This window comes from Streptomyces hokutonensis (assembly GCF_042751305.1).
Classification (GTDB): Bacteria; Actinomycetota; Actinomycetes; order Streptomycetales; family Streptomycetaceae; genus Streptomyces; species Streptomyces hokutonensis_A.
On record NZ_JBHYWD010000028.1, the window covers coordinates 1 to 56352 of the forward strand.

Annotated in this window: 50 protein-coding genes and 9 pseudogenes (1 of these 59 only partly in view); 22 read left to right on the forward strand and 37 right to left on the reverse strand. The window is 68.9% G+C overall.

Translation table 11 applies throughout. The annotated features are described in order from the left end of the window. On the forward strand, nt 1–303 hold a 303-nt coding region (locus ACFXC1_RS43755), incomplete at its 5' end, for a MerR family transcriptional regulator (protein ID WP_381254015.1). A gap of 123 nt (nt 304–426) precedes the next feature. On the opposite strand, the gene ACFXC1_RS43760 is transcribed toward ACFXC1_RS43755, so the two are convergent. From ACFXC1_RS43760 to ACFXC1_RS43770, 3 genes are all read right to left on the reverse strand, one after another. Then, nucleotides 427–861, reverse strand: a complete 435-nt coding sequence (locus tag ACFXC1_RS43760) for a DUF2267 domain-containing protein (protein WP_381254017.1) — start codon at nt 859–861, stop codon at nt 427–429. 112 nt (nt 862–973) lie between these two features. Beyond that, nucleotides 974–1363 (reverse strand): DUF2267 domain-containing protein, encoded by a 390-nt coding sequence (locus ACFXC1_RS43765; protein ID WP_381254019.1) that lies wholly within the window; start codon nt 1361–1363, stop codon nt 974–976. Nucleotides 1364–1487: 124 nt separating this feature from the next. Beyond that, on the reverse strand, nt 1488–1922 hold the full coding sequence (locus tag ACFXC1_RS43770; protein ID WP_381254022.1) for an Hsp20/alpha crystallin family protein: 435 nt from the start codon (nt 1920–1922) through the stop codon (nt 1488–1490). A 748-nt stretch (nt 1923–2670) separates the two neighbouring features. Between ACFXC1_RS43770 and ACFXC1_RS43775 the strand changes: the two genes are divergently transcribed. Then, the gene (locus tag ACFXC1_RS43775; RefSeq protein WP_381254024.1) at nt 2671–2976 is read left to right on the forward strand and encodes a hypothetical protein; all 306 of its coding nucleotides are present in this window, start codon (nt 2671–2673) and stop codon (nt 2974–2976) included. A 74-nt stretch (nt 2977–3050) separates the two neighbouring features. Here ACFXC1_RS43775 and ACFXC1_RS43780 read toward each other — a convergent pair whose 3' ends face one another. After that, on the reverse strand, nt 3051–3839 hold the full coding sequence (locus ACFXC1_RS43780) for a class I SAM-dependent methyltransferase (RefSeq protein ID WP_381254026.1): 789 nt from the start codon (nt 3837–3839) through the stop codon (nt 3051–3053). A gap of 286 nt (nt 3840–4125) precedes the next feature. Here ACFXC1_RS43780 and ACFXC1_RS43785 point away from each other — a divergent pair, with 286 nt between their 5' ends. The 5 genes from ACFXC1_RS43785 to ACFXC1_RS43805 all read left to right on the forward strand — a co-directional run bounded on the left by ACFXC1_RS43785 (nt 4126) and on the right by ACFXC1_RS43805 (nt 6589). Further along, the gene (locus ACFXC1_RS43785) at nt 4126–4356 is read left to right on the forward strand and encodes a hypothetical protein (protein ID WP_381254029.1); all 231 of its coding nucleotides are present in this window, start codon (nt 4126–4128) and stop codon (nt 4354–4356) included. Then, entirely contained in the window at nt 4353–4763 is a 411-nt protein-coding gene (locus ACFXC1_RS43790) for a recombinase family protein (RefSeq protein ID WP_381254032.1), read from the forward strand. Before ACFXC1_RS43785 ends, ACFXC1_RS43790 begins: the two co-directional genes overlap by 4 nt. After that, nucleotides 4764–4895, forward strand: coding sequence for a hypothetical protein (locus ACFXC1_RS43795; RefSeq protein WP_381254034.1), 132 nt, complete (start codon nt 4764–4766; stop codon nt 4893–4895). Nucleotides 4896–5326: 431 nt separating this feature from the next. Next, nucleotides 5327–5758 (forward strand): DUF3500 domain-containing protein, encoded by a 432-nt coding sequence (locus ACFXC1_RS43800; RefSeq protein WP_381254330.1) that lies wholly within the window; start codon nt 5327–5329, stop codon nt 5756–5758. A gap of 165 nt (nt 5759–5923) precedes the next feature. Further along, on the forward strand, nt 5924–6589 hold the full coding sequence (locus tag ACFXC1_RS43805) for a TetR/AcrR family transcriptional regulator (protein ID WP_381254037.1): 666 nt from the start codon (nt 5924–5926) through the stop codon (nt 6587–6589). Between the two features lie 626 nt (nt 6590–7215). Here the strand turns inward: ACFXC1_RS43805 and ACFXC1_RS43810 are convergent. From ACFXC1_RS43810 to ACFXC1_RS43865, 12 genes and pseudogenes are all read right to left on the reverse strand, one after another. Next, nucleotides 7216–8022 carry an amidohydrolase family protein gene (locus ACFXC1_RS43810; RefSeq protein WP_381254040.1) on the reverse strand — a complete coding sequence of 269 codons (807 nt, stop codon included), beginning with the start codon at nt 8020–8022 and terminating at the stop codon, nt 7216–7218. A gap of 11 nt (nt 8023–8033) precedes the next feature. Continuing rightward, nucleotides 8034–9215 (reverse strand): alpha/beta hydrolase, encoded by a 1182-nt coding sequence (locus ACFXC1_RS43815; RefSeq protein ID WP_381254043.1) that lies wholly within the window; start codon nt 9213–9215, stop codon nt 8034–8036. 220 nt (nt 9216–9435) lie between these two features. Continuing rightward, a complete protein-coding gene (locus ACFXC1_RS43820) occupies nt 9436–10365 on the reverse strand; it encodes a zinc-binding dehydrogenase (protein ID WP_381254045.1) in 930 nt (309 codons plus the stop codon). Nucleotides 10366–10477: 112 nt separating this feature from the next. Next, nucleotides 10478–10927 carry a TMEM175 family protein gene (locus ACFXC1_RS43825; protein WP_381254048.1) on the reverse strand — a complete coding sequence of 150 codons (450 nt, stop codon included), beginning with the start codon at nt 10925–10927 and terminating at the stop codon, nt 10478–10480. Beyond that, nucleotides 10928–11146 carry a TMEM175 family protein gene (locus tag ACFXC1_RS43830; protein ID WP_381254051.1) on the reverse strand — a complete coding sequence of 73 codons (219 nt, stop codon included), beginning with the start codon at nt 11144–11146 and terminating at the stop codon, nt 10928–10930. Between the two features lie 73 nt (nt 11147–11219). Next, complete coding sequence (locus ACFXC1_RS43835; RefSeq protein ID WP_381254054.1) at nt 11220–12722, reverse strand: FAD-dependent monooxygenase; 1503 nt, start codon at nt 12720–12722, stop codon at nt 11220–11222. A 252-nt stretch (nt 12723–12974) separates the two neighbouring features. Next, nucleotides 12975–13379, reverse strand: coding sequence for a TetR/AcrR family transcriptional regulator C-terminal domain-containing protein (locus ACFXC1_RS43840; RefSeq protein ID WP_381254332.1), 405 nt, complete (start codon nt 13377–13379; stop codon nt 12975–12977). Beyond that, a pseudogene (locus ACFXC1_RS43845) lies at nt 13324–13773 on the reverse strand (TetR/AcrR family transcriptional regulator); the annotation flags it as partial. The gene ACFXC1_RS43840 and the pseudogene ACFXC1_RS43845, both read right to left, overlap by 56 nt. Nucleotides 13774–13912: 139 nt before the next feature. Next, nucleotides 13913–14149, reverse strand: a complete 237-nt coding sequence (locus ACFXC1_RS43850; RefSeq protein ID WP_381254345.1) for a hypothetical protein — start codon at nt 14147–14149, stop codon at nt 13913–13915. Between the two features lie 278 nt (nt 14150–14427). Beyond that, nucleotides 14428–15000 (reverse strand): annotated as a pseudogene (locus ACFXC1_RS43855) (transposase family protein); the annotation flags it as partial. A 283-nt stretch (nt 15001–15283) separates the two neighbouring features. Further along, nucleotides 15284–15598, reverse strand: a complete 315-nt coding sequence (locus ACFXC1_RS43860) for a hypothetical protein (RefSeq protein ID WP_381254057.1) — start codon at nt 15596–15598, stop codon at nt 15284–15286. 8 nt (nt 15599–15606) lie between these two features. Then, nucleotides 15607–16116 (reverse strand): SigE family RNA polymerase sigma factor, encoded by a 510-nt coding sequence (locus tag ACFXC1_RS43865; RefSeq protein WP_381254059.1) that lies wholly within the window; start codon nt 16114–16116, stop codon nt 15607–15609. 197 nt (nt 16117–16313) lie between these two features. Between ACFXC1_RS43865 and ACFXC1_RS43870 the strand changes: the two genes are divergently transcribed. Beyond that, nucleotides 16314–16682 carry a hypothetical protein gene (locus ACFXC1_RS43870; RefSeq protein WP_381254062.1) on the forward strand — a complete coding sequence of 123 codons (369 nt, stop codon included), beginning with the start codon at nt 16314–16316 and terminating at the stop codon, nt 16680–16682. Nucleotides 16683–16933: 251 nt separating this feature from the next. On the opposite strand, the pseudogene ACFXC1_RS43875 reads toward ACFXC1_RS43870, so the two are convergent. Then, nucleotides 16934–17466: pseudogene (locus tag ACFXC1_RS43875) on the reverse strand (VOC family protein). Between the two features lie 154 nt (nt 17467–17620). Next, nucleotides 17621–18007: pseudogene (locus tag ACFXC1_RS43880) on the reverse strand (cupin domain-containing protein); the annotation flags it as partial. A gap of 110 nt (nt 18008–18117) precedes the next feature. Between ACFXC1_RS43880 and ACFXC1_RS43885 the strand changes: the two are divergent. Beyond that, complete coding sequence (locus ACFXC1_RS43885) at nt 18118–18498, forward strand: YrdB family protein (RefSeq protein ID WP_381254065.1); 381 nt, start codon at nt 18118–18120, stop codon at nt 18496–18498. A gap of 67 nt (nt 18499–18565) precedes the next feature. After that, nucleotides 18566–19207: pseudogene (locus ACFXC1_RS43890) on the forward strand (IS982 family transposase). A gap of 126 nt (nt 19208–19333) precedes the next feature. Here ACFXC1_RS43890 and ACFXC1_RS43895 read toward each other — a convergent pair. The 4 genes from ACFXC1_RS43895 to ACFXC1_RS43910 form a co-directional block, all read right to left on the reverse strand. Beyond that, nucleotides 19334–20701, reverse strand: coding sequence for a ferredoxin reductase family protein (locus ACFXC1_RS43895; RefSeq protein ID WP_381254067.1), 1368 nt, complete (start codon nt 20699–20701; stop codon nt 19334–19336). An 861-nt stretch (nt 20702–21562) separates the two neighbouring features. Next, nucleotides 21563–23905 carry an alpha-L-fucosidase gene (locus ACFXC1_RS43900; protein ID WP_381254070.1) on the reverse strand — a complete coding sequence of 781 codons (2343 nt, stop codon included), beginning with the start codon at nt 23903–23905 and terminating at the stop codon, nt 21563–21565. Between the two features lie 682 nt (nt 23906–24587). Next, the gene (locus tag ACFXC1_RS43905) at nt 24588–25238 is read right to left on the reverse strand and encodes a response regulator (protein ID WP_381254072.1); all 651 of its coding nucleotides are present in this window, start codon (nt 25236–25238) and stop codon (nt 24588–24590) included. Next, entirely contained in the window at nt 25235–26389 is a 1155-nt protein-coding gene (locus ACFXC1_RS43910) for a sensor histidine kinase (protein ID WP_381254075.1), read from the reverse strand. The genes ACFXC1_RS43905 and ACFXC1_RS43910 overlap by 4 nt, the downstream gene beginning before the upstream one ends. A gap of 123 nt (nt 26390–26512) precedes the next feature. Here ACFXC1_RS43910 and ACFXC1_RS43915 point away from each other — a divergent pair, with 123 nt between their 5' ends. Together ACFXC1_RS43915 and ACFXC1_RS43920 are read left to right on the forward strand one after the other, a co-directional pair. Beyond that, on the forward strand, nt 26513–27238 hold the full coding sequence (locus ACFXC1_RS43915) for a class I SAM-dependent methyltransferase (RefSeq protein ID WP_381254078.1): 726 nt from the start codon (nt 26513–26515) through the stop codon (nt 27236–27238). Next, the gene (locus tag ACFXC1_RS43920) at nt 27235–27915 is read left to right on the forward strand and encodes a DedA family protein (protein WP_381254081.1); all 681 of its coding nucleotides are present in this window, start codon (nt 27235–27237) and stop codon (nt 27913–27915) included. Before ACFXC1_RS43915 ends, ACFXC1_RS43920 begins: the two co-directional genes overlap by 4 nt. On the opposite strand, the gene ACFXC1_RS43925 is transcribed toward ACFXC1_RS43920, so the two are convergent. The 3 genes from ACFXC1_RS43925 to ACFXC1_RS43935 form a co-directional block, all read right to left on the reverse strand. Then, nucleotides 27885–28541, reverse strand: coding sequence for a response regulator (locus tag ACFXC1_RS43925; RefSeq protein WP_381254083.1), 657 nt, complete (start codon nt 28539–28541; stop codon nt 27885–27887). The genes ACFXC1_RS43920 and ACFXC1_RS43925 overlap by 31 nt on opposite strands. A gap of 67 nt (nt 28542–28608) precedes the next feature. Beyond that, nucleotides 28609–29814, reverse strand: a complete 1206-nt coding sequence (locus ACFXC1_RS43930) for a sensor histidine kinase (RefSeq protein ID WP_381254086.1) — start codon at nt 29812–29814, stop codon at nt 28609–28611. A gap of 1045 nt (nt 29815–30859) precedes the next feature. Further along, entirely contained in the window at nt 30860–31588 is a 729-nt protein-coding gene (locus tag ACFXC1_RS43935; RefSeq protein WP_381254089.1) for a TetR/AcrR family transcriptional regulator, read from the reverse strand. Between the two features lie 89 nt (nt 31589–31677). On the opposite strand from ACFXC1_RS43935, the gene ACFXC1_RS43940 reads away from it, so the two are divergent. After that, the gene (locus ACFXC1_RS43940) at nt 31678–32538 is read left to right on the forward strand and encodes an SDR family oxidoreductase (RefSeq protein ID WP_381254092.1); all 861 of its coding nucleotides are present in this window, start codon (nt 31678–31680) and stop codon (nt 32536–32538) included. Between the two features lie 224 nt (nt 32539–32762). Further along, a pseudogene (locus tag ACFXC1_RS43945) lies at nt 32763–33109 on the forward strand (integrase core domain-containing protein); the annotation flags it as partial. A 31-nt stretch (nt 33110–33140) separates the two neighbouring features. Here ACFXC1_RS43945 and ACFXC1_RS43950 read toward each other — a convergent pair. The 3 genes from ACFXC1_RS43950 to ACFXC1_RS43960 form a co-directional block, all read right to left on the reverse strand. Beyond that, nucleotides 33141–34076 (reverse strand): SGNH/GDSL hydrolase family protein, encoded by a 936-nt coding sequence (locus tag ACFXC1_RS43950; RefSeq protein WP_381254095.1) that lies wholly within the window; start codon nt 34074–34076, stop codon nt 33141–33143. A 731-nt stretch (nt 34077–34807) separates the two neighbouring features. Further along, nucleotides 34808–36115, reverse strand: a complete 1308-nt coding sequence (locus tag ACFXC1_RS43955; protein WP_381254098.1) for a sensor histidine kinase — start codon at nt 36113–36115, stop codon at nt 34808–34810. A 138-nt stretch (nt 36116–36253) separates the two neighbouring features. Beyond that, the gene (locus tag ACFXC1_RS43960; RefSeq protein ID WP_381254101.1) at nt 36254–38704 is read right to left on the reverse strand and encodes an MMPL family transporter; all 2451 of its coding nucleotides are present in this window, start codon (nt 38702–38704) and stop codon (nt 36254–36256) included. Between the two features lie 461 nt (nt 38705–39165). Between ACFXC1_RS43960 and ACFXC1_RS43965 the strand changes: the two genes are divergently transcribed. After that, nucleotides 39166–40149 carry an NAD(P)-dependent oxidoreductase gene (locus tag ACFXC1_RS43965; RefSeq protein ID WP_381254104.1) on the forward strand — a complete coding sequence of 328 codons (984 nt, stop codon included), beginning with the start codon at nt 39166–39168 and terminating at the stop codon, nt 40147–40149. Between the two features lie 201 nt (nt 40150–40350). Here ACFXC1_RS43965 and ACFXC1_RS43970 read toward each other — a convergent pair. Next, nucleotides 40351–40734, reverse strand: a pseudogene (locus tag ACFXC1_RS43970) (FadR/GntR family transcriptional regulator); the annotation flags it as partial. A gap of 547 nt (nt 40735–41281) precedes the next feature. Here ACFXC1_RS43970 and ACFXC1_RS43975 point away from each other — a divergent pair. Beyond that, nucleotides 41282–43216, forward strand: coding sequence for an RICIN domain-containing protein (locus ACFXC1_RS43975; protein ID WP_381254107.1), 1935 nt, complete (start codon nt 41282–41284; stop codon nt 43214–43216). Nucleotides 43217–43301: 85 nt separating this feature from the next. Here the strand turns inward: ACFXC1_RS43975 and ACFXC1_RS43980 are convergent, their stop codons facing one another. Genes ACFXC1_RS43980 through ACFXC1_RS43990 form a run of 3 tightly spaced genes read right to left on the reverse strand, consistent with a single transcriptional unit; the run spans nt 43302 to nt 46111 of the window. Next, nucleotides 43302–44336 (reverse strand): NAD-dependent epimerase/dehydratase family protein, encoded by a 1035-nt coding sequence (locus tag ACFXC1_RS43980; RefSeq protein ID WP_381254110.1) that lies wholly within the window; start codon nt 44334–44336, stop codon nt 43302–43304. Between the two features lie 9 nt (nt 44337–44345). Further along, entirely contained in the window at nt 44346–45065 is a 720-nt protein-coding gene (locus ACFXC1_RS43985) for a DUF998 domain-containing protein (RefSeq protein WP_381254112.1), read from the reverse strand. Next, the gene (locus ACFXC1_RS43990) at nt 45062–46111 is read right to left on the reverse strand and encodes an aldo/keto reductase (RefSeq protein WP_381254114.1); all 1050 of its coding nucleotides are present in this window, start codon (nt 46109–46111) and stop codon (nt 45062–45064) included. The genes ACFXC1_RS43985 and ACFXC1_RS43990 overlap by 4 nt, the downstream gene beginning before the upstream one ends. Before the next feature lie 75 nt (nt 46112–46186). On the opposite strand from ACFXC1_RS43990, the gene ACFXC1_RS43995 reads away from it, so the two are divergent. The 4 genes and pseudogenes from ACFXC1_RS43995 to ACFXC1_RS44010 all read left to right on the forward strand — a co-directional run bounded on the left by ACFXC1_RS43995 (nt 46187) and on the right by ACFXC1_RS44010 (nt 49746). After that, nucleotides 46187–46723, forward strand: a complete 537-nt coding sequence (locus ACFXC1_RS43995) for a TetR/AcrR family transcriptional regulator (protein ID WP_381254116.1) — start codon at nt 46187–46189, stop codon at nt 46721–46723. A gap of 161 nt (nt 46724–46884) precedes the next feature. Then, nucleotides 46885–47394: pseudogene (locus tag ACFXC1_RS44000) on the forward strand (hypothetical protein). Nucleotides 47395–47848: 454 nt separating this feature from the next. Beyond that, complete coding sequence (locus tag ACFXC1_RS44005; RefSeq protein ID WP_381254118.1) at nt 47849–49096, forward strand: eCIS core domain-containing protein; 1248 nt, start codon at nt 47849–47851, stop codon at nt 49094–49096. Between the two features lie 416 nt (nt 49097–49512). Further along, nucleotides 49513–49746, forward strand: coding sequence for a hypothetical protein (locus ACFXC1_RS44010; protein ID WP_381254121.1), 234 nt, complete (start codon nt 49513–49515; stop codon nt 49744–49746). 89 nt (nt 49747–49835) lie between these two features. On the opposite strand, the gene ACFXC1_RS44015 is transcribed toward ACFXC1_RS44010, so the two are convergent. Next, nucleotides 49836–51596: a PE-PGRS family protein gene (locus ACFXC1_RS44015; RefSeq protein ID WP_381254124.1), complete on the reverse strand. Its 1761-nt coding sequence runs from the start codon at nt 51594–51596 to the stop codon at nt 49836–49838. 143 nt (nt 51597–51739) lie between these two features. Between ACFXC1_RS44015 and ACFXC1_RS44020 the strand changes: the two are divergent. Further along, nucleotides 51740–52911 (forward strand): annotated as a pseudogene (locus ACFXC1_RS44020) (ISKra4 family transposase); the annotation flags it as partial. Nucleotides 52912–53531: 620 nt separating this feature from the next. Here ACFXC1_RS44020 and ACFXC1_RS44025 read toward each other — a convergent pair. Further along, nucleotides 53532–53744, reverse strand: a complete 213-nt coding sequence (locus ACFXC1_RS44025) for a hypothetical protein (RefSeq protein ID WP_381254348.1) — start codon at nt 53742–53744, stop codon at nt 53532–53534. Here ACFXC1_RS44025 and ACFXC1_RS44030 point away from each other — a divergent pair. After that, the gene (locus ACFXC1_RS44030; protein ID WP_381254335.1) at nt 53710–54315 is read left to right on the forward strand and encodes an expansin EXLX1 family cellulose-binding protein; all 606 of its coding nucleotides are present in this window, start codon (nt 53710–53712) and stop codon (nt 54313–54315) included. The two genes, ACFXC1_RS44025 and ACFXC1_RS44030, sit on opposite strands and share 35 nt — an antisense overlap. 64 nt (nt 54316–54379) lie before the next feature. Here the strand turns inward: ACFXC1_RS44030 and ACFXC1_RS44035 are convergent, their stop codons facing one another. The 3 genes in view from ACFXC1_RS44035 to ACFXC1_RS44045 are tightly spaced (each overlapping or abutting the next) and all read right to left on the reverse strand, a layout consistent with a single transcriptional unit that may run on beyond the window. Next, nucleotides 54380–54760, reverse strand: a complete 381-nt coding sequence (locus tag ACFXC1_RS44035; RefSeq protein ID WP_381254126.1) for a nuclear transport factor 2 family protein — start codon at nt 54758–54760, stop codon at nt 54380–54382. Beyond that, nucleotides 54757–55638, reverse strand: a complete 882-nt coding sequence (locus ACFXC1_RS44040; protein WP_381254129.1) for an SIR2 family NAD-dependent protein deacylase — start codon at nt 55636–55638, stop codon at nt 54757–54759. The genes ACFXC1_RS44035 and ACFXC1_RS44040 overlap by 4 nt, the downstream gene beginning before the upstream one ends. Further along, nucleotides 55635–56352, reverse strand: the 3' portion of a protein-coding gene (locus ACFXC1_RS44045) for a protein-ADP-ribose hydrolase (RefSeq protein WP_381254131.1). The gene runs 230 nt beyond the window's last position; 718 of the gene's 948 nt are visible here — the last part of the coding sequence; the start codon falls outside the window, past its right edge — the gene reads right to left on this strand; the stop codon is at nt 55635–55637. The genes ACFXC1_RS44040 and ACFXC1_RS44045 overlap by 4 nt, the downstream gene beginning before the upstream one ends.

Genomic DNA, 56352 nt, shown 5'->3' on the forward strand with positions numbered 1-56352 from the left:
GACTACCCCGCCTACACCATGGGGCGGGCGGCCGAACTGCTCGGCGCCACGCCTGCCTTTCTGCGGGCGATCGGTGAAGCCCGCCTGATCACGCCCCTGCGCTCGGAGGGCGGCCACCGCCGCTACTCCCGCTACCAGCTGAAGATCGCAGCTCGTGCCCGCGAACTCGTCGACCAGGGCATGCCGGTCGAAGCCGCCTGCCGCATCATCATCCTCGAAGACCAACTCGAAGAAGCCCGGCGCATCAACGAAGAACACGCCAACGCCGCCGGCCCCCATCGTGATCGTGGGACGGACGCCTGACTTGCCTTCCCAGCCCGAAAACCCGAAGCGCCGGGCTCCGACGATGACGTCGTCGGAGCCCTTCCGCGTTCCCGCTGTTCCTTGGCCGCGGTGGCGGTCGGCGCCTGTGGCGGCCTGGAACGGTCAGGCGGTCTGGGTGAGTTCGGCGCGGCCGAACAGCAGCGCGTATCCGGTCGGGAGCTGGGTCAGGATGCGGTCCAGGAGGCCGGGGCCGGCCAGCTGGGCGACGACGGCGAGGACGGCTCCGGTGTCCCAGCGGGCGGTCGCGGGAGTGGCACCGGTGCGGGCGGCCAGGTCCTTGACGAAGCCCCAGCCGGTGAGCGGTCGGGGGCTGGGGATCTGGGCGGTGAAGTCGAGTGCGGCCTCTACGGGCAGGCAGGCCGCGAGGTCGACGCGTTCGTCGCCGGTGAGCTGACGGCCCAGGGCCCCCAGCACGGCACGCGTGACGTCCTCGGCCCGCTCGCGGGTGGGGTACGCGCCCTCGTAGCGGATTCTTTCCAGCATCTGGTGAAACGTCATGCCGGGCCGGGCAGAGGCCGGTTCACGCAGCGGAAGCATCGGGAAGTGGTGCCTTTCTCGTGTGAAGGGGTTGTCGCCGGTCGGCGGGAAAGACCGACCGGACCGGGGCCGGCCGCCTCGCTGACTCTGTGGGCGGGGCGCGCTTCAGGGTTCAGGTGTGCTCGGGTCGGCCGAAGAGGAGGTCGTAGCCCGGGGGAAGCTGGAGCAGGATGCGGCGGGTGAGTTCCTCGCCCGCCGCGTCGGCGGTCACGCTCAGTACGGCGCCGACGTCCCAGGCCGCGGTCTGTTCGGTGGCTCCCTCGATCCATGCCGCGGTCGCCCGCAGGAACCGCTCCGGGGGGAGGGGCTCGGTGGCCCGCAGCGGGTTGAGAAGGATCAGTGCGAAGGTCTCCGGGAGCCGGGCGGCCAGCTCGGCCCGGACGTCGCCCACCAGATGCGCGCCGAGCAGTGCCAGAACGGTGCGCGCGGCCCGCTCGGCTTCCTGGGGTGTGGTGTACTCGCCGCGTTCCCGCACGTGGTCGAGGAATGCTTCCCAGCGCATGGCCGCCCCTGCCTCTTCTGCCCGCTTCTTCGTCGTTGTGCGAGGGAGGTGGTGCGGAGGACGGGAGTTGGGGGGAGATCGATGCCCGTCCTCCGCCGTCGGTGCGGTCGAGGAGACCGGCTCCTCAGCCGCTGATCTGCCGGGGCGCGCCCTGGCCGCCGATGGTGATCCTGCGGGGCTTGGCGCGCTCGGCGATCGGGATCCGCAGGGTCAGCACCCCTGCTTCGTAGTCGGCCGTGATGCGCTCGGTGTCGAGGGTGTCGGCCAGCACCAGCTGACGGGAGAAGACGCCCAGGGGCCGCTCGGAGAGCTCCATCTGCACGTCGTCGGCCTTCGTGACCGGGCGGCGCTCGGCCTTGACGGTGAGCATGTTCCGCTCGACGTCGATGTCGATCGCGTCCTTCGCCACACCGGGCAGGTCGAGGGCGATCACGTACTCCTCGCCCTCGCGGTAGGCGTCCATCGGCATCGCCGAGGGCCTGGACCAGGTGCCGGTCACACCCGTCAGCTGCTGGGCGATCCGGTCGAGTTCGCGGAACGGGTCCGTGCGCATCAACATCGCGAAAACACCTCCACAGGTCTGGCAGGAACTGCCAATGCGCTTCGTCTGACACCGTTGTAACACGTCATCCGAACGATGACAAGCAGAGTGTCATCCAAACGATGACGAGGGAGGGGATCTTCATGATTGCCTCCCCGAGCCTCGTGACCCCACCTCGTTCTTCGCCGCCGCGGCAGCGCTGAAGAGCATCGACGAAGCCGTCCGTACCGCCCAGACCCCGCAGACCACAGCGCACGTGCAGGACGGAAAAGTCCGTGCGGACCAGGTTTTGGCGGCGCTGCGGTTGCTGCTGAAGTGCGCGACCAACTCGCAGGGAGGAATCCGGACTGATCCAGGCAGCCCGGGTCGGCCGCCTCCGGTTGGGCGGGTCTCGCCCACCGGCTGGGCGTTGCCAGCCGTCGGGCAGCAGGGCGTCGCCATCTGCGCGTACACCCCGGAACACCCGGCACCACCGGCGAACAGCGGGTCCTGGCGACCCGCACCCGCCTCAAGGCCAACCACCCCGACCTCGCAGCCCGCACCGCCACCATCGCCCACCACGCCGACCGACCCCGCCACACCGGCGACGACCACCGCTGAACCACCACCTGACGTCCCGGAAGCCACCCGCGAGGCCAGCCGCATTCGCCGGCCAGACCTCTCGGCGGACGCTCTTGCAGCCCGTCCTTCCGTGCCCTGCCGCACCCATCTGCAGTCGAGCGGCGACGCTGACACGGTTTCGACCTGCGCGCCCGGGCTGGGGCAGGTGCATCGCGTCGTCGACGAGGGCGATCGCCTGCGCCGTCGACCGTGGACGAAGGCGGCGGTACTGGTACCGGAGGCGGCGGCGACCCGGGCGGGTCCCGCCGTGGATGTCGTAGCGGGTCCGTCAGGCGGTGCGGACGGTGTCGGTGTCGTCGGCTGGGACGGCTGGGCGGTGCCCGCCCTTCTTGTCCTTGGCTTCGGCGGCCCGGAGCCCGTCGTAGGCCGGCTCTCGTTGGAAGGCGCGTTGGACTTCCTCGGCCGCTACGCCTTCACCCGCGCCGACGGCCGGGCTGCGCCCGCTGCGTGACCCGAGCACCCACGAGAAAGCGGCCGACGGCGAGAACAGCTGACCGCTTCCCAGCGGTCAGGTGGTTCTGGTTGCTACTCGGCCTGCAGGACGAAGAACAGGAAGCACAGGAAGCGCGGCATGGCCGCGATGGCCTCGGGGAACATCTCGCGGGCGGCGGGATCAGGATCCGGCTCGCTGATGACCGTTATCCGGAAACCGGCCCCGATGAAAGCCTCGATCATCGCGTGCAGCGGCCTGTGCCATCTGCTCACCAGGGCGGTCTGGCCGCCCACGGTCCACTCGACGGTCCACTTGGTGGTGTCGAAGTAGTTGCACGCCGCCTCACGACCGGCCTCGCGGTGGATGAGGTTGACGGCAAAGGGATGGTCGACAGACGCGATCAGCCGACCGCCCGGCTTGAGTATGCGTCGCAGCTCGGCCAGCGCCGGCCCCCAGTCCTCCAGGTAGTGCAGCACCAGGGACGCCGCTACATCGTCGAACGTCTCATCAGGGTAAGGAAGCGGGCCATCCAGGTCCGCCACCTGCAGGTCCGCACCGTCGCCGAGCCGCTGCCGAGCCAGCTCCAGCATCCCGGCACTCGTGTCGAAGCCACTCACCATGGCACCACGGTCGCGCAGCGCGGCAAACAGGGCCCCCGAGCCGCAGCCCGCGTCGAGGATCCGCCGCCCGGCCACGTCTCCAGCGAGGGCCAGCATCGCGGGCCGCTCGTAGTAGGCATTGACCAGGTTGGTTTCGTTTGCGGCCGTGTACGCCTCGGCGAACCTGTTGTAGTCGTTGGTCTTCGACGGATCCACACTCACTGCGGACGGCGAGACCAGCTTGGTGGAAATCGCATGCTCTTGGCGCTCGCTTGAGATCATGGTGCGGGAGACGTGGGCTGCAGCAGGTCGGTTCCTGGCTGCGGGCAACTGCTGCGCTGCGTCGTCGCACGGGTCGATCTGGTCTACCCCGGAGTCCTCTCCCTGTCGGGCCACGCCGGTGCGGCGGGCCCTCCCGGAATTCGGCAAGCGCCCCCGGCGCTGGAGCCGGAGAGCCGAAGGGCGAGCGCAAGGCTCCCCGGGCCGGGTTTGTTTCATAGGCGACCCCTCATGAAACACCCACCCGCGTGGCGCTGCGGGCTCCCCGTGCCGGACCGGCAAAGGCAAGGTGGCTATCCAGTACCACAACGCCCGCTTCCGCCTTGTGCCCCAACTCGCCAAGGCGCTCAGCGCGCCGAGCCCAGCCGTGCGCAAGCCGGGGTCGTTGTGGGCCGAGCTGCCCGGGCCGGTGAGCGCTGGCGTCGGACCGGTCGGGCACGTCCGCCTCGGCTATGCCCGTGCCTCGACCGGTCGGCAGTCCCTCGACGCTCAGCTCGTTCCCTCGCCGAGGCGGGGGTGACGCGCGTCTTCTCGGAGAAGATCTTCACCCGCGCCATGAAGCGCCCCGAGCTGGAGGCCACAGTGAAGCTCGCCGGGGAGATCCGCTCCTCCGGCGTCGCTGTGACCCTCGTCGTCCATGAGCACAAGCGGCTCGGCCGCGGAATCGAACTCGCCATGCTCGCCGAGGAGCTGAAAGCAAGCGATGTCGGCCTGGAGTTCCTCACCGCCGAGCTGAAGGGCTCGCACGACCCGTCCGGCGTCGTGTTCACCGTGCTCGCGGCCATGTCCGGCATGGAACGCGAGTACATCCGCGACCGCACCCTCGAAGGCCACGAGTCCGCCCGCAGGCCCGGCAAGACCATTGGCGGAGCGGGCGTCACCGACGACGACATGCTGTCCATGGCCCTCCACCTGCGCGACCAGTAGATGAGCCTGCGCGACATCGCCAAGCGGCTCGTCATCACCACCGGCACGAAGAAGGGCCAGCACCCCTCACCCGCCACCGTCATGCGGATGCTGCATGAGCACGACGAGCAAGCCACGGCAGTGAGTACGTGATCACTCCACTACTTTGCACCGTGGGTCAGAGATAGGAGACCGGGGCCGACTTGATCAGTCGGATGGTGGCAAGCCGGCGACACATCGAAGCTCCGGTGGTACGAGGCGGCTTGGGAAGGTCACCCCGTTCAACCGGAGCTTCGATGCGTTCGTGACGGCCCGGCCCGTACTCCTCGCACCGCTGCGACCTGCGGACTCACGCGTTCACTGCGACTTTGCAATGCACCTGCCGGCGCAAGGCCGACGAGCTCGACCGCGGCCTGGACGCGAACAGGTGGCAGCGGCCATGGCGACAGCCGCCGCCACCTGGCTGGGCACGTTGAGCCAGGAACAGCTGCTCCTCGCCCAGTACGACTCCGCCGCTCGTCGCCGAAGCCGAGGCGGAGAGGCTGCGGTGGTACTACACGCCGACCAATCACGGCGGACTTGCCATCCGGGAGCAGAGCGCCTACCAGCAGAGCCTGGTCATGCAGTTGGTGGCGAGCGGGTTGTCCCAGGCCGGATACGCCACGGTCGCCACGGTGATGGGTCTGGAAAACGTCCTGGACCAGGTGGAAGGGTGGCGGATCGACTGGGGCCGGGAGCGCGGGCGCGATCCCCGTCTGTACTGGCTGAGGATTTTCGGCCGACCCGGTGCCCCGGTCTGGGCCTGGAGGTTCGGGGGCCACCACATCTCACTGAACAACCTGATCGTGGCGGACCAACTGGTCTCGACGACACCGTGCTTCATCGGCGCCGACCCCGCGAAGAGCGCGCTGTTGGGCGGATCCCTGGACCCACTGGGTGGGATCGAGGACCAGGCACGGCAACTGGCGCGAACGCTGAGCGCACCACAACTCCGGCAGGCGCTGCTGCTGTCGTAAACGGATACGATAAGGCCGAAAATCCTGTTCGGGATACGTGCCGACAGTAGATCTGGCCGAGAGGGCGACCGCGTCATGGCTTCGGAGACCCAGCCGGTTCCGGGAAGTCCTGCTTGGTGGGCGAGCCGGACACCCGCCCCTGCGTACCGGCGTGGGCGCCCCCCGATGGACGTCGGCCGGATCGTCGACACGGCCCTGAAGCTCATCGATGAGGTCGGGATCCAGGCGCTGACCCTGCGGATGCTCGCCGATGCCCTGGACTCGGGTACGGCGACGCTCTACCGGCATTTCAACGGCAAGGACGAACTCCTCGCTCTTGTCGCGGACAGAATTCTGGGGGAAGTCCACGTCTCGTCCGAGGAGTTGGACGGCCTGTCCTGGCGGGAAGCCGTGACCGTCGTGGCGAAGGCTTTCTACGGCACCCTGCGTCGGCATCCCCACGCGCTGTCTTTGCTGGCGGCCCAGGTTCCTGTCGGTCCCAACGGTCTCCGAGGCCGGGAACGGCTCATCAGACTGTTCCTGAGCCATGGGTTCCCGGTCGGCCTGGCCGCGCGGGCCTTCACGGCCATCGGCCACTACGTGATCGGCTTCGCCATCCAGCAGTACGGCCCCGGGACACCACGCCCCGAGGATCAGCTGCAGCTGCGGGACTATTACAACTCGCTTGATCCGAAGGCTTATCCGGCCACAATGGCGGCGGCCGAGGAGTTGACCTCCGTACCGCTGCACGAGGAGTTCCGGTTCGGCCTGGACCTGCTCCTCGACGGGCTGGAAAAGGCCAGTCCCAACTCGTCGCAGGATCCTGAAGAAGCCCCTGGAGCAGCCGGATAGCCGCTCCCGGGCGCCGAACATGGTGTTGCGGAAACGGCCGGTCATTGACGGGGCATTGCGGTCGAACGGCTTGTCGGCGGCGTGGCGCATGCCCGGTTCGACGTGTAGCTCGCACGCGTCGCCCACACAGGCAGGCGGCGGGCGTATGCGACGGCTTGGGCATGGAAGAGGTCGATGTCGCCCGCACCGGTCCAGGCAGGCGAAGCCCCGGTACAGCCCCTTCGGTCGCGCGCCTCGGCGCGCAGCACGGTGCGGTCGTCGAGCATCGGACGGAGCAGCAGTCGCAAGCGGACCGGGACAGCGGTGGCGTACGCGCGTTGGACCACCGTGGTGACTGGCGCCCCGCCGGCGGCATGGGTGGGACAATTCCGAGGCTGGTGGCGTTGTCGTTCACCCGCACAGCGCGCGCTAGCAGTCATCGGGAGCCGCAGGGCAGAGGTTCCGAACCCTTCGCGCCGGCGATCAGGCTGTCGTGCCGTGGAAGCCGCAGCCCCCATGACTCGACCGCGAAGTCGCGCCACGAGGCCGGGGTGCAGGAAGCCGGTCCCCTTCGACGGTCCTGAGCGGCTTCGGCTCGGGCAGAGCTCAGATTCGCGTCGGCGAGCCCCGCCGTGGCACCCCGCTCCTCAGCGCCAGCCGATCCAGTCGGCCACGGCGCTGCCCATGACCAGCTCCAGGTCGCGCCCCTTCAGCCAGGGCAGCTCCTCGGTGAACATCGTCACCGCCTCACGCCATGAGCAGTGGAGGCGAGTGATGTCCGTGCCCCAGAACATCCGCTCGGCGCCGTACGCGTCGAAGACCTGCCGCAGTACGCCATGGGTGCCGGCGAACGGGTACGGGTCCGTCGCCATGCTCGGTACGCCCGTGGCCTTGACCGCGATATTGGGGTGGCGCGCGAGGGAGAGCAGGGCGTCGAGGTGTGCGGCCGCATCGGGCAGCTTCTCGAACGGGTTGCACGCGAGGTGGTCGATCATCAGGCGCATCTGCGGATACCGCGCGGCGAGGTCCCCGACGGCGGGCAGGTACGGGGGCATCACCATGAGCCCCATGGGGATACTGCGCCGGTCAGCGGCTGCCCACAGCCAGTCGAGGCCGCCCGACGCAAGGCTTTCAGCCATCTCCGGCGCTGCCAGCATGAATCGCAGGCCCAACATGCCGGGTTTGTCCAGCCATGCGTCGACGAGGGACTCGTCCGCGGCCTCGTCGAGGGGGAACCAGCCGAGGGTCGCGAACCGCTCAGGATGTTGTTTCGCCGCCTCGACCGCGTAGTCGTTCGCGTCGGCATCCCAGATCGCCGGGCAGTTGACGGCCCGGTCCACGCCGGCCTCGTCCATGTCACGCAGGGCGGTGTCGACGGTGTACGGCGCACGCCAGTGGTGGGGCGGCGCACTCTCGCCGGCCCAGAGATGGATCTGTGCGTCGATGATCTGCACGGGTTTTCCTCTCAGTTCGCGATCGCGGGGCTCGGCCGGCCGCCCAGACGCGCCCTCATCCAGTCGGCGACGAACGCGTCGCGGTCGTGCTTGTGGTTGTAGACGCAGTGGTTGCCGTCGGAGAAGACCACCATCTGCGTGTCGTCCGTGGGGGCGCCTTTCAGGAGGATCTCCGCGAGGTCGTTCGAGACCATGGGGTCCTTGCCGCCCTGCACGACCAGCAGCGGATAGCCGGCGTTGGGTCCGTCGGAGAGCGGGGTGATGGTCTTCCACACGTCCATCGCCCGGTCCGGGTCCTCTGTTCCGCAGGCGGCCACCATCTTCGAGAAGAAGGTCCCCATGGTGGGCGGCACGAGCCACGGGGCATGGATGCCGCCGTTGTCGACACATGCCCGGATCCGGGTGTCCTGCGACGCGACGGCCATGGCGACGCTGCCGCCCATGCTGTTGCCGATGAAGCCGATCGGGCGGATCGGCGAGTGCTCTGCGAGGAAGTCGACGGCTCGCCGGTAGGCGTCGCGCCAGTGAGCCGTGAGGTAGTGCTCGTGCGTAAGACGCGTTTCGCCCTGCCCCGGCCCGTCGAGCATCAGTGTGTCGACGTCTCGCGCCGCGAGTGCCTCGCCGATGCTCTCGAAATCCATGGCCCAGCCTTCGACGCCCCCGATGACGATGGCCGAGGCGACCGGGGTGTCGTACGCGTGGATCAGCCACCCCGTCAAGGGACCGCGGTCGGTTTTGATCGTGACGCGCTCGCGGTCGGCGCTCAGTACGGCGGCCTGTGCGTAGAGCTCCGCGGCCCGCGCGAAGATCTGCCGGCGTTCTGCGGTGTCGGACAGCATCATCATCTGGCTCATGCGGAGCAGGGCGGACGCACGCCGCAGGTACCCGATCCGGGTGGGCCTCCCGGCGGCCTCCCTGGCGCCGTCGACGCGACGCAGGCACACCTCCGCGAGCTCCGTGGCGGCCGAGCGCCAGTCCTGCCCCTCGACCACGCGGGCACGCACCTCGACGGCGTCCGCGTAGTCGACGCCGTAGCCGGTCATGCGCTCCAGCGAGAACTGGCGCAGCGCTGCCTGCGATTCGACCGAGAGCTTCGACGTGGCTTCCTCCGTCTCCGTGCGGCTGCCGACGAAGTCGAGGGTCACGACCGGTGCCGGGCGGTCCTCGGCGACCTCCTGCTGTGCTGCTGACATTCCTGAAGCTCCTCCTGTTCGGTCTGACGTATGGCGGTACGCCCAGCGGCTGTCCGGCGAGCTGCGGCAGCGTGAGATGCGCTTGTGGCAGCCGTCGCAGGGGAAGGTGCAGCGCTGGAAAGCGGCCTGTCCGGGATGACCGACAGCCGCAATTTCGATTACAACGTAGCCGTAATGAAACGCCGACGCAACGGACACGTGGTGCGAAGTCCGGTGCGGTTCAGGGCACCAAGACGATCCTGTCGGACATGCCGACGGTCGCGGTCCAGACGTGCTCGACCTCCGCAAGGGGTACAGCGGGCCTTGACGTCAAAATCGCCCTGGGTGACGGCGGATACCAGCTTGGGGAGTTCCTTGACGAAGTCGCGACCGGGGACTGAGCCGATGCCGGAACCGACGATCTGCAGTCGCGTCGAGCGCAGCGCCGCGAGGGGATCGGTGCCGTCGGGCCGGCGACCGAGCCGATCTCGATCCAGGTCAGCGGTGCGCTGCGGTCGGCGCGAGCGGTGAGCATGTCGACCATGGCTCGGGCCGTGGGCTCTCCCCACACGTAGTCGATGACGACGTCGACGTCTGCCGCCAGGACGAGTTCGTCGAAGGTGCAGGTTTCGTCGGCGCCGAGAGTCCGCAGTTCGGCCAGGCGAGCCGTGTCGCGTCCGGCTGCGATCACCTGCGCGGCCCCGAACCGTTTCGCGACCTGGATCGCCATCCGGCCGGCGTTTCCGGTCGCGCCCAGAACGAGGACGCGTTGCCGACGCCCGAAGTCGATGCGTCGGCGCAGCGCAACCCACGAGGACATCACGGGGTTCATCGCCGCCGCGATTTGGACCGGACCGATGCCTTCCGGGAGGACGACGCTGCGCCCGTTGTCGATCACGGTGCGCTCGGCCATGGTGCCGAGGACGGTGTCGTCCAGGACGGTGTACCGGATACGGCCCTTCGGGTCGCGTACGACGCCGTCGATGCCGGGGACGAGCGGGAGCTCGTCGGTGCTGGTGTAGTGCGAGCCGGATGCCTGGGAGCGAACACGCGGGTGGAGGCCGGCCGCGAGGACCTCGACGACGACCTCGTCGGCATCACGGGCGACGGGATCGGGATGATCACGGTACTGCGGGGGAGTATCGAACGCTGTGACGACCGCTGCGTGCACGACAACAACCTCCAGTAGTCAGAGCCTCGGCTCGCCGAGGAAGGAGCCGCGGCCCCTGCGTCCGGTTCCGTTCTCCGAACGGGCGTGCGGCCCGGACCCGCCCTCGCTGATTTCAGCGACGCGCACTGCTCGATGACTGCTCGCGGTCCGGAAGTGCTCCGGGGTGGGTGGCCAACCGGGCGGCCGACGCGGAGAGCGCGAAGTCCACTGCCCAGCTGTACTTGGCGCCGCTCAGGCTGACGAAGGCGAACGGGATCGACAGCAGAAAGGCGACCGTCGGGAACGTGAGGAACAGCTGGAAGCGCCGCATCATCTCGGGCACGGCGTGCGGCCGCAACAGGCCGCGGGCCCGACAGTGGCGGAGCGAGTTGATCAGGGCCAGTACGGTCCCTCCGACGACGGCGGCGTACAGGACGGCGCTGAGCTGGTAGGGGCTGTCCTCGATGAGGACCTTCGTCGCGAAGGGAACAAGGATGATCCCCAGCAGCCAGACGAAGTTCAGCCACAACAGCCGAGGGCTGAACCCGCCGACGCGGCCGAAGAGCCACTTGTGCGCCACCAATTACGCGGCGATGACCGCGAAGCTCAGCAGGAACATCGCGTAGTCCGGGAGGTGCTCCCGGAACGCCCGCCACACCTCGTTATCGCTTGACCCATGAGGCACCGGCAGCTCCAGCGCCAGAAGGGTCAGGGCGATAGCGACGACCGCGTCACTGAAGAAGACCAGCCGCTCGTTGTCGACTTCGCCAGGGCCGTCGGTGGTCTCGCTTGCCTGGGTCATGTCCGACCTGGTGTCGTCGAGTGGGTTTGGGTGAACCGCGCGTCGAGCAACGCTCGCGGCGCCGGGACGGCTGTCACCTCGGAGTGAACGCCTCGGCCGCGGCGGCGAAGGAGGCCGCCCAGTCGCTCGTGATGATGCCGCCGATGTATCCGTCGGGCCGGATCAGAATCAACGCGTCGCCGTCGACGCCGTAGACACTGGCCAGTTGGCCGGTGGCGTCGGTGATGTGGCCGCTGTCGATTCCGCGCCCGCCGCGGACGGCGTAGCGGCGCAGTTCGGCACCCTCGGCCGGCCATGTCAGTCGGGGCAGGGCCTCGGTGGCGTTGGGGCCGAATGCCAGGACGGTGAAATGCGGTCCTTGGAAGACCTCGAACAGGCGGCTGGTGCCGGGCGCGGTGCACGGCGCGTCCGGCGCCCGGTCGCCCACATGCAGGGTCTTGGTGGCGGGAGCGTCGGCGGGGGCAAGCGGGCCGCCGCGGTAGGAGAGGGAGAGCTGACGCTCTTCGTCGCCGCGCTTCAGGCCGGAGACGCGATGCTTGCTGAGGCTCTGGTAGAGCTCGCTGGACTTGCCGAGGACGCCTGCGGCGATCGGGAGCCGTTCGGCCTCGTAGCTGTCGAGCAGGCTGTCCGGCGCGCCGGCGATCGCCTGGCCGAGCTTCCAGCCCAGGTTGTAGGCGTCCTGCACACCGGTGTTGAGGCCCTGCGCGCCGGCTGGGGTGTGCACGTGGGCGGCGTCGCCCGCCAGGAAGACCCGGCCTTGGCGGTAGTGCTCGACGAGCCGGACGTTGGGCCGGAACGCAGAGACCCAGGTGATGTCGCGGAGCTTGAGGCCGGTGAGCGCGTGGAACTGGTCGGCCAGGACGGCGTGGTCGAGGTTCGGTGTGTCGCCCGGCTTCAGCCGGATCATCACCTGGAACTGGTCGGAGTGCGGCAGCGGGCATGCCCCTGCGGATGCCTTGGGCCACATGTGCCACCGGTCGCGGGACAGTCCGTCGATCGTGCAGTCGATGATGAGGGTCTTGTCGGAGTCGTCGGTCTCCCCGACGAAGCCGAGACCGGTGGCCACGCGGACGGCGCTCGCGCCGCCGTCGGCGCCGACGAGGTACTTGCTGCGCACCCGCTCGCCGGTGGAGAGGGTCGACGTGACGCCGTCGGTGTCCTGTTCGAAGCCTTCCAGGGCGACCCCGTACTCGATGTTCAGTCCGAGGCGTTCGAGCAGCCGGTGCAGGATGGCGTCGGTGCGGTGCTGCGGGAGCAGCAGGATGTTCGGGTAGGGGACGTCCGGGGTCGGCTTGCTCCGCTGCTGCATCTTCCAGGGCGCGGTGACGGGCCCGAGGTGGATTCCGGCGAGCGGGTAGGGCCCGCCCTCCGCGTGCGCCTCCTGAAGCACGCGGAAATCCTCCAGGACTTCCTGGGTGCGGGGCTGGATCCCCTTGGCGCGGGAGCCCTCGAAAGCGTGCGGCGCCTTGTTGACCACACGGACGCGAAGACCGCGCCGGACCAGGTCGGCCGCGAGGGTGGAGCCGGTCGGACCGCCCCCGGCGACGAGGACGTCGATGTCGTGGAGTTCTGTCATGGTGATCGACCTCAATTGCTTGTCTCGGACAGGGAGGCGATCGGCCGCGCTGGGCTGTGGGGGCCTTCGAACCGGACCATGTGTCCGCGCTCGGCGCCGGGTTGACACTCGACTGGACGGAGTGGTTCCCGGATGGCGTGGGGGCTCTGTTTCCCCTCTCGCCTCCCGCATTATGGCTACGGTGTAGCCAATCTCTTTCGGATACATCGTAGCCGTTTATGAGGGAGGCGGCAAACTGTGAGACCTCGCCTGTCACGCGGCCGGTGCGTCGTTCCCCGGGCCTTGCGGGATGCGTAAGGGCGGGTGTCTGCCAGGCCCCGTCGAGCCTTGAGGTTCTTCACGTGCGACGGGCTCCAGGCCGTCGAGGAGTAGGCCCAGGCCGAACCAGAATTCCTCGTGCAGCGGCACGGAGGTCAGCTCGTCGGCACTTGCTGTCGTCGCCGGATGGACGGCCGGGTCGAGTGAGCGGTAGAAGTCCCGCAGCTGCGCTTGGTCCTCGGGGCTTGGTGTTCCGAGATCGTGCTGTCGGATGGCGAAGCCGATCACGAAGCGGCCGATGGCGGTGAACGCGCGGGCGGCCAGGGGGGACCGAGAATCCGTGCCGCAGCAGCAGCCTTCCGAGCCATTCTCTGGCGCGCAGGCCGTTGGGGCCGACAGGGACCTGGGCGGCGAGCAAAGGGAGCGCGTGGGGGTGCCGACGAAGGGTGTCGTGAAAGGCGTTTGCGGCGACAGCCACAGCTTCCCGCCAGGGCAGGCCTTCCAGTTCCTCGGGTGCGACGCGCACTTCGCCCAGGATTCTCTCTGCTACCAGAGCGAGTAGCTCGTCTTTGCTGTTGAAACGACGGCAGAGCGTCGCCGTACCGGATCCGAGGGTCTCGGCGAGGGCGCGGAGAGTCAGTGCCTGGATCCCCGCATCGTCGATGAGTCGCAGGGCCGTGTCGACGATGCGGCCGACGTCAGTCTGTGGACGGCCGTGCGGACCTGTCAGGGCGGGTGCCCGGCCCGCCCACCAGGCGGGACTGCCCGCAGTGGGCTGAGCCTGCGAAGTCATGCAGCCGTCCCCCTCGAATGGCGGGTCACTGGACTCGTGCGCTCGGGAGGCTCATCCTCGGGGCCGCCCGGCGGCCAGGATCGGGCCGTCGCGCGCACCTGACTGTCCGTGGCCCAAGGCGCGATGGCCTCCGCGATGCTCATGAACGAGTTGACAGCCGGCTTTGGAGGCCGTCGAGGATCGCCCCGAGAGCGAAGGCCAGATCTCGATGCACGTCCTGGCCGGTCGGTGCGAGGAGCTCGCCGTCCTTGCACACGGCGCGCCGTGTCGACGCGGCGTCGGGCGCCGAGTCGAGAGCGGTGCCGAGCACGAAGGTGAGCACGGTCCTCGTGGCTTGCTCCGCTTCGCTTCCGGTGAACCCAGCGGCTTCGTACACGGAGAGCAGATGGTCGTCGTGGTGGGTTCTGGCGGGCCCCACGGGGAGCGGAGGGGCATGGTCCGTACGAGCCAAGGGTGCCGCAGGATCATCGCGTACAGATCGTTCGCCATGGTCGTGGCTGCCGTCCGCCATCCGATGCCTTCGGGGTCAGGCAGCGGCATGGCTCTCCAGACCGCGTCGGTGGCAAGGAGCAGGATTTCCTCCTTGCCCTCGACGTGCCAATAGACCGCTGCTCCGGTTGTGCCGAGACGGCTGCCGAGTCGCCGCATGCTCAGGCCGTCGGCTCCCGGACTGTCGGCCCAGCAGTTGACGTCGGTTTCGGCGAGAGCGTCGACGATGCCGTGCTCGCGGGCTGCACGAATATCGTGCACGGCGCCGGGCAGAGCCGACGAGGCCCACAGCAGACGGCCGGAAGGATCTGCGATCACCTGCACGTTCATCCCGTGTTCCTTGTGCTTGCCCGAATAGAGGGGTCGGTCGGCGGCGATCTCCGCCAGCCTTCGGCCGGGAGGTGCCCTCAGTCGATCGGCGGCAGTGTCCCGTCCAGCAGGACGGACGCCTTCATCGACGCCGCCCGAACCACCTCGGCGAGCGTCGGGGCGAGGGCGGCCAGGATCTCAACCGCCTCGGTGACGTAGCGGTAGGCAGTGGTGGTGCCGACGCCGAACCCGGCCGCGAGCTGGACATACGGATGACCATTGCGGAGATGGGCGAGGGCGAGCAGGGCCTGCCGACCTGCGCTCAGGCGCCGCCATCGGTACCGAGACCACGGTGGTGTTCCCGCAGGCGGGCGGAGAGGAACCGGAGGCAGAACAGGACACGTCCAGCCCGGACGGGTAAACGAGCATATGAAGCCTCTGGTAGAGACTGAATTCTTGGCCGAAAACCCATTTACCAGGAGGTTCACCCTTGTGTCAGGCCGACTGGCGAACTGCCGAAGCAGGCTGGAAGCCCTCGTTGACCACCGGTCCGAGGTCCAGCCAAGGTGAGGCCAGAAGCCGCAACGGAGATGATCTTGAGGCTGTGGCGGTCACCTGGTACAGGTCCCACTCGCGTGCGGAAGTGGAACTCGGAGGCAGTGTGGATCTTCCTGGACTCCACAGCCTGATGCCGGGGCGGCCCCGGCGACTGTCAGTCTCCGGAGGGAAGGGGCTCTGCTGCCGTGCGAGCGGGTTCGGATGTGTGAGGCGTCGGGTGGGCGGTGCTGGCAGGGGCCAGGGGCACCGGAGCCCGTTCGCCGCCCAGCCAGGACAGGTCGACGGCCACGGCGACCATGGAGGCCACGACGATCAGTGCGCCGGCTGTGGCAAGCGCAACTCGTCGGCGGCGGATCCGGAAGCCGCCGACGACGGCCGCGTCGACAACGCTGGGTAGCGTGGGCTCCGGCTCAGCGCTCAGGACTGCCTGGAAGGCCGCGTGCAGAGCGTCGTTCTCGTGCTCATTCATGGCCGGTTTCACCTCCTGGTCCCTTCACTGTCAAAGCCTTCGACGATCTCGCGCAGCCGGGCGAGCCCACGGGCGCTCTGGCTCTTTACCGTTCCCGGACTCACCCGCAGTGCGTGCGCGGTCTGCTCGACGGACCAGTCCTCCCAGAACCGCAGGACCAATACGGCCCGGTAGCGGGGCGCCAGCTCCATCAGTGCCTCTTGCATCATCAATCGCAACTCCGGTGCGCCGGATACGCCCGAGGGAAGATCGGGTGGCTCGCTCACCGTCTCCTCACGCCAGCCTCTCTTGCGCCACTGGTCGATGAAGGTGCGGGTGAGGATGGTGCGAGCGTAGGCATCCGCATTGCCGTCCCGGCTGACCCGTCCCCAGGCCGCGTACAACTTCATCAAAGTCGTCTGGGTCAGGTCCTGTGCCTGGTGCCAGTCACCGCAGAGCAGGTAGGCGCTGCGTCGGAGCTGCGCCTGCCGCGCCTCGGCAAATTCCCGGAACTCTCGTTCCCGGGCCGTGTCCCTCACTCTTTGCCGGCCTCTCCCTTGCACACCACTCCATCGGTCATACATACGGGGAGTGGCCCTCTGGGGTTGCACGGTGCGGGCAGGAGAATTTTCCCGCCGCACCGTGCAACCTGACCGCCGCCCGACTCCGTACCTCTCTCCCGAAAGGGCTTCCACGCACAGGTGGGAGTCCGGCGATCCGAGGAAGAGGCACACCGTTGTCGAAGCACCGCAAGTTCTCGCATAACCGCCGCGCTATGTTCAGCGTGGCCGCCGGAACCGTTCTGGCCGCCGCGGGGATGGTCAGCGTCGCCAGCGCCGCGACCCCGGCCACTCACGCGAACCCGGTCCCGGCCACTCAGGCGGACCCGGTTGCCGCCACTCAGGCGGACCCGGTTGCCGCCACTCAGGCGGACCCGGTTGCCGCCACTCAGGCGGACCCGGTTGCCGCCACTCACGCGGACCCGGTTGCGTCCACTCACGCGAACCCGGTTGCGTCCACCCACGCAAACCCGGTCCACGCCAAGTCTGTCGCCGAACCCCTCTCGTCATTGAGCGCGGCCGAGCGGGCGAACGCGGTGGGCTGAGCCCCACCCCGAGGAGTACGCACGCCTCCCCGCGAGCCTCGGGCCTTTGCCCGGTGCGGGAGGCGTGCTGCTCCGCACGACCCGCCGTGGACCTCATTGCCCCTCGGAGGGGTAGCAACGTGCCCTGGATGAAGATCGGGCGCCCCTGCGGCGTGTCCCGGGAACGATTCCTCTCTGACATCCCCCTTGCGGCTTTTGGCTTTACCTTGGCTGGACCCCGGTCTGGCCTATGCGAACCTCGACATCATGAGTCAGCCGGTTGTTTTGACGGGCGCGCTGCTGCGTCCCTGGGGCCGACCGCCGAGCTCGGCGTCGAGCGTCTCCTGAGCCACGCGCATGGACTCGGCGTATACGGGGGCCCGCAGCCTCTCCCACATGCAGTCCTCGGATACGTCCTCAACGCGGCTGACCACCCACCAGATGTTGCCGAAGGGCCCCTGATACGCCCTCCGCGCTGTCCGAAGGCGTCGTCGGCCAGGGAAGTGACGACGTGGCCGCCATCTGCGACAGCTTGTGAGAACGCCTCCTCCGCGTCGGCGACGAACACACGCGGCAGGCTCGGCATGGTGGGCCATTCCGTGCGTCGGTCGAAGGCCGACACCACGGTGTCGCCGACGAGGATCTCACCGTGACCGACCACGCCGTCCTCGGTCGATACCCGCCCGAACTCCTCACCCCCGAACGCCTGGGCTACGAAGTCGAGGAAAGCCCCCGTGCCATCGGTGACGACCCAGGGCACAACGGTGGTGTAGCCCTCCGGCGCGGCGCTGGTCTGCTCGATCACCGCGGTTCTTTCGCTGACGTTGATTGCCAGCGGCAACGGTAGGCAGCAAATGGGTCTTTCCGTCCTGGACATCGGCGCACTCGGGTTGCAACCGGTCCTACCTCACCTCTACTCCCGCTACTCCCGCCACGTCTTCGCCCTCCACCCGGCCACGTCAGCCTGAGGTTGGAAAAGGCTCATCGAGGCAGCGGCAGGGCGTTCTCTGCTCGGACCGCGGTCCGAATCCGGGGCCGCCGGTCCGAGCCACCGCGTTGCCGAACGTCGCGGCGACCCGGACACCGTCCCACCGGATGTGGGTTCGTGCGCGCGGGTCCTGCTCGGAGGATTCCCGCGGCAGTGCGTCGGTCATGCTGCCGAGTATCAGGCACGGCTGGGTGCCGCGGTTGCTCCAGCCGTGATTGCTGCCCTGGATGACCACCGTGTCGGACGGCTTCAGCAGGATCTCGTCCTCGTCGAGGACGAGGTACGTCTCACCCCGAACGATGTGGAAGACATCGAGAGTGTCGGTCCTGTGCACCGTGGGGTGGCGAGGCTTGACGGACTCTCCGGGCTGGTGGTTCTCCGCGGCTACCTTGTTGAGGTCGGCCTTCTTGAACTTCCCGTGCGGCGGTCTGTGATCCTTGAGGGACTACGACGGAGGGAACTGCGCGTATGTCGTCCGGGTATGGCTTTCACCCGTTGTCTCTTGGTGTGAGGTTCGTGTTGGAGCTGGTGGCTCTGGTGTGCTTCGGGCTCTGGGCATGGGCTGTCGTGCCTGGTTCCCTGCGGTATGTCTGCGTGGTTGGCGTTCCCCTGATCGTGGCCGTGCTGTGGGGAGTCTTCGCCACCCCAGACGATGCATCCCGGTCCGGGGGGACGGTGATTGCGACACCTGGACCGCTGCGGTTCCTGCTGGAGCTGGCCGTGTTCTTCGGCGGTGCGGCGGCGTTGTACGCGGCGGGATCCCGCACTCTCGCCGTGATGCTCGCCGGTGCGCTGGTCGTGTACCACCTTCTGTCGTGGGACCGGGTCTTGTGGCTGATCAGGCATTGAGTCCGCCCCAGCCGTATCAGGTTGGCAGTGCGTTCGGGAACACGCAGCGAGTGCCCAGGATCAGTGCGTGACGAATGACCTGGACACTCTGCTGACCGCGCTGTACGGGAAGGTCGATGATGAGCTGGAAGCCGGTCGTTGGACGGGTAGGCCGCCGTAGCTGGCCGGTGCCGAGCTGATCACCCTGGCGGTCGCGCAGGCGCTGCTCGGTCTCCACTCCGAGACGCGCTGGTTGCGGTTCGCGCACACGCATTTGGCCGCGATGTTCCCGTACCTGCCGCAGCGGTCCGGGTACAACAAGCGCCTCAAGGCGGCATTGCCACTGGTGCAGCAGGCGATACGGATGCTCGCCGTGGACACGGACGACCTATGCCTGTACCTGGTTTGTACGCCGGTTGGCATGCTGATCCTGTGGGCCCTTGCGATCCCGAAGATGGATGAGCGCGAAGTACTTCAGTCCATGCTTGACGTCGCGGCCGGCCTGGTCACATACAGGCCCGGACTCCTCCTGATCTCCGACAAGGGCTTCGCCTCCAAGGAGTTCGAGAACGATCTCGCGATGCGGGGCACGGAACAGCACGGCGGCCGTACTCACGAGGGTGTTGCCGTCCGCGTCGCCCAGCGCATCCTCGCCGTGGCCGCCGCGATCTGGCACGACCACAGGACCGGAGCACCCAGCATGCGCGCCGTCATCGCATTTGATCACTGAGCACGTAGGACTTGCTCGTCTAGGGGGGCTGGCGCTCACGACAGGGAGCCCTCGCCCGATGGACGGCGCGACCACCATCCGGGTGGACACCGACGAGAAATCCCCCGGGCAACCGCCGTTGGCCCGTCAGCGGAACGCGAAGTGTTCGGCGTGGACGTGGTCCCGGGGGATGCCCTGGCGGTGGAGGTCCCGGCTGAGGTCTTCGATCATGGACGCGGGGCCGCAGAGAAAGACGTGGGTGTCCGGCGTGAGCGGGCCGGCCGTTGTCCGGATCCTGTCGGCGGTGAGATGGCCCTGGCTGCGGCTGAACGTCGGGTGGAGGCGGAGTCCGGGAAGGCACTCGGCGGCCTCTGTCAGTTCCGCGAGGAACGGTGCGGTGTCGGCGGTCGGAGCGCAGTAGAAGAGGTCGGCGCGGGGGAGCGTGCCGCTCGGGTGCGTGAGCCAGCCGAGGAACGGGGCGATGCCGATACCCCCGGCGATCCAGATCTGACGGGGTCCGCCGAGGGTGTGGTCGAACATGCCGTAGGGGCCGTTGAGGGTGGCGGGCAGTCCTTCGCGTACGTCCGTGTAGAGCTTCTGGGTGCCGCGGCCGAGCGCGCGGACGGTGAGCCGGACCGAGCCGTCGGGCTGGACTCCGGCCACGCTGAAGGGGTGTTCGCGCCATGCGCGTCGGCCGCCCACGCGCAGGTAGACGAACTGGCCGCCGATCAGGGGCAGGGTGTGCGGGCCGGTGGGGGCCAGGGTGAGGTCGACGATGTCGGTGGCGGGCCGCGAGACACGGCGGATGGTGTAGTCGGCCTGGGGTTCCCTGCGGCGCAGCACCAGTTCGTCGTAGGCGTAGGCGGCCAGGCCGACGGTGGCCATGGTGACGTAGAGGGCCAGGAGAATCGCGGATCCGTTGATGACGAGGTCGAGGAACCAGCCGTGCACGAGAGCGGACAGGAGCAGGAGACCGGTGAGGCGGTGCAGGAAGAGCCAGCGTTCGTAGGGCAACCGGAGGATGCGGCCGACCTGGCCCAGCGAGATGAGGACCAGCACGAGCAGGCCGATGGCGGACGCGGCGCCGAGGACGTGGCCCATCCCCACGAGCTGGCCGGCCCGGGGGGTGCCGGCGTAGTGGTCCGCGCTGCCGTCGAAGCCGGAGAAGAAATGGAGAAGGAGGTGGGGCGAGAGCAGGAGCATGGATGCCAGGGCGTACTGCTTGTGCCAGAAATACATGCGGTCCAGTCCGCCGAACCACTGCTCCAGCCACGTGAGCCGGGTGGCCAGTACCAGGGTGCAGGTCATCAGATAGGCGGCCGCGACACCGGCGAACTCGCCGACGAAGTACACGGTGCTGATGCCGTCTCGGCGGAGCCAGTCCCAGGCCAGGTAGAGGACCACGGCTCCGGCTGTCACTGTCAGCGGTCCGGCGTGGCGCTTCTTCAGCCGCACGTCCATGGGGGCGCGCACGAGCCGGATCGCGTAGATCGCTATCGCGATGAGGACGGGCATCGTCTGCCTCTCGAACGGTGGTGATGCGGACGTGGAAGCACGGGGCGCGTGCCCTCGCCGCCCGGCTGTGCCGTGTCTCTGGCGATGGCGGGTCGACGGTTGGACCTTTGATCACCTGATTATCGGCTACACCGTAGCCTTTTCTGTGGCTGAAGTGTAGCCACGGTGGAATGCATGGAGGAATCGTTGCCCGGCCCGGGTGTGTGCGGCTGAGGGCGGTGAGTCGGCGGTGGAGGGGTCGAGGCCGCGTTCCGGGCCGCCGTCGCCGAAAGCGTCGACAGTCTGACCGCACAGCTGCCCGAAGCCGACCGCGCGCACCTGTGCCGTGTGGCTGGCCGCATCCTCACCCAGGCCGCATCCGGCTGACGATCCCCAGGTGTCGCAACCGGTGGCCAGTGCGACCGTTCCGGAGACGGAGCCGACTTCCAGCACTGCCGACGGGCGGGGTGCCTGGACCCGTACGGGTTCGGTCAGGGCCCGGGCCGGCGCGTTTCCGCTGGAGGCGGATGTACCGGAGGGCGCAGAGTGAGGGCCGTTTCGATCAGGAACATCCAGCCTTCTGCGTGTCTCTGCGCCAGGACTCGATCGTGGGAGGAAAGAGAGCCGAAGCGGCTCCCCCCGCAGGCCGCAGGCGTATGTCACCACCCCGGCGGGGTCGGCCGACCCGATGGGCTACCACGACGACCGGTTCGGACCGTCGACCGGTCCAGGTCCATCGCCTGGCGTGGCTTAGCACGCCAGGCGGTGTGACCGCGTTTCCGTGACGACTACGCCCCTGCCTTGTCGGACCTGTGCCCGCCGGTGGCGCGAACGGCGTCATGCCGTCGCGACCACCGGTCGTGCTCGGGTGTCCGTCGGGTCTCAGGCACGCCAGTGCACTTTGAACACCCACGCGTGCTGCCCCGCCTTGCGTGCTGCTTCGGGTACGTCGATCACGAGCGCCCCATTCCTGAGGGTCCATGTCAAGGGGCGGCCGTGGCCGAGCATCGTCACCTTGTCGCCGCTGCGGATCGGGATCGGCGCTTCGACGGTGAGCTTCGCGCCGGGTTCGGCCAGCGAGTGGATGTAGAAGGCCTCGTCGGGGCGGACCGTGAACCTCAGGTCGTCGCCGAGCTGGGCCATCCTCGACCAGTACGTCGTGTCGTAGATCGCCTCGCCGTTGACGCGCAGCCAGCGGCCGGTCTCGCGCAGCCGGGTCTGCATGATCTCGGGGATCGTGCCGTCGGCCCGAGGGCCGATGTCGAGAAGGAAGTTGCCGTTCTTCGACACGATGTCGACGAGGTTGCGCACGACCTCTTCGGCCGTCATGTAGCCGTCGTCGGGGGTCGCCCGGTTGTAGCCGTAGCTGAACGGGTCGAGGCCCCGGCTGGACTCCCACTTGGCGACGACCGTGTTCTCGTACGTCGTGTACTCGGGCGTGGTGAAGTCGTGGAAGGCGATGCCCGAACGGTCGTTGACGGTCACGTCGATAGGTCGGCGGCGGTTCTTGGCGTGGTTGAAGTACTCCGCCAGCACATCGAGGCTGTCGTTGGCGCCGCCGATGTCGCACCAGATGAGCTCGGGGTCGTAGCCGTGGATCAGTTCGAGCATCTGCGGGGCCTGATACTCCGTCACGAAGTCCTTGCCCGCGGTGTATCCGGTGTACGGCACCGGCTGAAGGGTGTACGGATTGCGCGGGGCGTGGCCCATCCACGGGTTGTCGGGGTTGAACCACTCCGGCATCGAGAAGTAGAGCCCGCGGTGGAGTTCGGGGGTGTAGCGGCGTGAGGCGTCGAAGAGTTCCCTGACCAGGTCCCGCTTCGGGCCCATCTTCACCGCGTTGCGGTCGGAGACCTTGGTGTCCCACAGCGCGAAGCCCTCGTGGTGCTTCGAGGTGAGCACGTGGTACTGGGCGCCCGCGTCCCGGAACAGTTCCACCCAGGCCCGCGGATCGAACTTCTCGGCGGTGAAGCGCGGGATGAAGTCGTCGTACGCGAAGTCCTCGCCGTAGGTGTCCCGGTGGTAGGCGTACGTCGGGTTGTTCGGGTCCTGCATCTGGTCCCAGTACCACTCGGCGTACTGCTTGCCGACCGGCGCCCAGGCGGGCACCGAGTACACACCCCAGTGGATGAAGATGCCGAACTTGGCGCCCTGGAACCAGTACGGCGCCTGGTGGCTGGCGAGGGAGGTCCCGGTGGGTTGGTAGTCGGCGACGCCGAGGGTCAACTGCTCGTGGGAGACCGCCACTTGGGATCCGCGCCCGGTCACGGTCACCGTGCCGTCCCGCACCGTCCCGGGTGCGGCACCGCTGCGGATGCCGACGCGGACGCGGGCCTGCTCGCCGGGGTCCAGGCGCCGGACGCGGGCGGGCTCGACCGTACGGGCTCCCTCGGCGTCGACGCGCACGGAGACTCCGTCGCCCGCGAGGATCGCGACCGTACCGGCGTTCACGACCGTCGCCTCGACGCTCTGCGCGCCGGAGGACTCCAGCAGCGAGTTGGTGGAGTGGGCGTCGCGCAGGGCCAACGCCCTTCCCTGGGCGGCGGGTTGGAGGGAGAGGGCGAAGACGTGCAGGGAGGTCTTGCCTGCCTCGGCCGGGTTGGTCACGGGGAGGGTGAGGGCGACCGCCTCGCGCTGCGGGTCGAGCCAGACCTCCGAGGTGCCGACGCCGACGCTGTGCTGGTCCTTGGTGCCGTCCGGCCCGTAGCGGTACGGGGCGGAGAGCGAGCCGCCGGCCGCGTACCAGTCGGCGCCGCCGAGGCCGGCGGTCGTGGTGGAGCCGTCGGCGTAGTGGACGGTGGCGTTGCCGGAGGCGTTGCCGTAGCTGCCCGAGGTGAGGAAGACGGCCGACAGGTAGCGACCCTGGGGCAGTTCGATGCGCTGGCCCATCGCGACGACGTTGTTCTTGGCGCCTGCGGCCGAGGAGGGGAAGAGGAAGGGGATGCCGTCGACCTCGACGCGGCCGGTGGGGAGTTCCTCGCCCGGGAAGGTGTACCCCGAACCGTCGAAGTCGCCGCCGCGCGCGGAGGCGGTGTCGATGCCGTCGTTGTCGTAGAGGCCGTCGAGCGGGACCGGGACCGGCTCGGGGACGGGGACCCATGGTCCGGACGCGGTGGCGGCGAGTTCGGCGGCGTGTGCGGCGGTGGCCGAAGTGAGGGGAAGGGTTGCTGCGGCGGCGACTCCGGCCGCGGTGCCCAGGACCTGACGTCTCGGATACGTACTCATGAGCGGCTCCAATTGCTCGGATGTCTGATGATTGATTGGGGCCGCGAAGCTGTCAATGGTGCGAACGGGGAGGGGAGTTGGAGAGATTCATAGGATGACTCGGCTGCGTGTCCTGCTCGGCCGGTTTGTGGTGGATCTCGGCCGCGCCGCCGCGCGCCATGGCGGAAGGCCCTGCATCCGGGCGAGCTGGACGGGCCGCTCCCCTCCGGATCTGCTTCTGGCGATGAAAGAGTTCTGTCATCTCTTCAGGGGCTGCCCGGCGGCCGCACGCTGGATTGAATGAGGGGGCGGCGGATGGTCATGTCCGTTGTGGTGGTGTCGCTGTGGGGAGTTCGGCGGTGTCGTGGTTGGTGTAGATGGAGTCCGAGCTGCCTTCGGGGAGGTAACGGCGGGCGAAGGCGGTCGGATCGTCCTTCACGTCCAGGAGTGTCTGCCTCACCTCAGGGGATTGCCGTCCGAGCGTGTCGGCGACCACCTCCCCGGATCCTTTGGGAATCACGCCGAACACATGAGCGTCGGCAATTCGAGTGTTCACGAGGCTGACGCCGTCCGGTCGACAGCGCCTGCTGTTCCACCATCTGCCACGCCGACCCCCGACTTTCGTACAGGGGTGCCATCACACAACCCCGGATCACGGACGCCTTCTGTCCGGCGACCGGGAGTACGGAAGGCGAGGTCCTTGTCACGCTGTGAGTCCCGCGTCGCGGGCCAGGATGGCGGCCTGGACTCGGTTGGTGACTTCCAGCGCGGTCAGGACACGGCTGACGTGGGCCTTGACGGTGCTCTCGCGCATGGCGAGGCGGGTGGCGATGTCGGCGTTGGTGTCGCCGCGGGCGAGGAGGGTGAGCACGTCGCGTTCGCGGGGGGTGAGCCGGTCCAACCGGGCCTTGGCAGCGGTTGCCTCGGGACGGTTGGTGGCGTGGTAGCGGTCGATGAGGCGGCGGGCCGCGGTGGGGTGGAGCATGGCCGAGCCTGCGGCCACCAGGTGGACGGCGCGCAGTATTTCGGCGGGATCGGTGTCCTTGAGCAGGAAGCCGTCGGCTCCGGCGGCGAGGGCGTTGTAGACGTACTCGTCGAGGTCGAAGGTGGTCAGGATGATCACCTTCGGCGGGTGGGGTAGGGCTCGCAGGCGGGCGGTGGCGGTGATGCCGTCCATACGGGGCATGCGTACGTCGACCAGGGCGACGTCGATGCGGTGGGCGGTGGCCTGTTGGACGGCCTCCAGGCCGTCGGGGGCCTGGGCGACGACCTCGATGCCGGGGTCGTCGGCGAGTAGGTCGGCCAGGCCGAGGCGGACCAGGGCGTCGTCGTCGACGATCATGGTGCGGATCATGAGCGGGTGCCGTTCTGTTCGATGCCGGCGGGGTGGGGGATACGTGCGGCCAGCCGCCAGGAGCCCGCGCCGGCCGGCCCGGAATTCAGGTACCCGCCGAGCGTGGTGACGCGTTCGCGCAGGCCGACGAGTCCGTAGCCGCTGCCGACGGTGTCCGTGCGGGGAGTACCAGCGGGGTTGGTGACCTCGACGAGTGTGGCGGGCGGCCGGTAGTCGATGCGTACGGTCACCACGGCGCCGTCGGCGTGCTTGCGGGCGTTGGTCAATGCTTCCTGGACGATGCGGTACACGGCCAGCCGGTGGGTGGTGGGAGCCTCCTCGGGACGCCCCTCGACGATCAGCCCGATGTGCTGACCGGCGGCGCGGGCCTCGTCGGCCAGTTCCCGCACGTCTCGTATGACCGGCGTGAGTGCGGCACTCGTCTGCGCGGCGTCGGAATCGCGCAGCACACCGAGAACCTCGCGCAGATCAGCGAGGGCTTCGACGGACGTCGCGCGCAGCAGACCGAGTCGTTCGGCCACCGAAGCGGGCAGCGTGTCGCTTCTGGTGGCCAGGACACCGGTGTGCAGGGCGATCAGGCTCAGGCGGTGGGCCAGGACGTCGTGCATCTCGGCGGCGATACGGGACCGTTCCGCGATGCGGGCCGCCTCCTCGCGCAGCTGAGCCTCGACGCTCAGGTGCTCGACGTCGGCTGCCAGCGCCTGGAGCAGGCGGCGCCGGCTGCCCAGCCACAGTCCGACGAGCACGGCCAGCACCGGCAGGAGCAGCGTGGACGCGTAGGACTGGCTCGTCCACAGGGAGGTGGCCCGGTAGCTGAGCAGGTTGGCGCCCAGCGCGGCGACAGCACAACCCACGGCCACCCGCGCCCGGCGGTCCACAGCCAGGTCGAACAGGGCGACGGCCAGCATGGGCAGCAGCGGCCACCCCCACCATGCCGTGGCCGCCGTGACCAGCAACGGCGCGATCGGCCACCGCAGCCGGGGCACGAGCAGGACCGTTGCGCACATCAGCGCCGTGATGATGACGGGGACCAGGTAGCGCCCTTCGAACGCCATGTCGTTCAGCACGGCCCCCAGCACGCACAACGCCACGACTGCCCCGCGCCCGTAGGCCGCCCATCTGTGGCCTTCTCTGCTGCTCACCCGGCTCATGCTAGGCAGACCGGTGCGCGATTCCGTCTGACGATCGGCGATGCCCATCCCCTACTTTCGTAGGGGGACACCGTCGTAGAACGGCGGATCCGATGCCGGACGCGGATTTCTAGCGTCAATTCCATGAACGACTGGACCACCTCCCACGACCGCGTCCCGGCGCAGCGCAACGCCGAAGGCTGGATGTTCCTGATAGAGGCAGCCCGTGACCTGCGCACCACGGGTGCGATAGCCCCCAGCGGCACGGCACTGGCCCGCGTGCTCACCGACCCTGTACGGGCGCAGGCGCCCCGCCCGCTGGCGGTGCTGGAAGCCGGCGCCGGCACCGGAGCGGTCACCCGCACCCTGATACCCGAACTGCCCCGGGGCAGCCGCCTGGACATCGTCGAGGCCAACCCGCGTTTCGCCGCGCGACTGCGCCGTCTGGTCACCGCGCATCCCCACATGGCAGCCACGTCCGCGCAGGTGAATGTGCATCAGACCTACGTCGAGGAACTCGACACCGACCAGCGGTACGACGTCATCGTCTCCGGGCTGCCCCTGACCAACTTCACGCCCGCGCAGGTCGAGCGCATCATGGCCCGCTACATGGAACTCCTCCACCCCGGCGGCACGCTGACCTACTTCGCCTACCTCGGCACCCGCAGGGCCCGCGCCCTGACGGCATCGCGAGCGGAAGCCCGCCGCCACGCCGCCGTGGACGACATCATGGCCACCTACCAGCGCACGTACGCCACGGGCCGCTGGACGGTGTGGGCCAACATTCCCCCCGCCTACGTCTGGCATCTGCAAAGCCCCCTCGTCTCCGCTGGCCAGCCCGAGCCGCAGCCCGTCGAGGCGCGGAGGTGAACGCGCTGTCCGTCGTCCTCGGCCACCTTCCGCCGGTCGCGGCGTACGCGGTGGTGGCTGCTGCGGTCCTGGCCGAGTCGGTTCTTCTGATCGGCGCTTTCGTCCCGACTCTGACCCTGCTCCTGACCGCCGGCGCGCTGGCCCGCGCCGGCCAGGTCAACCTTTCTCTCGTCATAGCAGCCGCGGCCGGCGCCGTGGTGGCGGGTGACTTCCTCGCCCACCGCACCGGCAGGTACCTCGGGGACCGGCTGCGCGGCGGACCCATGGGCCGTCGCGTTCCGGATGCCGCGTGGGGCCGGGCCGAGACGCTGATGACGCGACATGGCGGCCGGGCGGTCTTCGTGGCCCGTTTCCTGCCGGTGGTCCGCACCCTCGCCCCGCACTCCGCCGGCGCCACCCGCCTGCCCTACCGGCGGATCGCTCCGTACAGCGTCGTCGCCGCCTGTGTGTGGGCCACTGCGGAAGCGGGCGTCGGATATGGCGCCGCGACCTCGCTCCAGCGTGTCCTCACACTGGGCGGCCCTGCCCTCGCCCTGGTCGCTCTGATGGCGATCGGGGGCTCGCTGCTGTGGCGAAGAAGGCGCCGCCCGTCTCCTCCGCCCCGGGAACCGGCGTCCGAGTCCGTCACGAAGTGCTCCGGCCATGCTCAGGCAGGCCGGACGAGGCTGGCGTCGTAGGCGAAGATCACGGCCTGGACCCGGTCCCGGGCCCCGACTTTGGTGAGAATGCTGCTCACGTGGGACTTGACGGTGGACTCGGCGAGGGACAGGCGTTCGCCGATCTCGGTATTGCTCCAGCCGGTCGCGACGGCGGTGAGTACTTCGCGTTCCCGGTTGGTGAGGCGGGCCAGCTGCCGTTCCTGCTCGGGAGTATGGCCCGGCAGGCGGCTGCTGAAGGCGTCGATGAGTTTGCGGGTCAGACCGGGGGAGATGACGGCGTCTCCCGCGGCCACCGCGCGGATGCCGGAGATGAGTTCGTCGGGCATGGCGGCTTTCAGCAGGAACCCGGACGCTCCGGCGCGCAGGGCGTCGTAGGCGTATTCGTCGAGGTCGAAGGTGGTCAGGACGAGGATGCGGGAGCGGCCTCCGGATTCGACGATGCGTCTGGTGGCCTCGATGCCGTCCATGCCGGGCATGCGGACGTCCATGAGGACGACGTCGGGCTTCAGCTCGGCCGCCTTGCGGACGGCTTCGGCGCCGTGGGTGGCTTCACCGACGAGGGTGAGGTCGGGGTGCTGTTCCAGGAGCATGCTGAAGCCGAGGCGTTGCAGGGCCTGGTCGTCGACGATGAGCACGGTGGTCATGTGCGGGGTTCTCCGTTCCGGTCGTGGATGGGGGTACCTCCTGCTCCTGGGGGAGGGGGCCGTGAGGTCAGGGGGCGGGCGGGGTGGTCAGGAGGCGGGCGTGGACGCTCCAGCCGCCTTCCCGGTTGGGTCCGGCGGTGACCTGGCCCTGGTAGATGGCCGCGCGTTCGCGCATGCCGATCAGGCCGCGGCCGCTTCCGGTGCTCCGCCTCCGGGAGCGGGGCTCGCGGAAGGGGCCGGTGTCCTCGACGTCGACGTGGATCGTGCCGGGCCCGACGGTCACCCGGACGCTGCTGGAGGTGTCGGCGGCGGCGTACTTGAGGGTGTTGGTGAGAGCTTCCTGGACGATGCGGTAGACGGCTAGCTGGAGGCCTGGTGTCAGCGCGGTGAGGTCGCCGTCGATGTCCAGGGTGATGCTCGGGCCGGCGGCGCGGACGCGTTCGATCAGCGGGTCGAGGTCGGCGAGGCCGGGTTGCGGGGCGCGCGGGGCACCGTGCGGCCGGTCGTTGTCGTCGCCGATGACGGCGAGGAGCCGGTGCAGTTCGGCGAGGGCGCCGCGGCCGCTGTCGGCGATGAGCCTCAGGGTCTCGGCACCGCGCTGGGGCTTTGCCTCGGTCAGGCCGGCGGCGCCGTCGGCGAGCCCGACGACGACGGCGAGGGTGTGGCCGAGGATGTCGTGCATCTCCTTGGAGACGCGGGCGCGTTCCTGGGCGACGGCAAGGCGGGCCTGCTGGTCCTTCTCCTTCTGCAGAGCGGCGATGACGACGTTCACCAGGCGGGTGGCGAGGCCGAGGCCTGCGATGGCCGTCACCGTGACCGTCCCCAGCAGCATGGCGAGTTCCGGACGTGCGGCGTACTCCGGCCGGCCGTCGCCCCACAGCCCGGCGGTCCGGGCTACCAGCTGCGCCACGGACACGGCCAGGGCGATGAGAATCTGGCCGGGGGTGGCGAAGCGGCCCACGTTGAACAGGGCCACGAGACGCGCGGCGTCGGCGGATGCGTTGGCATCGTGCGGGGACTCTGCGTAGGTCGCCAGTACAGCGATGGTCGTGATGAGCGCGAAGACCAGCATGGGCCGACGCTCCCGCCACAGCAGCGGAACCGCCACGGCGACGGTGAGGGCCAGCTCTTCGGCGATCCCGGATTCGCCGGCGGCAGTGAACACGTAGGGCAGGCCCAGGACGGCGCAGAACAGCGGGACGCCCCACCGCCGGACCCGAGGGTGGGCCCGGTCCGCCCACCGCCAGGAAGACAGCCGGGCGATGATGGACACGATCACACGCTGCTCGTCATCGGCCGTCAGTGCCTCGGGCAGCCCGGGCCGACCGGGAAGGCGTCGACCGGGCCGGGAATCCTGCGGGGGAGTGGGGGTCAAGGTCGGTGCCCTTCGTGGTGCAGGCGAGCCGTTCGCCGGTCCTCGGGGGATGGACGGCCGGGCGGCGACTGGGGGAGAACGCCGACCGGAGCCGACCGCTCTTTCGCGATCGTACGGCTGACAACGGTTCGGGGTCGGCGGCCGTCCCGGCCTGGTCACCGCCCGCGTCGTCGGAGCCGGGGGCCGAACCTCGGGAGAAGGCGGCCGTGGGGCGGGCTGCCTGTCGGGCTTCGAGCGCGTGGTGCGGTTCCTTGCCCTCGTACATGTCGCGGGCAAGGAACCGGATGTCAGGGGGACTCCCACGACCAGCGCGCGTCGGTACAGAACGAGATGGACACGAAGTTGCTCCCGCCGGGAGAAGCCGTCATTGCGTGGACGGGCCTGACCAGTCCCGGGCTTCAACCTAGAAGCAGAATCGACCGATGCCACGGCACCGCGGGAGGGAATGCCGCGGCGCCGACTAGTACCGGGGTACCAGAGTTCGCTCTCCTCATGGCTGCGGCGAACGGTGCACTGTCTGTGCTGCGAGCGCGGTCGGGCGGGGAGAGCGGAGCGAGTGGTGTGCGGCCCGATCAGGCCCGACTCGTAGGCGAAGGCAACGGCCCGGACGCGACTGCGGGCGCCGATCTTGGTGTGGATGCGGCAGGCGTGGGACTTGACGGTGGTCGGGGCGATGTCGATGAGCCCGTGGGTGAGGTTCTGTTGGATGACGGCGCCCGCCCGAAGGGCTGAGCACGCGTATTCATCGAGTCCGACAGGGACAAGCACCAGAGCGTGAGAGTCGCACCGTCGGCCGCCTCACCGGCCCGGCTCAGGTCCGGCTCGGAGTCCGGCAGGAGGCGTTGGCCGAGGTGTGGCCGCCCACTGTCTCGTCTCGTGGACGCCGTTTCATCAAACGATCTCCCCGGGAGGTCCAACCTGCGCGAGGGTTTCTGACGTGCGATCAGGTATGTGGAGCGCCGCCGTCCGATGCCAGGCGTGTGAGCCACTCGCGCAGCAGCTGCTGCTCGGCGTTGCTTAGGACATCGGTGTCGTCGGGGAGAGCTGCGCGCAGTGCGCGGGCCGCAGCGGCAGGGCCGGTCTCCGCGGTGGGGACCGTCGGTTCGACGCGGGTGATGGCGGCGACCATGGACTCGCGGAGGATGGCCAGCAGCTCTGGATTGCGGCGGTCCGCGGGAGTGGAGTGCCAGGTGGTGACCGCGCCTTGCCCGGTGGCCTGGATGATCTGGGCGGCCAGTTCCTCGTCGACCCGCAGCCACCCCCCGGCCGCCAGTCGGCGTACCCGGCCGTAGAGGATCTCCAGGCCTGCACGGTGTGCCCTGTCCACGCCCCGACCGGTGGCCCTGTTTATCACCGCGAAGAGTTCGGGGCGCGAGACCCCGAACTCCACGACCAAGTCCCAACCGCGGCGCAGCTCCTCCACCGGGTCCTCGGGGGCGAGGTCGAGCTGCGCGCGCTTGCTCTCCAGGAACTGCCCATATCCGTGCTCGGCGACCGCCTCCAGCAGCCCCTCCTTGTCGCCGAACAGGCGGTAGATCGCCGGCGGCTGCATTCCGGCGGCGGCGGCGACCGCGCGGGTGCTCACCGCGTCGGGGCCGCCCTTCTCCAGCAGCTCGACGGCCGCCTCGACGATGCGGCGACGAGGGCTGTCGGTGGAGTCGCGTCTAACCATGAACCAACGATATCGAAAATTTGGTTCCACCGGAATTTCCAGTGTTATCGTTGAAGCGATTCCACTGGAAACATCGCTGGGAGAACCCAATGATCATCGTGACCGGAGCCACCGGAAAGCTTGGCCGCCGCACCGTCGAATGCCTTCTGGAGCGCGTCCCCGCCGACCGCGTCGGCGTCAGCGTCCGCGACCCCCGCAAGGCACAGGACCTCGCCGACCGCGGCGTCCGCGTCCGGCAGGGCAGCTTCGACGACCCCGCCTCGCTCGTGCACGCCTTCGAGGGGGCCGAGCAACTGCTCCTCGTCTCTCTCGACCGCATTGGCGAGGAGTGCGTCACCGGCCACCGCACCGCCATCGACGCCGCCGTGAAGGCCGGCGCCGGCCGCATCCTCTACACCAGCCAGATGGGCGCCGCCCACGACTCACACTTCCAGGCATGCCGCGACCACGCCCAGACCGAGGACCTGATACGCGCCACCGGCCTGCCCTGGACCGCGCTGCGCAACGGCTTCTACGCCTCCAGCGCCTTGCAGTTTCTGGAGTCCGCCCGCCGCACCGGTGACATCGCCCTCCCCGCCGACGGTCCCGTCGCCTGGACCGGCCACGACGACCTCGCCGAGGCCACCGCGGCGATCCTTGCCGAGGAGGGCCGCTTCGAGGGGCCCACCCCGCCGCTCACCGCCTCGGCGGCACTTGACTTCGCCGACGTCGCAGAGATCGCGACCCGAGTCACCGGACGGCCCTTCACCCGCAGCGTCGTCCCCGACGACGCCTTCCGCGAGCAGTTCCTGGCGCACGGCGCCCCGGCCCCGATCGCCGACCTGATGCTGAGCATCTTCGCAGCGGCGCGAAATGGCGAGTTCACCGCCGTCGCCTCGACGCTGGCCGAGCTGATCGGGCGAAAGCCCGCCACCTTCCACACCCAGCTGGAGCATGCCTGGGCCGAATAGATCCAGTGGGGCGCGCCGACAGCCCCGGCCTGACTCACCGCCCACAAAGGCTCATCCTCTGTCGCCCGAGGACGTCGATCACCAGAGTCGATCACCAGATCGGCGGCCTCGGGCACGAACCAAGGCGCTCCATCAGATTCCGCACCATCCCAGAGGTTTCCCGTGCCCACCCCCATGCCCGGCCGACCATCCACGGCAGACGGCTCCTCGTCGACCGGGTCCGCCAGCAGGCCACAACCGACGCGCGCAGGGGCGGCAGTCCCGTGATCGGCTACGGCTTCGTCCACACAGCCGTCGACGATTACTCCCGGCTCGCGTACAGCGAGGTTCTGACCGGCGAGGGCAAAGGGACCGCGGCCTCACTGGCAACGGATCCGGCTACAGATCTCGCCTGTCCGGCCAGACTCTCAGCGCCGCCGGCATCGTACATAAGCGCACGCGTCTCTACCGGCCGCAGACGAACGGCAAGGTGGAGCGCCTACATCGCACCCTGCTCGACGAATGGGCGTACGTGCGTCTGTACTCCAGCAACGCCGAACGCCCCCAAGCTCTGACGGACTTCCTTCACACCTAGGCTGGAAGGCCCGGTCGCCCGCGGGTGTTCAGGTGCCGATCGCACGGAGCGCGGCGTCGGCCATGCCCTTCTCGCCGCGCGCGTTCGGGTGGACGGCGGCGGCCGGGCTGCTGGGCTGGAGGGGCTCTATCCAGCGGGTCTTCTCCGCGGAGCAGGCGTCGTGGCCGAGTGACGGGGAGTAGGTGTCGACGTATGTCGCTCCGGCGGTCTCGCTCTGCTCGCGCAGCATGGTGTTGAGCTGCTTCTCCTTGTCGTGCAGGTAGGTCGCGTCACCGGGCGCGAGGGGCAGCTCCCTGCCGCATTCCTTGGCTTGGGCCGGCAGGATCGCCGGATAGCCGACGACGTACACATGGGCCTTCGGAGCGCGCCGTTCGATCTCGGCCAGCGCCGTGGAGAGCTTTCGGCCGGTTGTCTGGATCTTCTGTGCCACTTCGTCGGTCCCGCCGTCGGCGTACTGCTTCTTGCAGGGCGCGTTGTCGGAGAAAAGGCGGCCGCTGCCGATCGCGCGGTACATCGCTCCCATCGTGACGCATTTCGTGACCGTGGAGCCGAACCCGATGTCGTTGCCGCCGATGCCGAGGGTGACCAGCCGCGTCTGCTTCGAGAGGGCCGAGAACTGGGCGGGGTTGGTGCCGTTGGATGTCTCCTGCGGCGCGCTGAGGTCGGTGATCGTGGCGCCGCTGCAACTGACGTCGCGGAAGTCGGCAGCCGTGACGCCGAGTTGGCGGGCTACCACCGCGGGATAGTTGTGGTCGGAGCGGTCGCATCCGGCCGGGGTTCCGGACTGGCGGGGGATCTTCGGACCGGAGGTGTAGGAGTCGCCGAGAGCGACGTAGGGGCCCGGCTGCGGTCGCTCGCTCACGGAGCTTTCGCGGTTGCCGTCCGGCCGTGCGACGAGGACGACGGTGAGCAGAACACCGCAGCTCACGATCCCGGCCAGACCTGTGCGCGCATACGGCCCCATGGGTTTCTCCTGTCGTCGTCACGTATGACCAACTGCTGGGCGGACACCGCAGTGCAGGGCACTGCGGGCGATGGCGGGAGCGGGTCCGGCAGAGCCGGCCGGGAGATGGGGAAGGTTTGCCCGGATCGCGGCGGGGACGAGGGCGGTTTGTGAACCTGCCGTCAAACTAGGCGGCAATGCGCGCTTGTCCTCGGCACCGCGGGACCGAATAGGGCAGGGCCGAGTAGTACCGAGGTAGGAAGGCACGTCGACTTGCGTCGGAGGCGCGGTCACGGCCGGGCGAGTCCCTGGTCACAGGCCGCACGCTGATTCGGCCAGGCGCCGCCATCGGCCAGGACGTCGCGCCGGTGCCGGGCAGGCCGGTCGGACGTGGGTCGGAGTCGACCTCGCGCGAGACGATCGGCGCGGTGCGGGTTTCCAGCAGGCGTCGCGGCACGGCGGGTGCGATCACCGCGTCGCCGACGGCAACTGCCCTGATCCCGCCGTGAGTTCGTCCGGGCGGGTGTCCGCGAGCCGGACCAGCCGGCTCCGGTCCGCAGCGTCTCGCAGGCGTACCGGTGCAATGCGATTCGGGTCGCATCGAAGCCGGGAAACCCCAACGGAGGGGTGCGCCGACTTGTGCGCCGGTGTCCGCGGCCTCGCAACGGCGGTGAGGCTGCGCCGGGGCCCTGGCGTCATGCCGAAACGCCGAGCCGCGGCAGGGCTTGGTGTTTCGGCCCAGGAACACAGTGTCAAACGGGGCGTTTCTCCAAGGAGTTGGCCGGTGTGTTGGGAACGAGGACGGCGTGGACGGTCCAGCCACCCTCACGGTTGGGTCCGGCGGTGACCTCGCCCCGGTACAGGGCGGCGCGCTCGCGCATACCGACCAGGCCCCGGCCGCTGCCCGACCCGCCGCGGCGTGCGTGGGTGCGGAGCGGGCCGGTGTCCTCCACGGTGATGCGCACGATGCCGGGGTCGGCGGCGACGGAGACGTGGACCGACGTGTGGGAGGCGGCGTACTTGACGGTGTTGGTCAGGGCCTCCTGGATGATGCGGTAGGCGGACAGCTGGAGCCCGGGGGCCAGGCCGGCGAGGTCGCCGTGGGCGTACAGGGCGACGGTGGGGCCGGCGGCGCGGACCCGGTCGAGCAGCGCTTCGAGGTCGGCGACGCCGGGCTGCGGATCGAGCGGCACGTCGTGCGACCGGTCCTGACCTTCGCGGTCGTCGCCGATGACGGCGAGCAGGCGGCGCAGTTCGGCCAGGGCGTCGCGGCCGCTGGCGCTGATGATGCGCAGCGCCTGGGCGCCGCGTTCGGGCTTGGCCTCGGTGAGGCCGGCGGCGCCGTCGGCGAGGCCGACGATGACGGCGAGGGTGTGGCCGAGGATGTCGTGCATCTCGCGCGAGACGCGGGCGCGTTCCTGAGCGGTGGCGAGACGGGCCTGTTGGTCGCGTTGCTTCTTCAGGGTGTCGATGTAGGCGTCGGCCAGCCGCAGGAGCAGGCCGAGTGCCGCGAAGGCCACCACGGCGACCATCACCGTCAACGTCACGGGCTCCGGTCGTGTGACGTACTCCAGTTGCTGGCCGCGCCAGAAGAAGTAGGCCCATGCGACGAGTTGCACGAGAGTGACGCCGGTGGCGACCGCCAGTCGGCGTGGGGTGCAGTGACGGCCGACATTGAAGAGGGCGACCGCCCGGGCGAACTCGGCGCCGGTCAGCACGCCCAGGGGAAGAGACACGATGGAGATGGCCGTGGTGAGGGCGAAGACCAGCATGGGGCGTCTCTCCCGCCACAACAGCGGGATGCAGAAGGCGAGGATGATCGGCAGCTGGGGGTCGCTGACGTTGTGGGGATTGGAATAGGCGTCGCTGCCGACCGCGAAGCAGAACACCGGGATCCCCCACCGCCGGACCCAGGGACGGATCTGGTCGGCCCGCCGCCACGAGGCGAGCCGGGAGACGACCGAGACGATCACCCGCTGCTCGGGATCGTTCGTCAGGGCCTGAAGGAACTGGCGCTCGTCCGGGTGAGGGGCGGGAAGGGGGGCGCTCGGTGCGGTCACGGGGAGGCCCTTCGCGAAGTCGGGCCGCCCGCCGGCCCGGGGGGATCGGACCGGCGGGCGGGACAGGGGAGACCGCCGGGGACGGTTGGCTGCCATGTCGGGAGTCGTGCGGGAGGCCGGTGCTGTGGCTCGCTCTCGTCAACTCCTGCGGATCGGGTTCTTCAGCAGCTTCCTGCGTGCCGGTGTCTCCGACTCTGTCGAGTCGGCAGGAGCGGTGGCGTTGGCGCCGCGTGCGAGGCGCTGCTTGAGCCTGGTCAGCCCTCGCGCCGTCCCGGGGGCCTGCTGGGCAGGTGTCGGCGTGTCCGTGTCGCCGGAAGCGCGGACGTCGGTGAAGGGGCGGGGTGCGCTGTGACCGTCCGAGCCCGTGTGGGCCCCGGCGGCGACACCGGCGGGTACCGGTACGGGCGCGGAGTCCGTCTGCTCGGCTTCGAGCGCGTGGCGCAGTTTCTCGCCCTCGACGTCCACGTTGGGCAGGATGCGGTCCAGCCAGTTCGGCAGGGCCCAGGAGCGGTGGCCGAGCAGGGCCATCACCGCCGGGACGATGGTCATCCGGACGACGAAGGCGTCGATGAACACGGCGGCGGCGAGCCCGAGGCCGATCGACTTGATCAGCACGGCGTCGTCGAGGAGGAATCCGGAGAAGACGGAGACCATGATGACCGCGGCGGCGGTGACCACCCGGCCGCTGTGCCGGAAACCCTGCACGATGGCCTGTGTGGGCTCGGCGCCGTGGACGTACTCCTCCCGCATCCGGGAGACGAGGAAGACCTCGTAGTCCATGGCGAGTCCGAACACGACGCCGACCAGCAGGATGGGCAGCAGGCTGACGACGGGTCCGGTCTGGTCGATGCCGAAGAGATCCTTCAGCCAGCCCCACTGGAAGACCGCGACCAGGACACCGAGGGTCGAGACCACGCTGAACAGGAAACCGAGGGCGGCCTTGAGCGGGATCACGATCGAGCGGAAGACCAGCAGGAGCAGGATCAGGGCCAGGCCCACGACGATGGCCAGGTAGGGGACGAGGGCGTCGGAGAGCTTGGTGCTGACATCGATGTTGACGGCGGTCAGGCCGGTGACCATCAGCTCGGCGCCGGTGTCCTGACGCAGGGCGGTGCCGTGGCCGCGGATCTCGTTGACCAGGCTCTTGGTCGCCTCGCTGGTGGGGGCGCTCTTGGGAACGGCGCCGAGCAGAGCCACGTCGCCGGCCTCGTTGAAGGAGGCGGGACGGACAGCGGCGACATCGTCCAGCTTGCTCAGCATGGTGTACGCGTCCTCGGCGGCTGCCTTGGGATTCTTGCTGTCCCGGGCGTCGACGACCACGGTGAGCGGGCCGTTGAAGCCCGGCCCGAAGCCCTTGCTGAGGGTCTCGTAGGCGACGCGCTGGGTGCTGCCGGGGGGCTTCATGGAATCGTCGTTCAGGGCCATCTTCAGGGACATCGCGGGGATGGCCAGCAGGGCCAGACCGGCCACCGAGACGGCGAGCACCTTGACCGGGTTGCGGGTGACGAACTTCGCCCAGCGCACGCCCATCGATTCGCCCTCGCCGCGCTCCAGCGCCTTCATGCGGCGGGTGTGCAGCCTGCCCTTCATGATCCGGAGGCCGGCGAAGCCGAGGACGGCGGGCAGCAGGGTCAGTGCGATGACCACGGCGACAGCGACCGCGAAGGCGGAGGCCAGGCCCATGGCGGTGAGCGTGCCGATGCCGATGACGGTCAGACCGCTCAGCGCGACGATCACGGTCAGTCCGGCGAAGACCACCGCGGATCCGGCGGTGCCCAGCGCACGTCCGCAGGCTTCTTCGGGTTGGTGGCCGTCGCGGATCTCGTTGCGGTAGCGCGAGACGATGAACAGGGCGTAGTCGATGGCGACGGCAAGGCCCAGCATCAGTGCCAGGGTCGTGGAGGCCGAGGCCAGGTCGAAGAAGTGCGTGGCGAGCGTGATCGACAGAACGGCCGCGGCCACTCCGAGGATCGCGGTGAGCAGCGGCAGTCCGGCCGCGATCAGTGAGCCGAAGGTGATCACCAGAACGACGGCGGCGACCCCGACGCCGATCAGCTCGGCCGCCTTGCTCGCGGCCTTGTCCTTGACGGCGTTGCCGCCCAGGCTCACCTTCAGCCCCGCCTTCTCGCCCTGCTGGACGACGTCGGTCTGGACGGCGTGAGCGGCGCCGCTGACGTCGGCCTGGGCGACTTTGTAGGACACCTGGGCGTAGGCGATGGTGCCGGACCTGCTGACCAGGCCGCTGGTGAAGGGATCGGTGACGCCCGACACCTGCGGCGACTTCTCCAGTCTCGCCACCAGGGACTCGACCTCGGCCTTGTTGGCGGCGGACGTGAGCTTTTGCCCGCTGGGCGCCTCGAACACCACACGCGCGGTGGCGCCGTCGGCGGAGGCCTGCGGAAACTCCTTCCGCAGCAGGTCGATCGCCCTCTGCGATTGCGTGCCCGGAACGCTCAGGGCCCCGGAGGATGTGCCCGGCGCACTCATGGCCCCGATGCCGATGGCGGCCAGGACGGCGATCCACAGCATCACGACGACGCGTCGTTGCCGGAACGCCAGCCGGCCGAGCCGATAGAGGAAGGTGGCCACGATTACTCCCACCAGGAGAAGAGATCATTGGGTGAGCTGGGCCTGACTGACCCGCGATCTCAACGTAGGAGCGGTACCGGGCGATCATCCGGTACGGCGGAACGGAATCCGGCGGAACGATCTAGTACCGCAGTACCGGTGACTTCGGACCATGTCCCGGCCCGGCTCCGCCGGGGCGTCCTCGACGAGGTCGCAACGTTGGTGTTCGACGCCCCCTTGGCGCACTCCAGAACGACCCGCGCCCGCTGCGAGCGGATCCAGAGGGCGTCCGAAGAGCCTGTCAGCGGGTCTGTCCGGCGAGGCGGCAGTCCCGACGCGAGGCCGTGCGCCGGGATTGCCGTCACGAACTCCACGACGCGTTCGTCGTGTCGGACTGCGGCCTTGTCCACCGGCGACGACTCACGAAGGCCGGATCGTGATCACAGTACGGGCTCATAGGATGACCGCGGTGTTTACGGGTGATGCATCGTGTCTCCAAGTGGCCGGACGGCGGCGGTCTTTCGGGTGCGCCGCAGGGACACGTCAGACGCAACGACTGCCATGGCGGTGATTCTGTGCCCTCGCGTGTAGCTCTCGTCGGTGCCGGCCGGATGGGGACGCCTCTGTGCGGACGCCTTGTTTCGGCGGGCCACACGGTGACTGTTGCCGATCTGCGTTCCGAACGGGAAGAAGCGGTGCGCTCGTTGGGCGCGGACTGGGCTCCCTCCGTCACGAAGGCCGCAGTCGGGGCGGATGTACTGGTCACTGTGGTTCCCGGACCCGATGAGGCGGCGGCTGCTCTTCCGGATGCCGTGTTCGCCTCCCTGGCGCCCGGCGCGGTGTGGATCGACATGACGAGCAACGCGCCCGCAGCCGCACGGGCGTTGCGGGAAAGAGCCGGTGCCCATGGTGTCGATGTTCTCGAAGCGCCGATGGGCGGCGGCCCGGACGACGCAGAAAACGGGCGCCTGCGGCTGTACGTGGGCGGTTCTGCTGATGTCCTGGACCGGTGCAGGCCGCTGCTGGAAGCGGTCACGACGCCGGACCGGATCCGCCACATGGGAGGTCCCGGGAGCGGCTACACGACGAAACTCCTGATCAACCTCCTCTGGTTCGGCCAGGCCGCGGCAACCGCCGAGGCGCTCCTGCTCGGCCGCCGAGCGGGCATCGACCTCGCCGCCCTGCGGGACACGCTGGCCGACAGCGCGGCAGGGAGCGACTTCATCCGCCGGGACCTGACGGCTCTCTTCGCCGGGGACTACCTCCGCTCCTACGGCCTCGACCGCATCCACGACCAACTCACGGTCATCACCGGTGAAGCCCGAGACCTCGGCACCCCGCACGAGATGGCCGACACGGTACTGCGCATCCACCGGCTGGCCCTGGAGCGCTTTGGACCCGTGGATGGCGAACTCCTGGCAGTGGCCCTCCTGGAAGAGGCCGCCGGGACTCTGCTGCGCCCCTGACAGAGAACGCGTAACGGCTTTTCGATGACGCCAAGCGGTCAACTCGTGGCATGCGTACGCACGGCACCCTTCACTACTCCGTGCCGACGCTGCGCGACGCGTACAGGAGCACTCCGTCCGCCTCGGGCAGGGCGAGGGCGCCGGAGGGCGAGAGCACCCACCTCGCGTCGGCGAGTGAACATGGCCGGCCGTTCCGGGGCTCGCGTCCAGGTGGTGCTTCACCTCGGCCAGGGCTGTGTCCGACATGCGAGTGGCGGCCGGCGCGGCGGCAGCGGGCTCGAGCAACCGTCGCACCTCCATCAGATCCAGCAGTGCACCCGGGTCGCCTTGGAGCAGTTCCACCGCGCCGCCGAGGCCCTCGAGCAGGACACTGGACTGAAGACTGGTGACGTAGGTGCCGTCGCCGCGTCGTACCTCCAAGACCCTCGCCACGGCCAGGGCCTTGACTGCCTCGCGGGCCAGGTTGCGGGACAGGCCCAGCTGAGCGGCCAGATTCGGTTCCGGTGGCAGTTTCGACCCGGGAGGCAGTGCTCCCGTCCGCATGAGCTCCCGGATCTGCTCGATGCCTCTGTCCGTCAGAGACACATGGATCTCCTTGCCTCGACACCGAGGTGGAGTTCCTCGTTCCGAGTGATCTGCTCCCGATTCCCCATGCCAACAATGACGTTGATGGTAACCGCGCGTGGGGACGGAATGGCGACGGCGCCGACGGCAAGGTCGTGCAGTGCTCTCACAGGTCCGAGTGGGAGCCCTGGCGTTTGTCCGCCGGCCGGTCGCCAGAGAGCCGACACAGCGATGTCGGCGCCGAGACGAGCCCGTCCCATGGACGAGAGTGCGGGACCTTGTGGCTCCGATTGGACGTGCGGCAACACGCATACATGGAATGTCTGGCGTGTGACGAAAGCTGCAATATCTGGTCATCCTGTCTAAAACGCCGTTGCGTGGAAGGGTTTTCATCCCTGCAAAGCCGTTGACACCAGTGGGTCACATGCTCGAACTTCATGCGTAACACCTGGCGCCTGGGACCCAAGAGCGCGGCGTTTCAACGCCTGCTCGGCCTTTGGGCTTTCCCTGCGCACTCTGCACTGGCGCGCACGGTCTCTTCCCGCCACATGGAACTGGGAGTGTGATCATGTCTTCTGGAAGCCTGTCCAGGCGAACGCTGTTGGGTGCCGCAGGTGCCGCGGCGGCGACCGCGCTGCCTGTGCTGCCGGCCTTGTCCAGCCTTGTGACCGAAGCGGCGGTGGCCGGCCCGCAGACCAGTCTGAGCAACCTGGCGAACATGCGGTTCGGCATGTTCAACCACTTCAACATGGGCACCTTCACCGACGAGGAGTGGGCCGCTCCGAACCAGAACCCGAGGCTGTTCGCCCCCACGGTGGTGGACTGTGAGCAGTGGGCGGCGGCGGCCGAGGCGGCCGGGATGAGCTACGGGGTGCTGACGACCAAGCACCACGACGGGTTCTGCCTGTGGCCGACCGCGTACAACGACTACAACGTCGCGAACAGCTCCTACCCGCACGACATCGTGGCCCAGTACGTCACGGCATTCCGCGCCAAAGGTCTGAAGGTGGGCCTGTACTTCTCGATCTGGGACCGCAGTTACACGGTGCAGGCCTACGACACCCGTCACGGTGTGGCCGCGGACCAGGTGATCCAGCCGGGCGATCTGACATACATCCTGAACCAGATCACCGAGTTGCTGACCGGGTACGGCGCCATCGACATGTTCGTCACCGACGGCTACGCGTGGCAGATGGGCCAGGCGGCCGTCTCGTACCAGCGCGTCCGGGAGCACGTGAAGTCCCTCCAGCCGGACATCGTCATGATCGACCACGGTGGGCTGTCGGTGCCCTTCCTCGGGGACGCGATCTACTTCGAGGAGCCGCTGGGCATCACCTCTCCTGGCGGTAACACCTACGCGTCCCTGCAGGGACAGACCATCAGCAACGGATGGTTCTGGCATCCCTCCACGCCGACCACCGACCCGCTGAGCAAGGCGTCGATCCTGTCCCATCTGGCGGATCTGGAACCGAAGTACACCTCGTTCATCCTCAACTGCCCGCCCAGCCGCGCCGGTGTCCTGGACACGAACATCGTGACCCGGCTCTCCGAGGTCGGAGCAGCCTGGAGCCCCGACACCTCACGGCCGCAGCTCCCGACGCAGATGCTGCGCGCGGAGCACCCGGTGACCCCGGTCAGTGCGTACGCGACCGGCTTCCACACCGGCGAAGGGCCGATGAACGCGATCGACGGGCTGAGCGACAAGGGTTTCGAGACCTGCTGGTCGACCTGGAGCCTGTCGCTCCCGCAGGCGATCACCATCGACCTGGGCGGAGTGTGGAGCAACGTCTCGACGCTGGAGTACCTGCCCAAGCAGTGGAGCCGCACCGGGACCACGGACGGGGACATCACTTCCTATACCATCCACACCAGTATCGATGGCGCGACGTTCACACAAGTCGCGACCGGTACGTGGGCCGGCGACCACGCCACCAAAGTGGCAGAGTGGCCGGCCCGCCTCGCGGGGTACGTGCGTATCCAGGCCGACGCCGGCACCGGCGGATACGCCAACGTCGGCGGGATCAGAATCGGCGGCAGAACCGCCAAGCCGGTTCTCCAGTCGCAGGTCCTGCCAGGCGACTCGACGGTCTACTGCCTGGTGAACCGCAAGAGCGGTCAGGTGGCCGACGTCTACAACTTCGGCACCGCGAACGGCAGCAACATCCAGCAGTGGCCCAGGCTGAACAACACGGCACAGCAGTGGACCTTCCTATCCACCGGCGATGGCTACTACAAGATCAAGAATGTCAACAGCGGAAAGCTGATGGAAGTTGCCGGCCTTTCCCGCGCCGACGGCGGCAACGTGGGTGTCTGGTCGGACGACAGTGTGCCGCAGCAGCACTGGGCCGTGACTCCCACCGGCGACGGCTACTGCTACCTGACCAACCGCTTGAGCGGACTTTCGCTCAATGTGGACGGTGGGTCCACCGAGGACGGAGCCAACGTCAATCAGTGGACCTACAACGGGGCCTCACAGGAACAGTGGCAGATCCTTGCTCTTTGATGAGTCGGCTTACTGGAAGCAGGGGGTGGGGTGAAGGCCGGCCCCGGACCGCACTCCGACGCGGCCCCGGGGCCTGCGACACGTGCTAGGAGGCGGTCTTTGTCCCGATGCCGTGGGCGAGGAGGCTCTCGGCGGTCTCCGCGATGGTGTCCTCGATGGGACGCGCCCGCCAGTCGAGAAGCTTCTCCGCCTTGGTGCTCGTGGCGTCGAGGTCCCGGCCGAGCTGGTGCCTGAGCAGTCGCAGTTCCGGGTTCACGATGCCCAGTGCGCGTGCGACCCATACGGGCAGTTCACGGGTGGGGGCCTTCGCGGCGCGTTCGCCGAGGCGGTCGTGCAGAATGCGTGCGATGTCAATGACGCGCAGGCTGTGTCCGGCGATGGCCAGGAAGCGTTCGCCGGCGGCGGCGGGATCGGTCATCGCGCGCAGGTGCAGGTCGGCGACGTCGCGCACGTCGACGAAGCCCATCCCGAAGGGAGGGCACGCGGGAACCTGTCCTTCGAGCATTCTGCGGACCAGCCGCAGGGACGGCGGGTCGTCCAGGCCGAGCAGAGGCCCGAGAACCCCCACGGGGTGCACCGCCGCCAGTTCCAGACCGCCTCCTTCGTCCTGGACGAACTGCCAGGCGGCGCGTTCGGCGAGTGTCTTGGAGCGCTGGTACGGCGGGATGTCGCCGTCGACGTCGGTCCAGTCCTCCTCGGTGAACGGGGTCGAGCGCGGCGGGTGTCCGATCCCGATGGCGCCGAAGGCGCTGGTCAGGACGACCCGGCGCACACGGGCGTCGCGGGCCGCGCGCAGTACCCGCAGGACGCCCTCGCGTGCCGGGACGACCAGGTCGTCGTCGTTCGCGGGCGTGTGGCGCAGGGTGGGCGAGGCGACGTGGAGGACGAAGTCGCAGTCGGCGACGGCGGCGTCCCAGCCGTCGGGTTGTGCGAGGTCGGCGCGTACGACGGTGAGACGGTCGTCGTCGAACGGCGTGGCCGCGTGCAGCCAGGACCGCAGTGCCGGCTCGCGGCGCAGGTCGCGGACCGTGGTGCGGACGGTGTACCCGGCGTCGAGCAGTGCGTGGATGCACCAGCTCCCGATGAATCCTGTTCCTCCGGTGACCAGTACCTGTGTCATGTCTCTCCTTCAGTTCTCGACTCGTGCCGTAAGGGGTGCTGGCGAGTGCGTCGCGTGGTGCCGCTGGGTTGCAGCCACGCTGCTGCCGAGGAGGGCGTGGCTGATCATGATCGGGTAGATGACGGCGCGCTCGAACAGGCCGATGTTCCACATCCAGCCGGTGAACACGTCGGTCATGAAGAGGGGGAACGCGATCAGCCCGGCGGTGCCGAGCGCGGTGCTCGCGATCGACCGGCCCCGGCTGAGACCGATGCGGGCGCCGCCGGTTCCAACGGCGATCGCCATGATGTTGCCGGCGAGCATGACGCCCTGCGCGCCGAGGGTGTGGAACGCGATCAGGCCGTTGTCGACGTTCGTGTTGGAGCCCTGGAAGATGCCGACGAGCGAGACCCCGACGCCGCTGAGGACGGCGAGGATCATGATGATGATCGGGCGGGTGCCCTTGCGCGGGTCGAACACGAGGAACGTGCCGACGATCAAGAGGGTGCCGTAGATCACCCAGCCGGTGTCCATGACGGCACCGAGGGGGGAGTTGGCAACCTGTCCGAACGCGGTCTGTGGCGGGCCGGTCAGACCGAGGTGGCTGACCCAGTTGTACAAGGGTGAGTAAGGCGGGTCCTGCCATGCGGCGGCCGTGATGAACTCGGCGACCCACGACACGAGCGGGCCAAGAAGGACGAGTAGTGCTCCGGCACGGGCAGCGGCGCCGGAGCGGACGATCTGCCTCACGAGAGCGACATGCCGGGGATGCGGGCCCGGATCGCGTCCAGCTCGGCCTCGTCGGACACGCCCTGCCAGTCGTAGCGCGGCGTGTACGGGGCCTCCAGAGCGCGCACTTCGTCGTCGCTGAGCTCGACGTCCAGGGAGGCCACGGCTTCGTCGATCTGGCGGATCGAGCCGGCGCCGACCAGGGGCGCGGTGACGACCGGCTGGCGGTGCAGCCAGGCGAGGGCGATCTGTGCGCGGCTGACGCCGTGCGTGGCGGCGACCTTCCCGACGGCGTCGACGATCGCGTGGTTGGACGTCTCCTCGGCCGGCGAGTAGAGCAGGTCCGCGTAGGCGCCGTCCGTCTCGGAGCGCACCGTCGAACGGGCGTCGCCCCATGCGCGGGTGAGGCGGCCGCGGGCCAGCGGTGACCAGATGATCGTGCCCACGCCCTCGTCCAGGCAGAGCGGGATCATCTCGCGCTCCTCCTCACGGGCGAGGAGGTTGTAGTGGTCCTGCATGGACACGAACCGCGCCCAGCCGTGCCGTTCCTGAAGGTGTAGTGCCTTCGAGAACTCCCAGGCGTGCATGGACGAGGCGCCGAGGTAGCGGACCTTGCCCGCCTTGACGAGGTCGCTGAGGGCCTCCAGGGTCTCCTCCCAAGGGGTGGAGTGGTCGTTGCGGTGGATCTGGTAGAGGTCGATGTAGTCGGTGCCGAGGCGGCGTAGCGAGTGGTCGACCTCGGTCATGATCGCCTTGCGGGACAGTCCCCGTCCGTTGGGTCCCAGCCGCATGGGATGGCGCAGCTTGGTGGCGATCACGACGGCGTCGCGGTCGGCGAAGTCCTTGAGGGCGCGGCCGAGGATCTCCTCGCTGGAGCCGTTGGAGTACAGGTTCGCGGTGTCGAAGAAGTTGATCCCCGCGTCCAGCGCGTGCTTGATGAGCGGGCGTGCGTCCTGTTCGCCCTTGGACCAGACGGGGTGCCCGCGGTCGGGCTCGCCGTAGGTCATCGCGCCGATCGCGATCGGGGAGACGTCGAGGCCGGTCGTGCCGAGCTTGATGTAATGCATGACGGTCCTTAAAGTATTCGGAGAGGTCTCCATATAACGTAGTGGAGAACTCTCCGCTTAGCAAGGTGAGGTCTTGTGGTCCGCTCGGACGCCCGTGAGAACAGGGCACGCATCCTCGCCGTCGCACGCGAAGCGCTCGCGGAGGACGGCAGTACGTCGATGAACCAGATCTCCCAGCGCGCGGGAGTCGGCGCGGGCACCCTGTACCGCAACTTCCCCACCCGCGAGTCGCTGGTCCTGGCCGTCTACCAGGACGAGGTCGCGCGCATCGTCGACACCGTGCCCGACCTGCTGGCCCGGATGCCGCCGCTGGAGGCGCTCCGCCACTGGACGATCGACCTCGTCGAGGGCATGCGCAGAAAGCACGGCCTCGGCGACGCCCTGGGCCCGGGTGCGCACCAGACCATCAGCGAGCAGAGCTACGGCCCCGTCATCGCCGCGATCACCCAACTCCTCGACGCCGGCAAGAAGGACGGAATCATCCGCCCGGACGCCGACCCAGGAGACTTCCTCCAACTCACCGGCGCCCTGTGGCGCGCCGCGTCCACCCCCGAGGACCGGGCACCCCACATGCTCGCGCTCATCCTCGACGGACTCCGCACGCACCGATAGGCGCCGGGCGGGACAAGGCCCGCCAGGTGAACGATTTACAGTCCCGTTCGTGGTTCGAGCGTCCAGGTGCGGTGATCGGCCTCTTTGACGAGCCCGGGCACTTTGCGGGTCACCTGAACGTGGGCCGTGAGTCGCCGCACCTGCTTCTCCCGGTGGGCGAGATCGCCGTCCGCTACGGACGTATAGGTCACGGATGCCGTCGGGTCGATGGGCTGCGGGAGGAAGCTGACCGCGTCCAGGCTGAGTTGTCCGTGGCCGAGCTGGAATGGCAGGAGTGGGTGATCGCCCGCAGGTGAGTCGACGCGGTGCCGGCTCCGGAGGGCGGCGACACCGCCGACACGGAGGTCACCCCGAACGCGCAGAATGCGGACGCGCGGTTGGCGCCCCGGGATGCGGTGAAGCCGAAGTCGCAGGTGCCGGTGCGGTGGGAAGGGCTTGCCCGGTCGGTGCAGTCGGCGGACTGTCAGCGCATCCTGCAGGTGCTCGCGGACCGTCTCCGGCTCCGTCAAGGGCCGCTGACCTGCCAGGAGATGGCCGCGGCGTTCGGCATGGAGGTGGTGCCGGCGCGGCTGGAGGCGCTGCGGTCGAAGGTGAAGCGCCTGGTCGCGCGCGGCTGGTTGGCCAAGCCTGTGCCGGGCCGGTTCACGCTCGCGAGGGGCATGGCCGGGTGAGGCGGCGGGTCATCAGCAGGGTCATCGACCAGCAGATCATCGCTTCGGCGCTGGTGGTGCGGCGTTCGAAGTCGCGTGCCGGACGGCGGGTGCGCGTCAGGTGGGCGAAGAGGCGCTCCACGATCCCACATGATGAGCCTCGGTCACTTGATCGAGCAGCACCTGGGCGGCTGCGCGGTCACCGGTGTCCGCGGCGGTGACATGTCTGATTCCCCGGTGTCGATGAAGTGGCTGCGGGCGCTCGGGCGGCCTTTGGTGAGCAGGTCGGTGCTGGTGTCTCTCAGGCGGAGGGCGTGCAGCTGGCTTTGAGCCGTGCGGTCGCTTTCCAGAGGCCGTCAGCGCGCGCCTGAACGTGTACCAGGAGGGCAGACAGTCTGTCCGGATGGACCTTGTCGCACCCGTCGCGATGACTTAGAACGAGACGAAAGCTTCCTTGCTGCTGGAGAGGACTTGCGTGCACTACCTCGGACATGGACAGGCTCGTGGTAACGAACACCCGTCGCCCGCATCGCGTGCCGGCACGCCGCGCGCAGGGCTGACGGGCGCCTGGCTGACGCACTTGCAACGTATCGCGGCCAAGGGAAGCGGGCCTGCCGACCAGGAGAGGGAGAACGCGGACCAGGCCCAGGTGCAGCGCGCCGCAGTGGACAATGCCCTTCAGTCGCCGGCACGCCAGCTGGATCCCGGCTTGCAGACCGAGATGCAGGCGCGCTTCGACGGCGCCGACTTCAGCCGCGTCAGGGTGCATGACGGGCCTGCCGCGCGGGAGGCGGCGGCCATCGTCGAGGCCAAGGCGTTCACTACCGGTCAGCACATCGTGGACGGCGGCGGGATGAGCCAGAAGGACTGGGCGCACGAGCTGGCACACACGCTCGACCAGGCGAAGGGGTCCGTCCCGGGCGTGGACAACGGCGCCGGTCTGAGCATTTCGGATCCGGGCGACTCCGGTGAACGGCACGCTGTCAACACGGCGGACCGGGTCATGCAAGGACCCGCGCCCATCCAGAGGATCGCCTCCGGGGAGCCGACCAACGACGTCGAACAGCACCGGCACAGCCATGCCTGCGGGCACGACGTGCAGCGTGTCGCGACTGGTGCCGTCGCGGTACAGCGCACCCGGCGGGCCACTCGGGAGGACATGGAGGTGTCCCGGTCCGCCTCGGCGCTGACACGGAACGCGCAGATGCTGCGGGCCCAGGGCAAGGACGACTTGGCCGCCAAGCTGGAGGACCAGCTGGAAAAGTCGCTTCCCCTTCCCATGCAGGGAACGGTCGCGTTCGCGAACGACATGCTGGTCCAGCGGCGTCACGGCCGCCGATACAAGCTCTCCCTCGACCTCTCGACAATGCTGTACTCGGCGTCCCCGCACGAGGGTCGCAAGCAGTACGGGGCCCCTGAGCTCGCGAACGGGAAGTACAACTTCGTGATCCCCGTGCGGAAGCCGGACAAGATCATGGCGTCGCAGGTCGGCACCGAGTACGAGGAGGGGCATTCCGCTCTCGCGAAGGCCAGTAAAGCCGGCGACGGGCACGTGTACTGGGCAGGTACTGCCGTGTTCACCGACGGTGTCCTGATGAAGTGGACGAACGACAGCGGTCACTACAGGCCCACAGGCGATGATGCAGGCCAGGTGGCAGGCGTCACGGGCGGTTTTCCGGTCGACAAATACAAGAACTTCGACGACCCGGGCGGGGCTGGCTGAAGTCTGCGCTGACGAATCGGCTGGACGGGGCGGGAAGTCAGCGCCGTCCAGCCCTTGTTGCTTTCCGCTCAGCCCGTGTCTTGGTCGTCGGCTGAAGGGGCTTCCCGATCGGCAGCCGTCCTCGGGGGACTCAGCAGACGCACAACGGCGGCGTTTCCCGCCACGCGTTGCAGCGCGGCCAGGCGGTCGAGGACGTTGGTCTCCGGTGCGGCCCGCGCCGGCTTGCGGCTCTCGCCCGGCCCGCCCGGTGACTGCACGTCGCCTGAGGCACCACCGTCATCGAGCCCATCTCCAACTGGCCCTGCGGCATGTGGCAGTTCACGCATCGCACACCTCGCACTCGTGTAGTGCCACGAGCGTGGAACTCACCCCGCAACACGGGTCGTCGCGGCGCCGTTCATCCTACGGCGGGAAGATTGCGCCGTGCCTCCAGGGGTTCACCGGCCTGCGTTCAGACCGTCTGTGACCGGCGGCGGCATCTGACCACGTTCGGCGCGGCGTCGAACGATGAGTTCCGATATCTGTGCGAGAACCTGTCTGATCATGCTCAGGGCCGTATCTGCGGCGTCTGCCAGGATGGTGTGCGGCGCGGGCTGGATCGCCCGGTCGATGGCAGGCTCGCCGCGGTGCGGCTGGTGGCGGTCGACTGATTCCTCGCTCCCGTGCCTGGATGGCGGTACGGGGATGGCGTCGGGCCTGACGGCCGCGGTGCTCTTGCACGACCGCGGAAAACAGGGCGCTACGTCTGGCGGGGGCCCACCAATTCCCTGTACAGGGCTTCTCGTTCCTTGCTGCCGTCCTCGGTCTTCCCGAGTTTCTGCACCCACTCCTGGTTGAGTTCGTCGAGGAACGTGCGCCAGTCGCCGTCGTTCCGCTTCTGGGCGAAGTCGGAGAGTTCGACCAGGCGGGAGTTGTCCTTGAGCTTGCCCGCGCCGACCTTGTCGCCCTTGTGGCCGTGCAGGACGGACTCGTCGTTGGCCGTGGCCTCGCTGGAGGTGGCCTTGTGCTCGTAGCCGACCGGGCTCGTGGCGCCCGGGGCGAGAGTCTCGATACCGACCAGGAGGGAACCCTTCGTCTTCGCAGTCGGCTGCTGGAATACCAGCAGCATGTGACCCCAGGACCCGTTGGGCAGGATCACGTCGCCGTTCCAGTCGGCGCCGCCGAGACCGCCGCCCGAGATGTCCATGCCCATGAGCATCGGTGGGTTCGAGCCCGCTTTGGAGAAGAAGTTCTTTACGGCGGCGGGGAGTTCGCCCTCCTCCTGAAACTTTCCGGGCTTCCCGTCCTTGTCCTCGGTGATCTTCGTACGGTGAGTTGCGAAGCCGCGGTGGGACACCGAGGGGCCGAGCTGGCGGCCCGGATCCTGGCCTTCCGAGTCCGGGGCGTGCGGGACCGGCTGGGTGGCGCCCAGGAAGTCCGTGAGGTCGTACGGCGACTGACCGTCGGTCAGGGCGGGGATGTCGATGACGACTCGGCCGCCGTGGGCCAGTGCCCGGATGACGTCCTGCCCGTGGTCGTCCACGTGGGCCTTCTGGCCGGCGTCGTAGAGCTTCAGACCGTTGCGGAGGATCAGCAGCACCTTGGTGAGCATCTCCCGAGCGTCCTTGTCCTTGGGCGCCCAGGCCCGGGTGGAGTCCTTGTCCGCGTCCGGGTGACGCCGCTCGGCAGGGATACCGGCCGGGTGAAGGGTGTCCACGGCCGTCTGCCGGATCTGTTCGTACGCCTCCCGTTTCATCTCCTCCTTCACGTCGTCGGGGATGTTGGGGGACTTGGTCGTCATGAACCTGCCCAGGGTGTAGTCCGGGTGGCTCGGGGGAGCCGTCATCGCCTCGACCATGTGCGGATGCTGTTTCCTGAAGGCCAGCGTGGCGGTGAGCACGCGTTTTCCGGAGGAAAGCTTCATCCAGTTGTCGAACCGGCCTCCGACGTATTTCTCGGCCTCCTGGTACGTGCCGATGCCGACCCTTTCGAGCCACTTCGGGTTGAGCTTGGACAGGTGCTGGATGTCCGCCAGCTCCTGGTCGGTGAACGGTTCACCGAGCTTCACTCGCCGGTCCAGGGTGCGGCGCAGCTTGGGCTCCCCCTCGACCATCCACTCCTCGGGCCACCAGGTGTTGGGGGCGAGCCAGCCGATCTTGATCTTCTGTAGGACCGTGTGGTCGGGGATCGACTTCATCAGGCGCCGGATCTGCTGCGCGCCGTGTTTGTCGCCGCTGCCGACCTCTGGCGCGGGTGCCTCCTGCTCCCGGGCGGACTCCGCCGGGGCTTCGGCGCCGACACGCTGGACCGTCACTCCGGCCCCGCCGCGGCCGTGGTCGACGGCCCGCGTCTGCTGACTGGCACCCTCGTGATGCTGTCCCGCACCCGCGTCCCCCGACGCCACCCGCTGCAAGTGGGTCAACCAGGCGCCGGTGAGTGGGGCGGGCGGCTGGGTGGTCCGGGACGGCCCGCCCCGTAACTGACCGGTCTCCGGGCTGCGCTGCCGCTGGTAGGGGTGCACGCGCATTCCTCCTAGCTGGCCGGGGCGGTTCCCGGTCGGCTCCGTTCTACGCCGCGCCGCCACCGCGCCGGAAGGTCCGCTCGGGCAGATTCCGTTGCCCCACCCGCCAAGTGACAGCGTCGTACGACTGCGCACGCCCATGACTCGCGGTGACCGAAGCGGTGCGCGGTTCGTACGACCAGGCCAAGGCGGCGATCGAGAGACGGTGCGGGAAGATCCTGGGCAAACGACAGGCCGAAGACCTCGTCATCGCCTTTGCCGGAACAACGGTGACATCCGCGCTCGACGACACACGACACTACGACTCACCGACAGAGCCCCCCACGGCATCGACGCGTTCTACCGGCATCAGTTGGTGCAGCCGGCCACCGCCGACACCCTCTTGGTCCTACAGGTCGACGGCAAGGGCATTGTTATGCGGCCCGAGGCGCTACGGCCGGCCACCTTCAAGGCCCACCAGGCTGCCCGCCGGGCGACGCGCACGCGCCTCGCTCCGGGCGAGAAGCCGCACCGCATGCGAACGGCCACCCTGGCCTGCGTCTTCGCCGCCACCCCGGCACCGCGCCGACCGCACGACATCATCGCCCCACCCACCGGCCGCAGCGGCGAACACACCCCGAGACCGGGGCCGAAGGCCACGGCGAAATGGCTCACCGGCTCGGTTGTCCACCCACCCGAGCACACCATCGCCGCCTTCGACCAGGCCGAAGCCCGCGACCCCGCTCATCTCCGCACCTGGGTGATGCTTGTCGATGGCGCCCGCCGTCAACTCGACCTGATCCACGCCGAGGCCGCCCGGCGCCGCGTCACCCTGCACGTTCTGCTCGACATCGTGCACGTCAGCGAATATCTGTGGGCCGCCGCTCACCCCTTCCATCCGCCTGGCACCGCCAAGGCTGAAGCCTGGGTCGCCGGACACTCGATCACGATCCTGCACGGCCAGGCCCCCCGCGCCGCCACCGAGATCACCGCACAGGCCGACCGGGCCCGACTCCGCGGCGCGAAACGCGAGGCCGCCGACCGGTGCGTCGGCTACCTGACCGGCCACCTCGACCAACTCGGCCACGACATTGCGCTGTCCTCAGGCTGTCCGATCGCCACCGGAGCGATCGAGGGCGCCTGCCGTCACCTGATCGGTGACCGCCTCGACATCACAGGCGCCCGCTGGGGCCTGGCCGGAGCCGAAGCCATCCTCAAACTCCGTACCCGGAGCGACAACGGCGACTTCGACGAGTACTGGACCCACCATCTCGCCCGCGAACACGAACGGCTCTACCTCGCCCTCGACCGACATCGCTACCAACGCACAACCTGAGGAGCGATCTTCCCTCAGGGCGAGCTGCACCCACCGACGTTCGTGGGCTGTCCGCTCGCCCAATGCCATGCCCGAGCCTGGTGGTGGCGACTGACGGCGACCACTACTGCGACCCGATGACGTCCGCCTCCTTGGCGCGCGGATGGCGGGCGCAATGGCAACTCGCCGCGTGAGGCTCTCCGCGGCGATGTCGGCTCTCGGCTGCTCGGAAGACCCGTCATGCCGGATCGCAGCGCCCCGCAGTCCACTGACAAGCGGCGTCGTCCGATCGACGGCTGCCGGAACCCCGGACAGCCAGTGGAACCGTCGGACAACCCGGGCCCGGTTCGTCAACTCGTTGATCGGCTGGGCGTTCTCCGTCGAAACGGTGACTGCCGACACGATTGGAAGATCGACGGCAACCTTTTCGCCTCGTGCGGCCACTGAGCAGTGCAACAGCGACTCGATCTTCCGAACGGGATGAACATGCAAGAGACACGTCGGGCCGCGCGGCAGCGCAGACGCAGACGCGAGCTGATGATGGGCACTGCCGCGGCGCTGATCGCCGTGGGTCTTGTCGTCGGTCTGATCACGAGAGACCGATCCGGCCCACAACCCGCTGCCGCAAGCACCGCAGCCTCTCAGGAGACCCGGACGTCGGCATCGCCGAGGAAGAAGCCTTCCGCACCTTCCCCGTCAGCAATCTCCACGTCCCCTTCGGCCAGCCCGTCGACCCCGAAGGCCTCCCCGTCCAGGTCGGCGGCTCGGCCACCGGTTTCCCCGCGGAGCACTCCGGTCACGACCTCGCTCGCCGGGCGAATCCGGCCCAAGGTCACGTACCAGGGAGTCGCCACGGTCTACAAGGCCGGGGTAGGGGACGGCGCCTGCTCGTACGGGCCGAGCGGCGACATGATGATCGCGGCGATGAACACCACCGACTACGAGACGTCCAGAGCCTGCGGGGCCTACGTGCTCGTCCGGACGGCGAGTGGCGCCTCCGTCACGGTCCGGATCACCAACGAATGCCCGTTGCCTTGTGCGCCCGGTCAACTCGACCTCAGCGAACAGGCCTTCGCCAAACTGGTCCCTGTCTCGACGGGCCGGATCGCGATCACCTGGAGCCTGTTGAGCCCCGCCACGGCGGGCACGATATCGATCCGCTACAAGACCGGGTCCAGCCCCTACTGGTGCGGCATCCAGGCGATCGGCCACCGCAACCCGCTTGCTCGGCTAGAGGTCCGCGCCGGCGGTGGCTGGCGCCAGCTGGCCCGCACCGACTACAACTACTTCCTTTCCCCCGACGGCAGTGGGTGCGGCGGCGCGATCAGACTCACCGACATCTACGGCGAACAACTGACCGTCAACGGGATCGCGCTGCGGCCTGAAGTCGTGCAGTCCACGCGGGTCCAGTTCGCCCGACACTGAGCCGCCCCGCCGATCCCGTTGGCCTTCGGTGTGCCGACGGGATCGGCCGGAGGCCTGTGCTGGGTCAGAACATGGTGTTGTCGTTCTCGGAGGTGGGTGGGATCACCTGGAGGACGTCCCAGTGTTCGACGATTCTGCCGTCCGCGTCGAAACGGAAGATGTCGATGCCGGCGTACTCCTCGGCGGGCCAGGTCTGGTGGCAGTGCAGGATCACGTGGTCGCCGTCGGCGAAGGCGCGCTTGACCTCCACTCGCTTGCCCGGGTACTCGGCGGCCATGCGCTCGAAGTAGTCGACAAACGCCTGCTTGCCGTCGCCGACGTGTGGATTGTGCTGGATGTAGGTGTTGCCCGCATACCGGTCGATGGCCTCGGCGGGGCGGCACTGGTTGAACATCAGGTCGTAGAACGCCTGAGCTGTGGCCTTGTTCTTCTCCGGGTCGCTCATGATGCCACCGTGGGGTCGGGTGCCGGGTGCGGCACGGTGAGTGCGTCGAGCAGGCGGTCGGCCCCGACGGGGACGGACAGGGTCCGGCCGGCGAGGTCGGCGGGGGTTTCGGGATGGGTGGGGTTGACGCGTACGAGGCGGGCGTGGGGGATCTGCCGCGTGAGGTCTTCCCCCGGCCACCGGATGACACCTGGGGTGTTGAATCCGGCGCCGAACTCGAGGATGAGCAGCCGGGTTCCGGCGGTGGAACCCAGCCAGTCCTGGAGGCGGCGGCCCGCGGGGAGATAGGGGTCGTCGACGAACTCGGGGCCGATACGGACGTTGATCTCGACCTCGCCGCCGCAGTTCGGGCAGCTGGGCAGGGGGCCGGTCACTGCGCCGGTGGTCGGGTCGTACGCGGCGAGGAGCTGTGCGACGAGCGGGTGGGTGTCCCAGGTGGCCGTGGTGCAGGGGGTCGCGCACTGGTAGCGGCCGTAGTCGCCCTGCGGGGTGAAGATCCGGTCGGTGTCGAAGCCGTTGCGGGCGAAGAGAGCGTCCACGTTGGACGTCATCACCCAGCGGTCCTTGCCGTCGACCAGGGAACTCAGGCGCTGGTAAAGGGGGTTGGGGCCCGGGGAGAAGCGGATGTCGTCGATGTGGACGGCCCAGTAGCCCCACCACAGCTCGGGCGGCAGTGGTACGCCGACGAGGTAGCGGGAGCGCAGGCCGAGGTGGTGCAGGGCGGGGAAGAGCTCCCGGAAGCGGTCCTCGTCGCCGTAGTCGTACCCGGCGGCTGCACTGAGTCCGGCCCCGGCGGTGATCAGGACACGGTCGGCCTCGCCGACCCAGGTGCGTATCGTCCCGGCGGCGGTTGCCAGGTCAAAGGTGGACTCGTTCATCGGGGCTGGTTTCCTTCGGTCAGTGCCTGGACGTAGGCGGCGAGGTCGTCGTCCGCGTACACGTTGAAGATCACGCGGTCGAACCGCCCGGGGTGGAGGTCCAGCCACTCGGCCACGGTGTCGAGGGCGGTGCGGGCGGCGGGCCCTTTGGGGTAGCCGAAGACGCCGGTGCTGATACCGCAGAAAGCCACGCTGCGCAGACCGCCGACTTCGGCGGCGAGGTCGAGACAGGCGCGGTACGAGGCCGCCAGTTCCCGTTGGTGCTGTGGGAGCACGCGGCCGTCGACGATCGGGCCGACGGTGTGCAGGACGTAGCGGGAGGGCAGGTGGTAGCCGCGGGTGATCTTCGCCGCGCCGGTCGGCTCGGGGTGGCCCTGGAGGGACATGATCGTGTGGCAGTCGGCGCGGAGGCGGGGGCCCGCTGCGGAGTGCAGGGCGTTGTCGATGCATGCGTGCATCGGGGCGAAGCAGCCGAGCAGGGCGCTGTTTGCGGCGTTGACGACGGCGTCCGCGCAGAGGGTGGTGAGGTCGCCCTGCCACAGCACCGTACGGTCGGCGGCCCGGTACGTGGTGTGGGGAAGCGCGTCGCGGACTGTGGGCAGCGCGGCGGCGTCGGTGGTGTCGTGTGCCAGCCGTTCGCCGGCCTGGAGCGCGTCCAGTACACGCATGGTCCCGGCGGGCAGCGGGGCGGGATCCCGGAGCGTCAGCACCGCC

What these genes read in the sequence shown, in the direction of transcription:
- ACFXC1_RS43805 (WP_381254037.1), top strand. Translation starts at nt 5,924, where the DNA reads ATGGACGTCGGCCGGATCGTCGACACGGCCCTGAAGCTCATCGATGAG.
- ACFXC1_RS43980 (WP_381254110.1), bottom strand. Translation starts at nt 44,336, where the DNA reads ATGACACAGGTACTGGTCACCGGAGGAACAGGATTCATCGGGAGCTGG.
- ACFXC1_RS43975 (WP_381254107.1), top strand. Translation starts at nt 41,282, where the DNA reads ATGTCTTCTGGAAGCCTGTCCAGGCGAACGCTGTTGGGTGCCGCAGGT.
- ACFXC1_RS43910 (WP_381254075.1), bottom strand. Translation starts at nt 26,389, where the DNA reads ATGAGCCGGGTGAGCAGCAGAGAAGGCCACAGATGGGCGGCCTACGGG.
- ACFXC1_RS43780 (WP_381254026.1), bottom strand. Translation starts at nt 3,839, where the DNA reads ATGATCTCAAGCGAGCGCCAAGAGCATGCGATTTCCACCAAGCTGGTC.
- ACFXC1_RS43830 (WP_381254051.1), bottom strand. Translation starts at nt 11,146, where the DNA reads ATGACCCAGGCAAGCGAGACCACCGACGGCCCTGGCGAAGTCGACAAC.
- ACFXC1_RS43965 (WP_381254104.1), top strand. Translation starts at nt 39,166, where the DNA reads ATGCATCGTGTCTCCAAGTGGCCGGACGGCGGCGGTCTTTCGGGTGCG.
- ACFXC1_RS43905 (WP_381254072.1), bottom strand. Translation starts at nt 25,238, where the DNA reads ATGATCCGCACCATGATCGTCGACGACGACGCCCTGGTCCGCCTCGGC.
- ACFXC1_RS43895 (WP_381254067.1), bottom strand. Translation starts at nt 20,701, where the DNA reads ATGCCCGTCCTCATCGCGATAGCGATCTACGCGATCCGGCTCGTGCGC.
- ACFXC1_RS43770 (WP_381254022.1), bottom strand. Translation starts at nt 1,922, where the DNA reads ATGTTGATGCGCACGGACCCGTTCCGCGAACTCGACCGGATCGCCCAG.
- ACFXC1_RS43760 (WP_381254017.1), bottom strand. Translation starts at nt 861, where the DNA reads ATGCTTCCGCTGCGTGAACCGGCCTCTGCCCGGCCCGGCATGACGTTT.
- ACFXC1_RS43990 (WP_381254114.1), bottom strand. Translation starts at nt 46,111, where the DNA reads ATGCATTACATCAAGCTCGGCACGACCGGCCTCGACGTCTCCCCGATC.
- ACFXC1_RS43950 (WP_381254095.1), bottom strand. Translation starts at nt 34,076, where the DNA reads ATGGGGCCGTATGCGCGCACAGGTCTGGCCGGGATCGTGAGCTGCGGT.
- ACFXC1_RS43815 (WP_381254043.1), bottom strand. Translation starts at nt 9,215, where the DNA reads ATGTCAGCAGCACAGCAGGAGGTCGCCGAGGACCGCCCGGCACCGGTC.
- ACFXC1_RS43885 (WP_381254065.1), top strand. Translation starts at nt 18,118, where the DNA reads ATGTCGTCCGGGTATGGCTTTCACCCGTTGTCTCTTGGTGTGAGGTTC.
- ACFXC1_RS44040 (WP_381254129.1), bottom strand. Translation starts at nt 55,638, where the DNA reads ATGAACGAGTCCACCTTTGACCTGGCAACCGCCGCCGGGACGATACGC.
- ACFXC1_RS43765 (WP_381254019.1), bottom strand. Translation starts at nt 1,363, where the DNA reads ATGCGCTGGGAAGCATTCCTCGACCACGTGCGGGAACGCGGCGAGTAC.
- ACFXC1_RS43935 (WP_381254089.1), bottom strand. Translation starts at nt 31,588, where the DNA reads ATGGTTAGACGCGACTCCACCGACAGCCCTCGTCGCCGCATCGTCGAG.
- ACFXC1_RS44035 (WP_381254126.1), bottom strand. Translation starts at nt 54,760, where the DNA reads ATGAGCGACCCGGAGAAGAACAAGGCCACAGCTCAGGCGTTCTACGAC.
- ACFXC1_RS43915 (WP_381254078.1), top strand. Translation starts at nt 26,513, where the DNA reads ATGAACGACTGGACCACCTCCCACGACCGCGTCCCGGCGCAGCGCAAC.
- ACFXC1_RS43925 (WP_381254083.1), bottom strand. Translation starts at nt 28,541, where the DNA reads ATGACCACCGTGCTCATCGTCGACGACCAGGCCCTGCAACGCCTCGGC.
- ACFXC1_RS43940 (WP_381254092.1), top strand. Translation starts at nt 31,678, where the DNA reads ATGATCATCGTGACCGGAGCCACCGGAAAGCTTGGCCGCCGCACCGTC.
- ACFXC1_RS43900 (WP_381254070.1), bottom strand. Translation starts at nt 23,905, where the DNA reads ATGAGTACGTATCCGAGACGTCAGGTCCTGGGCACCGCGGCCGGAGTC.
- ACFXC1_RS43795 (WP_381254034.1), top strand. Translation starts at nt 4,764, where the DNA reads ATGAGCCTGCGCGACATCGCCAAGCGGCTCGTCATCACCACCGGCACG.
- ACFXC1_RS43860 (WP_381254057.1), bottom strand. Translation starts at nt 15,598, where the DNA reads ATGAATGAGCACGAGAACGACGCTCTGCACGCGGCCTTCCAGGCAGTC.
- ACFXC1_RS43835 (WP_381254054.1), bottom strand. Translation starts at nt 12,722, where the DNA reads ATGACAGAACTCCACGACATCGACGTCCTCGTCGCCGGGGGCGGTCCG.